The organism is Bacillus cereus group sp. MYBK101-2, from assembly GCF_051918845.1.
GTDB classification, from domain to species: Bacteria; Bacillota; Bacilli; order Bacillales; family Bacillaceae_G; genus Bacillus_A; species Bacillus_A paranthracis.
Window position 1 is genome coordinate 1 of the sequence record NZ_JBQAIE010000016.1, and the last position, 57,671, is coordinate 57,671.

Genomic DNA, 57,671 nt, shown 5'->3' on the forward strand with positions numbered 1-57,671 from the left:
GTTGTGGTGACTTAATTATATCAAAGATGGACGATTCTTTTTTATATTTTCTGTAAAGAAAGAGGTTGCCCAAAAGTAGCTATTCAGCTACTTTTGGGACAACCTCTTTTTGTCGTTATATTATTTCACAATATAGGTGTAATTTCGTTTTTTATATGCACTTTAAACTAAAGAGCTTTAATAATACGTTCCATCGCCTTCATTTGTCCAATATGATCCGCTTCATGATAAAGCATCATACCGTATAGCTCCCCTACTGTTTCCAATCCTAGGAATGGCTCTGGCAGTTTATTTTCAAATGCTTCTGCTGGAATTTCGTTAATACGTTTCGCTTGTTCTTTTAATTGAGCCGTTAACACTTCCAATGACGGCCCCTCTGTTTCCCATTTAGACGGTCTTGATCCATACCCAAACATACCTGGATATTCAGTTGGTAATTGTTTAAATTCTTTTCCAAACATGAAAACTTCTGCTGCCGTTAACACATGCCCAATATGCCAACGAATTGTATTGTTGAAACCCTCTGGTTGCGTATCCACTGTTTTATCATCTAACGTTTCCATAAATGTAAGTAATGCTCCGCGCGTTATTTCAAATTGTTTTAAGCCAACTAGTCTATTCATTTTATCGTTCCCCTTCTTGATGTACAATTTATTCTGAACTAAAAATGTTCAATTCATTAACGTTTTACATTGTTTAATCTATCAGAAACAATAAAAAAATACATCTAATATGCTTATTAAAAATAATAAAAAGGTTCACTCCTCGTAAATATAGAATTACTTACTATGTAAATAAAAGAGGAGTGTATTTTCATGTTACATATTTTAAAACAACAATATAATCTTATTAGCTCTACAAGAGAAACTCTATTTTCGTTTTTGGAAGAAATCCCACTAGAAAAATTACATAGCACTGTTCCGAATTTCGGGAGCGGTAGCATTATAAAGACACATATTCATGTAGCCGATTGCTATCGATACTGGCTTGGATCATTCGCATTTAAACAAAAGCGAGCAGATTTTTCATTCGCTAGCGATTATGAAATTGAGCATGCAGATGTCACGAAAGTACGTGCTAGATTTAAGTTAGTAGATGAAACTGTACAACGTTTTTTAGATGAATACAATGACCGTTGGCTCGAAAATATAGCAAATGAAGTGAAATGGCAAAAAGAACCTTGGAGTACAACACCGCTATGGCTTTTAACTCATACAGAGACGCATGAGTTTCACCATAAAGGACAAATTGTATCAATGACTCGTCACCTTGGATATACTCCTCCTGATACAGATCTTAGTTAATTCTAACAACTCAACTACTATAACTGTCGTTAGCATTGTTTATATACGAAAAGGCTCTTCATTCTTTTTGATGTTGTTTATAGTTCTGCAATTTTTTTGCGGCACAAACTTGTATTATATTTTAATTATGTTTGTGTCGTGTGTCGTGTTCTTATTGATTAGTTTAATATCCATTAAAAAATATATTACTATTTTTCCTTCTATTATTTGAGTTACTTAATCAATAAGAGGTTCTTTCTTTTTATTACGACTTTATATAAAATAAAAACGAAAATTCAGAAAATTAAAGTTGGAATTACTGGTAACACTTTGTCATTTGGCACATACACACTCCAAAAAGAATTAAGAAGCGCATGAAAAATTAGACACATAAAAATACTTTTAGTTGCGTTAAAAATTGTAGTAAGTAAGAAAGACACAGCCATTGTCGTAATTATGAAGGCTATAAAATCCCTTTGAGTTTGATTCGTGCCTGGAATAAACCATAACGGCCAGTGCCAAATAGCCCATATACCACTCACAATAACCGTACTTAAAAATACCGAAAACCTTTTCTGAAGGGCAGCTTGTAAGAATCCTCTCCATCCAATTTCTTCAAGACCACCACCAACGATCATTATTGGAAAACTAAGTAATGCTACGTATAAGGGTTTTTGCATCGTTGCTCCACCAAATATTATTGGCAGATAACAACTAATAAAAGCCAAAACAACGATTAGAATATACCATAAAAAATGATACTTAGGATTAACAACATTTTTTATAAACACTCTGAACTCTTCTTTTGATCCATATTTTTTCTTTAAGCTAATTGCAACGATTGCCGGCATGATTCCCCCAAAAACAAATACTATCATCGCTAGCGGTGTACCAAATGTCGTAATGTTAAATTTTATTAAGTTAATTAGTAGCCCCCATAGTATCCATGTAAATATTAAAGTGCACATTACATATCGTTTAATCTCATTACTCATCTACTCCCCTCCTTTGGTTTAATTAGAGCATAAATAAGGAGATATGAAAACTACTTATGTTAAATAATCCCAATGTCCAAAGAAACATCCATACTTAATTAGATCTTTACAAACAATCCCACTACCTGCTTTACTTCAGTTGAGGTTCGAAGTTAGAGTCTTACTATTCGTTTATACCGGATAAACAAAGAGCACGCTTTGAAAACCAATCAAAACATGCTCTTTAAATATACTATCTTAAATTTTTTATAATATGATCAATACCAAATAGTCTCCGCATAATTATATGCGTCACTATTCGGTATAGCATGTTTCCCTTGCGCCTGTGCCTTTCTTGGATCTAAATCATATACCATTGGTGTATAGCATGATGTTTGCCCTTTATTCACAACACCATTTCCTCCAGCACTCCCGCAAGTATATGCCTTTCCATCTGTTTTTCTTACGATTCTTGCATCAGCTTCGTTATTATATACTGCTGCACGAGTTACTGTAACTTTTGCCCACGCTGTCTTACACGTTGTGCTAAATTTTAATTCCACATAAGAATTGGAATCAATCCACTTCTTTTCTTTCGTTACTGCTGATTGATCACAACTATTGTAATACGGACTTTTCCCATCATATGAATGGTCTTCTGCATATGCTTTATCGCTATTAGTTGTACTAAACATACTAGTTACAACGATTAAAGATAGCAATAAACATGCACTCACCTTTTTTAATAGCTTCATATAATTTCACTCCTTTATTAATAACGTGCTGTTTTCCCGTAACCGTTATTAAACGTAACTGCTTCAGCATCTGCTGTGTATCCGAAATCAGCAGTTAAATCAAATACCATTCCTGTATAAGTACTCGTTTGACCAGTTTTAATTGTGCCATTTCCTTGATTGGAAGTGACTGATTTTTGAAACACACCATTTTTGTATTTATTCACAACAGCGTACGCATACACTCCTCCTGAAACAGCTGGTGCTGGTTGATCTAAAACAAACTTAGCCCAAGCTGCATGACATTTATTACTGTAACGTAAATACACTGTCCCTACTTTTTTACTACCTTCGTACACCGCTGTAGACTTTGCATTAAATCCATCTGCATCACACGTTGTACTGCCTCCGTATACTTTCGTTGTTGCTGGATTTTTCCCGTCATAATAACTACTTAAATCAGTAGCTGCAAATGTACTTCCTTGGAAACTAAATAATACCCCTACACTCGCTACACTTAACACGCATACTTTCATTAACTTTTTAAACATTTTCAATTTCCTCCCTCAAAAAAAGTACGTATAATAAAGACAATCTATCCCCTATGTACGCCCCTCCTTTCATGCTTCCTAGAGGCATCTTACAGAAACGAATAAACGTTGTAAATTTCCTTATGATTATTGGAATATACGAAGAAATTTACGTAATCGTCTAAGAAAAAAAGTTGAGAAATACACATGTTATAGCATCCTTTATTTAAAACATAAAAGAACCGATACTTGTTACATGCAAGCATCGGTTCTTTATACAAAATTGCCATTTTTTCTTTTATATAAAATAAATATTTCTCCACTTAATCTGTTGTAAAAAACTCCCTAGTCACATCAATAAATTGCTGTAGCGGAGCTGTCATCCATTTATCTTTATGCCAAGCGATTTGTGTATAAATCGGTGAGATTGCACTTTCTAAATGTAACTCTTTTATCGTCCCCTCTCGTATATCTTTTTCTACTACTATTGCTGGTAACACAGCTATTCCTAAATCTGCAATAACACATTGTTTAATTGCCTCTACACTAACGAACTCAATTTTATTTGCTGGATACACCTCTTCTGTACGAAGTAGCTCTTCAAATAAAGTCCGGTACGAGCACCCTAGCTCTGTTAGCAACAACGTCTCACTTTCTAAATCTTTTGTAGAAATGGAAGCTTTCTCGAGTAAATGATGCCCTGAAGCAGCTACTATTTTTAATTCTTCTTTCATAAGCGGCTTCACATGTAAAGCATCTTCTGTTTTACATTCGTCCAAAATAAAGGCAAGATCGACTTTTCCCTCCATCAATTGTTCCTTCGCATCTTTATTGGAATACGCTGGTTTAAATATAAGTTTTATTTGAGGGAATTGTGCTTTAAACCTCTTTAATATAGATGGAAGTCTATATGTACATTGACTTTCCTGCGCACCGATTATTAATGTACCTGCTATTCCCTCATCATGTTTCACAGCCATTTTTGCTTCGTTACTGAGTACAATCATCTTGTCGGCATATAGTTGAAACTTCCTACCTGCTTCCGTTAAGAAAAGGCGTTTTCCTAATCTTTCAAATAACGGCGTACCTAGCTCAGCTTCTAACGTTTTAATTTGCGCTGTCACACTCGATTGAGCAAAGTTTAATTTCTTCGCAGTTTGTGTAAAATTCAAAGTATCCGCCGCTACTTTAAATGTAATTAATTGTTTTATCTCCATTTATCATCCCTCTTTTCAATCGATATTCCCGATTGATTTCATCGAAATAATCCTCTTTGTCTATTGATATTTGTATTGTATGATAAAGAGCATCTACAAACAATAAAAATGGAGGTATTCCATATGAAAGCACTTTGTTTCGAACAGTTCGGAAATCCGGATGTACTACAATATAAAGAACTAAATGATCCAATCATAAATCCAAATGAAATTCTTGTCCGCACGAAAGCAATCGGTTTAAACTTTGCTGATAATTATAGACGGCGCGGTGATTATCATCTCGCTGGCAACCCGCCATATGTATTAGGTTATGAAGGGGCTGGTATTGTTGAAAAAGTAGGAGCTGACGTTACAAATATTAATCCTGGAGATCGTATTGCATTTGCTGATGTCCCATTTGCAAATGCAGAACTAGTTGCCGTTCCATCAGAGAAAGCAATTAAGCTTCCAGATTCTATCTCTTTTGAAACAGCCGCTTCAGTATTATTACAAGGCTTAACAGCACATTATTTAACGAAAGATAGCTATAAAATAAAACAAGGTGATATAGCTTTAGTGCACGCTGCAGCTGGCGGCGTTGGTCAACTTCTTATTCAAATAATTAAACTACTAGGCGGAAAAGTAATCGGTCTCACGTCATCAAAAGAAAAAGCACAGATAGCTACATTAGCTGGTGCTGATCACGTATTTTTATATACGGAAGCATGGCATACAAAAGTAGTTGAAATAACAAATGGAACCGGAGTAAATGTTGTATATGAATCAGTAGGCTCTACACTTGAGGAAAGTTTTAACGCTACTAAAGTTGGTGGTACTGTTGTATTTTACGGAATGGCCGGCGGTAATCCTGCTCCCGTTGATCCGCGCATGCTTATGGATACTTCAAAAACTTTAACTGGCGGAGACCTTTGGAACGTGCTTACTACCTTTGAAGAACGTAAGCAGCGCTCTACTCAATTATTTGATTGGATCGCTAGTGGAAAATTAAACATTGCAAGTCCTACTACATTCTCTTTACAAGACGGTGCTCGCGCCCATGAATTATTAGAGAGCAGAAAAAGTACAGGGAAGATTTTGTTGATTCCATAATTCATAAAATGAAAAGGAAGCTAGATTTCTCTATCTTCCTTTTCTTATCTCTATTTGAGATATTTTTATATTTCCACACTCTCTTTCCCTTTTGCAACATAGCTCATATCTCCAACCGACTCGACTGTATATGTTCCGTCTTGATATACAATCTTCGTCACACTAGCATTTTCCACTCCAAGTTTTGTTTTACTACTGTCTAACATTTCTATTAAGGTTGTAATCAACAGCCCATGAACGACAACTAAAACGTTACCGCCGCCATTTTTAGCTGCTTCTTCACTAATATTATCTATCTCTGCTTTTATACGAGTAGAAAATAATTCCCAATCTTCCGCCTGTTTCGTAGGATCTGCTGCTCTAATAAGATCAATAACTTCTTGAATAGAAAACTTCATAAGTTCTTCTGGTGATGCAACGCCTGCAGCTTTTCCAACCGCATCCCACATATTATCAAGTTTTTCACCTTCAAAAATACCAAAATTTAATTCTCGTAATTTTTTTCTTTGCTCAAGTTTCAATTTTGATTGCTCACTATATTTTAATACTAAATTAGCAGTTTCAATCGCGCGGCCACTATCACTACTATACGCACTTGTAAAATGAATATCTTTTAATCCCGTTCCTAAATTAGAGGCAACTTCCACACCTTTTTCTACTAACGGAGAGTCTGCCCAACCTTGCGCGCGATGGTTCGTATTTAATATTGTTTTACCATGTCTTGTAACATATAACGTAACTACGTTGCTATCTGTTTCTCGAGTCTTCATTCTTTTTTCTCTCCCTTTACATTTCTATATCAATTTTACCACCAAAATTATTCATTGAGCAAAATATATGTAAGTAGCTTCACTTAATAAAAAACGCTACCTTTCTGTATATCCATACAAAAAGATAGCATCTTTTATGATTACATTTCTTAACCGATACTCCTACTCAGCAAAAGCACTCGAATATTGTACAACTCCTTTTACACTTTCAAGAGCATTTTCTGTTAATTCCATTACCATAAACACTTCTTCAGGCACTTCAAATGGTGCCTTTATATTCCACTCACTTGCTTTCTTAAAACCAAATTTCGGATAGTACTTTGGATGTCCTAATACTACAACTGATCCGTATCCAAGTTCTTTCGCTTTTTCTAACGCAGCTACTATAAGCTTTCCACCAATTCCTTTTTTCTGATAGCCCCTAGCAACTGATACTGGTGCAAGCGCTAATGAATCTACAGAAGCTCCATCTTGTTCTATCGTAATTTTAGATAACATAATATGACCGACTATTTCTTCATCTACTGCAACGATTGATAACTCTGGAATAAATGCGTCACACTCTCTAATACGTTTTACAAGTTCATGTTCCTTTTTATCACTAAATTCTTCATGTAAAAATGCTTGTTGTACAACTTCTTCCGTTTTTCTATAATCGGTTTGTCGTTCTTGTCTAATCGTTACCATTTTAATTTATCATCTATTTTTTCTTATTTCTTTTTGGATTTTACGAAGTGCTTTTTTCGATCCACGCTCAATGTCGTGTTGCATTTTTCTCTCTTTATAATCGACAAATAGTGTATTTAAATCGTATCCCTCTGGATATAATTCTTTTGCTGCTACTTCTAAAGTAATGCGTTTTACATTTACTTCAACAAATTCGCCGTTATAATATACAACAACATTATAGAAATTATCTATTTCCTTATAGATAATACCAAAATCATCATAATCTAATAAATTTACACGATCACCGATTTTGTACTCGTAGTGATTTTCTCTTTTTTCTTGCACGAATTTCGGTTTTCTAATTTTACTTTCATTCACTTTTTCTAATGTATATTCTTTATTTCCCATGTACTCTTTTGCTCTTTTCAGTACATGTTCTCTTACGTTCATTTTATTCGCAATCCAGAGCGCATTGCTTTCCCCTGATTTACCGATTACTAATTTATAAAGTGGTTCTAACGTTTCACTATTAAATTGCATCGCTGCGTTCATGAAATCATCGTGCATCTCTGAGAAACGTTTAATTTCACCGTAATGCGTACTCGCAACAGTAATAGATCCTGCAAGATAAAACTCCTCTAAAATAGAAATTGCAAGTGCTGCCCCTTCATTCGGTTCAGTCCCGCTTCCTATTTCATCAAATAGTAGCAACGTATTATTATTTGACATCCTCATAATCTCAGATAAATTTTTCATATGTGATGAAAATGTACTGAGTGCGTTTTCAATACTTTGATTATCACCAATATCTACAAATACATTTTCGAAAATAGCAATTTCTGTTTCTTTATCTCCGGCAATATGCAAACCTGACATTGTCGCCAATGTTAACAATCCAATCGTCTTTAACACAATTGTCTTCCCGCCCGCATTCGGCCCTGTAATAATTAAACTACGATAGTTTTGACCGATTTCAAAGTTTAATGGTACTACTTTTCCACTTAAAAGCGGATGCTTACAATTTACTAAATGAATATAGCCGTGATCATTTAACTTCGGCTCTATTCCATCAATCGATTTACTAAACTTCGCTTTCGCAAACACCATATCATACTGACTAATCAATTCCATATTAATTTTTATATGATAAATATTTTCTACTACCATTCCTGATAAAGTCGCTAAAATTTGATATTCTTCCATCGCTTCTTCTGCTTTCAAACTTGCGAGTTCCACATTTAACTTTGTAACCGTATGCGGTTCTATAAATACAGTAGAACCTTTAGCGGAAGCTTCAACTATACTTCCCGCAACTTGATTTTTATAAGAAGATTTAATCGGAATCGTGTACCTATCGTCCTTCTTACTAATAAAGAATTCTTGAATATACTTCTTATTTGCACTACTATTTAAAAACTTCGTTAAACGTTCTTTTATTTTCCCATCTACCGAATCAATGTTATTTCGAATTCGTTTTAACTCTTTACTAGCGGCAGAATCAATACCATTACTTTTTATTGAAAAATTAATTTCCTCTTCAATACTTTTAAATTCAGTCATTGAATTTGCATAAGAAGCTAATACTGGCGCAAAAAATTCTTTATCTAACATAAACTTTTTAATTTTTCTACATCCACGTAAAAAGTCTGAAACACTTACTAATTCTTCCGGATCTAAAATCATCCCTTTTTCTAATTTTTGAATTGTACTAGCAATATTTGAAATCCCAAAGAAAGGAACATGCCCTTCTGCATCTAATATAGCTCGTGCTTCAGTTGTTTCATTCAAACGATTTCTCACTACTTTAATACTCGTACTTGGTTCTAATTTATTTAATAATTCCTTACCTAATCCACTTACACAATAAGATTTCACTATATCCTTTAATTCGTTATACTGTAACTTTTCAAAAGTCATCGTATTCATTTTGTTTCTCCTCACTATGATTGATTTCTATCATAAATGAAGATACCTACTCATTAGATTCCAATGAGTTCTACATTATTCAGTTACCATTTTTAAACATTAAAAATATACACAAAAAAGCTACGGGGATACCGCAGCTTTTACATTTACAAGGCATGAGTAATAACATATGAGGAAATAAGCCATAAAAAACGGATGGCAATCCCCTTATTACACGCTTTATAAAGTATTGTAGGTATCTTCATAGGTATCGAAATAAATCCATGACAAAATTAGGGGTATGGTATACATAAAAATCCCCTGTTCTTATCTGATTTATTTCATTCAATTTTTCCTATTTAGTACCTACCGCACTCACAAAAAGCACCTCTCAATAATTTATATTATAGTCATTGAAATCTAATTTACTGAAATCATCATACTATATGTATAGCAAGAAGTAAAGGTGTCATACTTTAGTCGTACGCACATATGCAGATGTTTCCTCTTGCGATATTAGATACAATATATATAAATCGTTTAACGGAGGGGTTCCTATGACAGACTTTCAAAAACAATTTTTCGCACGATTACATATAGAAGAAAAAGACAAAGTTTCATTTGAAGATTTACCTAACATTATGTACGCAATGGCACAAACTGTCCCATTTGAAAACTTAAATGTTCTCGAAAAGAATTTTAAGGAAATATCAAAAGAAAATCTAAAAGAAAAAATTTTAGTAAACAATCGTGGTGGTCTTTGTTATGAACTCAATCCTACTATGTATTACTTCCTTAAAGACGCTGGATTTGATGTTCATCTCGTTTCAGGAACAGTGTATAACGCTGCAAATTCCATATGGGCCGTTGATTCCGGACATATCGCAACCGTTTTAACACATCATAATGAGCTTTATTTAATTGAAGTTGGATTCGGATCATACTTACCGCTTGCACCTGTTCCTTTCTCAGGTGAAGTCGTTCAATCCGTTACAGGAGATTATCGTATTCGTAAAGAAATGACCGAAAAAGGAAACTACATATTAGAGATGCGTAAAAATAATGAGTTTTTGGATCAATCTTCTACTGATGATTGGACGTTAGGCTATGCATTTTATATAGAAGAAGTGGATGAAAAAAAAGCAAATGCAGCACAAAAAATTATTGTTGAACACGATGGCTCACCGTTTAACAAAGTACCTCTTATTGTAAAACTAACTGAAGATGGGCATGCATCTTTAACGAAGGATAGTCTGACCATAGCGAAAAACGGTAAAAAAACGAAAGAAAAAGTTACAGATATGCAATATAAAAATCTTTTACATTCAAAATTCGGAATTACATTATAATTTTTTTAGCCTTGCCTTTTAGCAAGGCTTTTTAATTTTCAGCAGGGATTTTTTGCAATTTGTTGTATTTCATAGTTATATAGGAATATAACTACATATTTAGAAAGGAAATGATTATGACAGAACTTAAAGATCGACTACAAGTAGATGATAAAGAAAAATGGGATTTAACGGATATTTACGATACCATTGAAGATTGGGAAAGTGATTTTCATAAAATTGAAGTATTAACGAAAGAACTACACGAGTTTAATGGAAATATTCACGATGGCAATAGTTTATTATCCTATTTAACAAAGAGTGAAGAAATTTCTAGCATACTATCTTTAATGTTCGCTTATGCACGATTACAATCTGATCTTGATACACGCGATACTGACGCCCAATCTCTTGTCGATAAAGTATCACAATTACAAGTAAAAGTAAGTGCGGCTAAATCTTTCTTTTCTCCATTCTTACTTAGCGTAGATGAAAACACATTACACACTTATATAGAAGAAGCTGAAGGCTTACAATATTATAAAGAAGATTTATTTGAATTATACCGTTATAAAAAACACGTATTGAATAAGGACCAAGAAGAGGTTTTATCACAAATGGGCGAAGCACTTTCCTCTCCTCAGCATACATACGGCATGTTAAATAATGCAGATATACTATTTGGTGAAGTGACTACTAATGATGGAGAAAAAGTTACTTTAACACGAGGAATGTATGCAAAGTTAATAGAAGATGAGAACCGCGAAAAACGTAAAGAAGCCTATAAAGCTTACTACAAGCCATATGTTCAATTGAAAAATTCTATCGCTTCTACTTTATCTGCTGCTATTAAAAATAATGTTACTGTTTCTAAGCTAAGAAAATATCCATCAGCGTTAGAGAAATCATTATTTGGCGACATGGTTCCGAAAGAAGTATATGAAAATTTAATTGAAACGACGAAAAAAAACATTCAATTTTTACATACATATAATGAACTTCGAAAAGAGAAATTAAATGTCGATGAACTAAGACAATATGACTTAAGTGTCGATTTAGTAAAAGGTGTAAAACAAGACATTCCATATGATAACGCGTTTGACATCATGATTGAATCACTAGCTCCTTTAGGTGAAGAATATATTGAAACATTAAAAAGCTTTAAAGATAAACGTTATATTGACGTAAGAGAAACGCCAGGAAAACGTTCCGGTGCTTATAACTTTGGTGTATACGGCGTTCATCCTTTCATTCTTTTAAATCATCATGATGATTTAAATAGCCTTTTCACTCTTACTCACGAATGTGGGCACGGTATGCATACGCACTACTCACACGGATACCAACCAAGAATTTCTGCACACTATACTATCTTTGTCGCAGAAGTCGCTTCTACAGTAAATGAAGTGCTATTAATTCATCATTTATTAAAAGAAGCAAAAGATGCTAACGTACGTAACCATTTAGTAAACCATTTCATTGAGAAATTTAAAGGCACTTTCTTTACACAAATCATGTTCGCTGAATTTGAAAAAATCACGCATGAAATGGCACAGCAAGGTAAACCATTAAATGCCCAAGTCTTTAGCGAGGTTTATGAAAACTTATTTAGAGAGTATAATGGCGACTCCCTCGTATTTGACGAAGAAGTAAAATACGGATGGGCTAGAATACCGCATTTCTACCGTCCATTTTACGTATACAAATACGCAACTGGATTCGCTTCTGCAATCCAAATTGCTGATAAGTTATTGAGCGGCGATCCAAATGCTCAAAAACATTATATTGAATTCCTTAAAGGCGGAAGTTCAGACTACCCATTAAACTTATTGAAAAAAGCTGGTGTTGATTTAACTACGCCAGAACCAATTGAAAGTGCATTACATCGTTTTAGTGAACTTGTTGAAGAATTTTCAACTTTATAAAAAAGAAGAGCCTCTCGCTAGAGGCTCTTTCTCTTTCATGCTCCCTTTCCTTCTATTAAATCACTCGCCATTTTCCTAAACTCTTGATTAAATGCATCATTCATACCATTTTGGACGTTAGAGAATAATATGACAAACGTTTTTTTATCCCAGTTAAAATTATTAAAAGTATTCCAACCTGCTAATACCCCGTGGTTATGATAATAATCTGGATACGTATAGAAACTAAATCCATATTTTCTTGCAGGTGATGCAGTAAACATATCTAATACACTTTGTTTAGATAACAGCTTTCCATCCATTATTGCCTCATCTAATCTTTTCATATCTTCAACAGTTGTATACATTTCACCACACCCATACAACCAGTTCATTTTTAAGCGGGGGGCAGCTATTAATTCATTATCTTTTCTCGTATAACCTTCTGCTAAAAAAATATCTTCTGGGAGAGTCGCCCCCATCCCAGATTCATACATGCCAGCAGAAGTAAAAATATTTTCTTTCACGTATTCAGCGAGCGGTTTATTCGTAATTTTTTCTACAATATATGCAAGCACCATATAATTATAGTCTGTATATTTCCAGCCTGTCCCTGCAGGAAATTGCAATTTTTGCGCTCCAATCCACGTTACTAACTTTAAACGTGACCCTGCATCCACCCTACCTTGTCCTTGATCTGGCAAGCCAGATGTGTGTGTTAATAGATTTCGTAACGTAATGTTTTTATCTGCTGGAAACGATGGAATATACTTATTTACATTGTCTTCAATATTTAATTTCCCTTTTTCTTTTAGCTGCATAATAGATATTGCAACGACCGTTTTCGTAATAGAACCAATACGATATTTCGTTCTTGGCGTTGTTACTACTTTATCTTTCACATTCGCATATCCATAACCTTTTCGTAAAATCACATGATCTTTACTAGCTACAAGAACGCTCCCATTAAATCCTTTATCTTTTAAATATTGATCTAGTTTTCCAGCTACAGCTTCATAGCGTTTTTTCTCAGTTGCATCAACTTCTTGCATATCGTCCTTTTGCTTACTATTTAAATTAGAAAATGCCTTTATATCATACTTCTTACCTTTATTTGCATGTATGAGTGCAACGACACTCCCACAAAAAATAGCAAAAACAAAGAAAACGATTAACCATTTCTTTAGCATAATAGGAACCCTCTTTTATATAGTTTCACTTAACGTACATCCATTCTGTTCTATATCTTTTAATTTTCAAATATTTTATAATACTACCTATTATTCACCTAAATGAACTAGATTCCTTTTTCTCATATTCAGTTTTTGACTACTCTCTATTGTATTTCTTTCTTGCAAAATTTCCACCTTACAATCGGATGCACCCTACTATAATTTCAACATATTATGTAACATTTGTTACACAAGATAAGAAACGGAGTTATTACGATGAAAACACAGATAGAAACAATTGTTTAGATGATATGATGTTTCATTATCCTACAATAAAATATAGTTATAATTTAATATTAAGTAAAATAGATTATAACTTTAAAAGGAAATGATGCTAAAAATTTTCAAACAAAATAAATCATGTAAATAACGATAAAGAAAAACAAACCATTATAGCTAAAATTACAGGCAATGAACTTCATTGAAAATGAATCTCATTTATACTTTGATTATACAACAAATAAAAAAAGAAATGTCGCTCACTCGGCATTTCTTTATATTTTCTTCATAAAAATTTACATTGCTAACTTTCTTTTATTTTTTTGTTTTTTCTATATAAACTGACTGCCGAGATACTTAACAATACTACTATACATAACCACGCATACGTATACCCTTTCTCATCCACAATATAACCAAATAAAACAGGGGCAATAATAATTGCAATTTGATTTATTGTAAGTGCTACACTCACTGTTATTCCTACAAATTCTTCACTTGCCAATTCAGCAACTTCGGCTATAAAAAGACTAAACCATCCAATTGAAAAAAATCCTAACAATGCACTTACACTATACAAGATTCCACTCGTTATTGTATGTATATTCATTACTAACAATAAAATCAAGCCGATAGAAGCGCATACAGCTATAAATAAAGGTATACGCCGATTCCCCTTATACAACACATCACTAATAGTTGCTAATGCAATACGACCAATCATTCCAGAAAAGAACATAACTGAAAATACTGTTCCGGCTACAATAGATGTAATCGATTGTTCCCCTGCTAAAAATTTCATGAAGTGTCCAACTAACACCATTTGTAATGAAATCATGCAAATACCCGTTATATAAATTGGATACAACTCTTTTTTACAGATTACTACTTTTAGCTCCATCCAAAAGGAAATTTTAATATGTCCTTTCCTCGCTTCCTCCTCAACATATGGCTCTTTATAAAATATAAAAAATAATAGCCCTCCAATAATACAAATGCATGCAATACTATTTATCGCGTAAGTCATATTATATTGTATTGTTAGAAACGGGATTAGCACTCCCGCTAACGCGCCACCAATCGGTATACCAGCTTGCCTTATTCCCATCGCTAACCCACGATTTTCTTTTCGGAACCATTTTAAAATCACTTTACTTCCTCCTGGCTGGGAAACACTATAAAACATTCCTATTAATAAAAGTACAAATAATAACCCATTAAATCCATTTACTATATTAGTCAGCAAAAGCGAACTCCCTAGTAAAAATGAACTAATAGAAATTAATATTTTTTCATTATATTGATCAAGTAGCCGACCGACAAAAAGCATACAAAATAACGGTCCAACATTTAAAACACTTACTAATAATCCACTCTCCGTATTCGTAAGTGCATATTCTTCTTTCCAAAATAAAGCGAAAACCCCGATACCATACGTTATAAGTGTCGCTGTTGTTTGAGCAATCGTCGCAATAATTAACATAACCCATTTATAAGTACTATTCACCCTTTCTTCAATCAACATAATAATCCCTCCCCCTTCCATTGTATGAAAGTTCTGATATCATATAAAATAAAGATTCATCATATAATCCATCAAAAAAATTGATACCTTTTTGGAGGAATGATACGTGGACATAAAAGATTTAACTGTATTTTACGAAGTCGCGAAGGAAAATAATATTTCTCACGCAGCAAAAAATTTGAACTACGTGCAATCAGGCGTAACGATGCGTATGAAACAACTAGAAAATGAATTAGGTGTTCCTTTATTTTACAGAAACGGAAAAGGTGTAACTTTAACTTCTAACGGTGAGATTTTATTAACATATGCCAAACAAATTATCCACTTAATGGATCAATCTATAAAAGCGATTCAAAGTAATGGAACTGAACCAAAAGGCACTTTAAAAATTGGGTGTACAGAATCTACAACTGCGGTAAGGCTCCCCTCTATATTAACGGCCTATTATGAGAAGTACCCAGAAGTCGAATTGATTTTAGAAACAAATACGACTGAACAACTAATTAAGCTTGTATTAGAGCGAAAACTAGACGGAGCGTTTATAGCTGGCTCTACTCAGCATAATGAACTTCATACAACTGTATTTCGTGAAGAAGAATTGGTTCTCATTAGTAAAAAACCTCTATCCTCTCTTACAGACATAGAAGATATGAATTTACTCGCTTTTAGTCACGGGTGTTATTATAGAAGTTTATTAGAAGACTGGCTTCAAGAAGTGGGGACCTCCCCTAAACGAGTATTAGAATTTGGAACAATTGAAGCGATACTTGCATGTGTAAAATCAAGTATGGGCGTAGCGATTATGATGAAATCAATTTTAAAGGAGCATGAACATGACGTATCATTCAATCCTTTACCAAATAGCTTCAAAAAAGTTCCTACTACTTTTATTACTAGAAAAGATATATTTCGCTCAGCTGCATTACAAAAATTTATGGAGATGACTCACAATGCATGAAAAGAAAATACGTGGGATGAAACGAAAAACAAACGCTATGATAAAACAAATTGAGGAACATACAAAAACGTTCCCTTCTACTTTCTATAACGATGAATATTGGTATATGCCTTTACCAGTTTCTCAAGCTTTTATCGAGTCTCATAAAACACCTAGAAAAGTAAAACGATTATGTATACAAACCTTATTAAATCAAGCAAACCATTTAATAAAAATAAAACCGAGCGATACACATACATATCGAGTTGTTGTTTTCATTTCTATAGAAAGTTTGTGGAATTCGCAAATGATTATATTTAAAAATGAAAGGTACTTTCATAATTTCCTTAATAGAAATAGTGAATTTCAAAAGTGGATCCCTCTTTCAAATGAGTCTGAGTTTTGGGAGACATGGGGAATTTCAATTTTCTCTACTTTCCAAACGTTTCACTTTCAAGAAGTCATTTATGATGAGGATGCAATCGATAAAAAAGAGATTTGGTTTATTGGAGAGTTATCTTAAAAGGGGTACTTTTAAATGAAAAGCTTCCCTTTTTCCACTTATTAAAATCGCCATATAATGAATTTGTCATTTTATTATATAGGAGGTTTTCAAATGGTAATACCTAAATATCCTGATGTCCCTACTCTTACGAAAAAACAAATCGATCAAATTACAGAAATGACTTTTCTAAAAGAAATAACACCACAAAAATGTGATGTCATTTTCGTTTTCGGCGGTTCTCACCCGGGCAATTGGCAAGCTCCTCTAGAAGCTTATCGAAAAGGTTTAGGAAATCAAATTATCGTTACAGGTGGTACTAGTTTACATGGCATGAAACATCCGAGCTGGAATTACGGGGATTTGTCAGAAGCAGAAGTAATTGTAAATAAATTAATGGAACATGGCGTACCAAAAGACGCTATCATGTTCGAGAAAAACTCTCTCCATTCTATCGCTAATGTAATGGAAGCGAAAAAGATTTTTGATTTTACAAAGATTAATCGGCTACTATTTGTATGCAAAAGTTTAGGCGCTGGTCGGCAATATCGAGTATTAAAAAAACATTTACCTAAAACTATTACGTGTATCCCATATACATTTGATACAAGTTTCGATGGTGAGTTTATAATTAATAGATATAATTGGATGGAAAATGAAAAAAGTCGCTCTATGATTTTTGGAGAATACTTGAGAAATGTTTGCTACGGTAGAAAAGGCGGTATTGAGCCGCCTGAAAAAGAAGTTCAAGGCTTAGAAGAATATGTATCCTACTACTATAATCTAGCATAATAGAAAAAGGTATACCAAAACGTCGGTATACCTTTTTCTCCTATTTATTTTTCTTTTAACACACTATGTAATCGATCAGGATAATTTGTAAACATTCCTGTAGCACCCCATTTCATTAACAATCTCATATCTGGTTTCTCATTAATTGTATAAGGATGAATTAGCAATCCATTATTTCTAGCCATTTTCATATATGACTCATCAATAATTAGTTCTCCGTTATCATTACGTAAGTTCGGTCCAATACCAACTGCATATTTTTTAATTTCTTGAAAATCTTCATTTGTTACACTTTTCGGTTCATGTGTAATGCCAGACCATTCAACAATCTCATTGTTTTCATTTGGATAATACCAAAGCAGTTGAACTAACGGAATATTTTTATTCATACTATGAATCTTTGTTAAACTATCTTTACTAAATGATTGAATCATCACACGGCTAGAAGACATGTTTTGACCTATTAAATTATATTTTTCTAATAAAGCTAATAATTTCTCTTCCATTCCTGGATACACATCTGGTGATTTTGTTTCAATGTAATACTTCATACTTCTTCCGTACTTTTGGAAAATTTCTTCAAGAGTCGGAACTTTTTGACCAACGTACTCTTGCTTAGCCTTTTCTGGATAAGCTTTATTAAACCAAGATCCTGCATCTAAGCTCTTTATTTCACTTAACGTTTTATCTCGTACTTCACCTGTTCCATTTGTAGTGCGGTCAACTGCTGTATCATGCATTGCAATTAATTGGCCATCCTTAGTTAATTGAATATCTAACTCCAAATAATCCGCTTTCATTTTTTTCACTAAATCATAAGAAGCAAAAGTATGCTCAGGTGCATGTCCACTAGCTCCGCGATGTGCAATATTTAAAAACTTATTCTTATTCCATTCATGCTTCCCTTCTGCTTTCGCATGAACAGCTCCCCCAACAAAAATACTTCCCGTCATAAAGAAAATAACTAATACGCTAATAATTTTTTTCATCCTTTTAACCCTTCCTACGTTGTAAATTTCAACAAGTTAATGAGATTTACACGAAATAGAAGATATACTTTCATTATTTTTATAAGCTTATATTAAAATTCCAATCTTACAAATACAATTCTCCTATGTTATTACTATACTATTTATTTTGCATATCCCTCCTATTCACATGTAACTTCCTATTGATCACATTTCATCAATAAAAAAAGCCATAAATTATTTAGAGGACACTTCTGTATCCCTAAATAAATTTATGGCTTATCTCAAATATCTCCGGCCTCGATTAACTTGTCGAAATTAATCATACCAAACCTATTAAAATTTGTGAATATTATTTTTTCAGTACGGTAAAGCTTTAATCAGTATAAGTTATATATCTATCTTATACTAATTAGTATTTGAACACATCGAATTTTTCCGAACAACCCGATTCCTATCTAACTTCTTTAATTTCCATTCATACAAGATAAAATTCTATTGTCATTTGACATGATATTTACGTAAATCTAGGCTTTACTTAATTACAAATTCTTAATTTCGTATATCCTTTCTTGCAAGTTTAGGTTTCTTTTGAGAATGTGGTATATTTACATGTCCCGAAGCAGCCACGGATTGTCTCCTTTCCTTCCTTGACAATTTAGGTTTCTTTTGAGAATGTAATTCTTTTAAATGTCCCGAAGTAATACCTTGTTTTCTAAAATCAAAGTAAAAATATACATGTGTACTTAGAGCTAAGAACACAACGGAAAAAAATGAGAAGAGAATGATTAATAAAATAGCCATAGCCTTTTGGCTCAAAATTCCAATACTAATTTGACCAATCATATAACCTAAACTTGAAAAAAATACAATTTTAGGGATTTTTACATTTTGATCCGTTGTCCCTCTTAAGCGGGCTGTAAAATATTTAATCCAGAATAATTCAGATTTATAAACAATTAAACTATATGCAATAAGCGATAAAATAAAAAATAAAGGCGACTCTATTTTTACGAATTCGTAAGCTAACTTTTGCACAGCTATAAAACTACAAAATGAAATACTAAATGAAACAAATCCAGAATATAGTAAATGTTGCAACTGAGGCTGCCGGGGCTTATAAATGGAAACCCAAATCCCCCATAGATTACATATCACATAAAATGGTAAGGCTACGTAGGAGTATATATTGAACGGTGGAAATATGAATAAAATGATAAGTAGCATAAAATTCATGATAACCCACATAAAGGCCCCTACTACATTCCTTATATCAAATGGTATTAATATTCGTATACAATTCACTATGTTGTTGCCATTATATTTGTCCATTATGCATCCCATCCATTTCCTTCCTCTTCAAATCAACATATACCCATATATATACTCCAGATATACTAAGCACAACAGCAAATAAAGAAAAGACTAAAATTAAGACCGTCGCTAAACCGTTTTGTGATAATGTACCTATACATATTTGTCCAATAATATATCCCAATCCTGATACATACACAATTGGAGAAATTTTTATATTATCATTTTCTTCATTGTTTAATCGCCTTAAAAAACTTTTCATTCCAATAGAAATCAATTTATAGTTTGTAAGAATGTAAAGCACAAAAGTAACAATAAAAAACAGAGGTGTTTCAATTTTAATAAAAGTATATGCAATCTTTTGAATCACTATAAAGCTTCCAAAAGAAAAAGTTATTCCCATAAATCCATTATATAAAATGTGTACCAGCCTTAGCTCATTTGGTTTATAAAAAAATACCCATACTCCCCATATATTAGCAATGAAAAGAAAAGGTAAAATTATATATAAGTATATAGTAAAGGTTGGAGGAAATAAAAATGGAGTTAAAATCATAAAATTAATAACTACCCATACCATAACGACACTCGATCTTACACTGCCAGGCATCAATTTCTGAATAATTTGTTCCGTGCTCTTTCCGTGGTATTTTTCCATATTAATCTCCCAAAAACTAAAAAATTTTATCTAAAGCTGCTCCAATTCCAGTTTTAACTTTATCTTTTATCGAATCCTGTTTACCATCATGATTCCAATCACCTTTGTTAAATTTGATTCCATCAGTTACTATACTAGCTCCTATAGAAACACCAAAGCCAATACAAGCTCCAGCAGCAGTTCCGATTGGACCTCCCCAAAAAGTTCCAACCAATGCACCTGCTTTGGTTCCCGCAAAGGCACTTACAGCAGTTGTACCAACCCCCATTGCTGCATAGCCTAAAGCACTTGTTTTTAATTTTAATCAATCTTTAAGAAATTCTTTTGGTGATAAAATATGTCTTTTTACATCGTCTATTTGCTTTACTTCGGCTAGAGGTAATGTAGTATGTAATCTCTAGGAAATATAATACAATAAAAAAATGATTCAATCTAGTAATTGCCAACACTTATAACTAAAAACTAAAAAAATTCTAATAACAAAAAAGAAAGAGAATTAATTTGCATATATTTTTATAATAATAATGTCTCTTCACTACACAATCTTTATTTTTCAAACTAAAAAAATAGAAGTATCGTCCTATAAAAGACAATACTTCCTTAGTTACTTAAAAATCACATAATAAATTACCCATTACCTCTTCAAGCACTACATCTAGATTTACTACCTCTTTTTCCGAGCGCCATCCTATAAAACCATCTGGTCTAATTAATACAGCTCCTCCATTCTCTATTCCATATAATTTGCTAAAAATATCTTCTTGAGCAATAAAGTCTCCCCTTAAACCAACGCTATAAAATTTTATATTTATTCCTAATGTAGATGAAACATTCTGTACACACTCAGCCCAAGTACGATTTTCTGCTATAGTAAGTAATACAAAATCGTTACCTAATAAATCAAGTATTGAAATTTCTTTCCCATCATATGTTCCAAAAAAGTGTGGCGCTCGCGTTCCAGGTCTCCCGTTCAACTTTACGCTATCCATTCTATGTGGAGTGACTGAGTCATCTATAATCGCCTCTGAATAATACTGATATCCAACTGTAACAGCTAAACCATCCATATTATTCAAACTGCCTTCCTCTCTATTCGCAGCACGGAACAACAAACTACTCGCATACTCTGTCGTTAATTTTGCAACAGGATATCTCTCTTCATGATATGTTTCTAACAGTTTTGGTTTTGCCTTTCCTTTTATAACAGCCGCCAATTTCCAGGCTAGATTGTGTGCATCTTGTATTCCTGTATTGGAACCAAACCCTCCTGTCGGCGGCATAATATGTGCAGTATCGCCAACTAAAAAAACGCGATTATCTTGAAATTTTGTAGCAGTACTTTCAGTCGCTTCCCACGGTAAAACACTTACTATTTCTGACTCAACATTTGTGCTTCCAATTGCGGTTTGAATAATTTGTTTACAACGTTCCATAGTGAAATCCTCTGGTCTCTCTCCTTTTAATGGATCATAGGATACATGGTAAATCCATCTTTTTTCGTTATCGACTGGAATGAGCGCACCCAGAACTTCCGGATGAAGTACCATAGTAAAACCAAATGCATCTCCTTGTATAAACTCACTTAAATCCGCTTCAAAATAAATATTCATATAATAGCCACCGATTGTACCTCGTCCCTCCGCACTTATCCCTAGCTGCTCACGTATTTTACTTTTTGCCCCATCTGCTGCAATTACGTAGTCACAATGTATGACACTTTCTTTTTCTGTTTCACGATTTCGAATCGTTGCGATTACTCCTTGCTCATTTTGTTCATAAGAAACTAATTCATGATAAAAAGATAATTCTCCGCCTAATGTTCTCGCTTCTTGTAACATGATCTCTTCTAAAGTAATTTGATAACAAGCAGTTTGTTTTGATGGACTAATCTCTTCTATTTTCTGAAGTAACTTTTCATCATTTTCATACTGATTCGCCCTCATTTGTGCCAATTCTTCCTGATTCGCCTCAGCTATTGTATGAACCGCTATTCTTCCTCGGCAATTTTCTAACGCTTTACCCGCTGATCTAATTCTTTGTTCTAAACCTAATTCTCGAAATAACTCCATCGTACGAAAAGTAATTCCACCTGCTTTTGGATGAATTGCAGTAGACGGATGCCTTTCAATAAGTAAGTACTTAATGTTATATTTTGCAAGGAATAACGCAGATGCTAATCCTGATAATCCCCCTCCAACAATTAAAACTGGTACATCATTCGATTCCATATATTTATCCTCCACATCATTGTTCTGAGCTCAGTGACATAAATATAATCAAAAAAACAACAAAGATATAGACTTATATTTCATTTTAAATTATCATATAGATAGATTACGCCCCAAATTACTTTTACTTTTTCATACATCTATAATCTGCTTGAATTATGCATGTATGAAAGAGTAAAACGAAACAACTCACTTTAAAATAATAAAAACATGATAAGCGGTCGTACCCTATAAGTTATTCAGGGTACGACCGCTTATTTTTTTAAAATCCTTATCTTTTCTCATCTGTAAATAACATATCATTAAAGTCTTTTCTATCCTCTACCATTTTCAACTCATAAAATTTCATTCGTCTCGATTTTCTTTCCCAATATTGCAGCTCATACAACAATCATGTAGCATTACCGTATCGATGTAATGGTTCATCATCTTAAACCTTTCGACTAACTCATTGGAGGTAAAGTGATTGAAATGAATAAACAAGAACAATTAAACGTTATAAAAAAAGATTTTATTGATTCTCAAAAAGTATTATTAGCAATTGGCGATGAAACACGTCAAGCTATTTTGTTAGTTCTCATGGAAACAGAATGTCAAACCGGATTACGTGTAGGTGAAATTACGAAACAAACACACCTTTCTCGACCAGCGGTATCACATCACCTTAGAATTTTACGAGAAGCCGGTATTATTTTAATGCGAAAAGAAGGTACAAAAAACTTACTGCACTTGAAAAGAAGCATAATGCTCAATATTCATTTTTATTTATGAAGCCAAGCGGAGATCAGCTACGCACTATTGCAAACTATATTGAAGCCGGCAAAATCAAACCGGTAATCGATCGCGTTTTCCTTTTTGAAGATGCGCAAAAAGCAATGGAATATTCAGAGGCTGGCAGAGCAAAAGGAAAAATAATCGTAAAAATTAAGTAATAATAAAACCTCCATTTTCTTAAAATGGAGGTTTTATATTTGTTGTTAAATAGACATAGTGCACTGAAGTCCTTACAATAGATTGCAAGGGGAAATATCATATTATACTTTTAGCTAATTTTACAAAGAATACATACGTACACATACATAATAAAAAAATAAACAAGGAGGAGATAAAATGACTAAAAATAATGAAGCAGGTTGGAATTTAGACAATAGTTATGCTACTTTACCACATTCATTTTATACAGAAATCCCCCCTACTCCCGTAAGTTCACCGGAGTTAGTTAAGCTAAACCATTCACTTGCGATATCTCTTGGCTTTAATCCCGAAGAACTGAAGAAAGAAACCGAAATTGCGATTTTCGCCGGTAATGCACTACCAGAAGGAGCTCATCCATTAGCTCAAGCATATGCCGGTCATCAATTCGGACATTTTAATATGTTAGGCGACGGTCGTGCGCTTTTAATAGGTGAACAAATTACTCCTTCAGGTAAACGTTTTGACATTCAGCTGAAAGGTTCTGGCCCTACTCCGTACTCACGACGCGGTGACGGTCGTGCTGCACTCGGTCCGATGCTACGCGAGTATATTATTAGTGAAGCAATGTATGCACTTGATATTCCAACTACTCGCAGTTTAGCAGTTGTCACAACAGGCGAGCCAACATATCGGGAAACAAAGTTACCTGGAGCCATTTTAACTAGAGTCGCTAGTAGTCATATACGTGTTGGCACATTTCAATATGCTGCTGCTCGTGGTTCTATCGAGGATCTCCAATCACTAGCTGACTATACGATAAAAAGGCATTATCCAGAAATTGAAGCTCATGAAAACCGATATACTGCATTACTACAAGAAGTCATTAAAAGACAAGCAAGTCTTATCGCAAAATGGCAACTTGTTGGATTTATTCACGGCGTAATGAACACTGACAATATAACGATTAGCGGTGAAACGATTGATTACGGTCCTTGTGCATTTATGGACAATTACGACCAAGGAACTGTATTTAGCTCCATTGATACACAAGGTCGCTACGCATATGGAAATCAACCATATATGGCCGCATGGGATCTCGCGCGACTAGCTGAATCTTTAATACCAATCCTACACGAAGATGAAGAAGAAGCATTAAAGATTGCTCAAGACGAAATTTCAAAATTTAGCGTACAGTATGAAAACCAGTGGTTCCTTGGAATGAAAAAGAAATTAGGACTATTTAGCAACGAAGAACAAGATCAATCACTTATTGAGCAACTTTTAAAAATGATGGAGAAATTTAAAGCGGATTACACAAATACATTCCGTTCATTAACTCTTAATACGATCGAAAATACAGCTCTATTTGAAAATCCTGAATTTAAAGACTGGTACAAACTGTGGCAATCTCGATTAGAAAGACAAGAAGAATCGAAAGACAATGCCTACGAGATGATGAAAAATAATAACCCATCGATTATCCCAAGAAACCATCGCGTAGAAGAAGCACTAGAAGCTGCTGTTACAAATGGCGACTATAGCGTAATGGAGAAACTTCTTGAAGCTCTAGCAAATCCTTATGCGTATTCTACAGATCAAGAAGAATACTGCGTTCCACCTGCGCCTACGAATCGTCCTTATCGTACTTTTTGTGGGACTTGATTGTTTAATATGTAAAAAGGTGTGTTTATACAAATTGTGTGAACACACCTTTTTTATATTTTCCCCTCTCAACTAGAACTTTAAAATGCACTTCCCCCGATTCCTTTTCTTTACTCCAAAACAAAAACCTAACTATTCCAATAGACTTACTCATGAGCTTATTAAACAAATATTGAGAAATAAAAATTACATTTCTAAATATTGTTATTTTTGATAATATATTTTATAAGAATATTCAAAAAGCGAGGGGATTTCATGAACGTTCAACTACAAGGTAATGAACAAATTACGAAATTATTTAATGATTGGTATTTAGCTATGCTTAAACAAGATGTGTCTCAGGCGACAAACTTAAAGCATGAAATTGAGGAAAAGGAACTAAACTTTGCAGAAGATGAAAACTTAGCATTATACTATTCTCTACTAGATTTTCGTTTCAAAGTTTTAACTGATGGTTTAAGCATCACAAAAGACAGTTTCAATAAAATAGATTCTTACGCGATTTCACCTAATCACCAACTTTCTTACTACTATCATTTATTTAAAGCAATTCATGCTACTTTAACAACAAATTATAATTTAGCAAGTGAACATTATGAAAAAGCTGAAAAGCTATTAGTTAATGTTTCAGATAAACTAGAGGAAGCAGAATATAATTACCGATTCGCTATCTTTAATCAACATTTTTATAAACCTATTGATGCAATTCAGCAAGCAACAAAAGCTAGAAATATTTTCATGACTGAAAATGGGTTTGAGATTAAGTTAGCACTTTGCGACAATATAATAGGTTCCTCATGTGTATTTCTAAAACAATATGAACAAGCAGAGGAAAAATTCAATTCTGCTCTTTCAATTTTACAAAAACTAAACGAAAAGGATTTAGTTTTAAGCGTTCGCAATAATCTAGGTTGGCTCTATGCAAGTCAAAACCTGTCTTCTCTAGCGATTCGACATTTATCAGAGGTAACAACCAAAGTGCCTACACACTTTAAAGCACTCTTTTTACAAGCCAGAGAGCATTATAAACTTGGTGAAATAAACATTGCTGAAGAACTTATTAAAAAAGGATTGGAAGTTTGTACAGAACTAAACAATGTTGAATATATACTTCATTTTAAAATTTTAAATTCCCTTAACAACAATGAGACAACTGAAGATCTAGAAAAGATTATTCTTGAAGGAATTACGTATTTCGACAAAGAATCTTTATATAACTACACTCAAGAATATTCAGAGAAATTAGCAACTAAATTTTATGATGAAAATAATCATGTGAAAGCGAGTGAGTATTTTCATAAAGCGTTACAAGCAAAAGAAAAAACGTTTGAGAAAGGAGCTCTAAAATGATTAAAAAAATTTGTTCTGTTGTTCTAGGACTGTCTGTTATCGGTATTATTTCTATTGGGATAAATAGTTCTTTTACATATCAAGCAAGTCACGCCGATCTCCCTGCACCACAAAGACCTGACCTTGTTCAATCCGTTGACACAAGTAAAGACTACAATCCAACAACAACTGAAAAGACACTTTAAAAACAAAAGACCTTCAATTTAGAAGGTCTTTCGTTTTTTAAAGCACTTATTTAGTTAATGTATTCGCATATTTTTTCATATCCAAATGGTAGTACCAATGACACTAAGCAACCCATCACAATGGAAGCACTGGATAAAAGGATAAATTTCCGAAATGATATATCATTCCTCTTGTACCCAGTAAAACAAGCTTTTATTATAACAAAAACACCCATCATTATGATAATAGCTGAAAAAGTAGCTACTAAAAACACTTCCATTTTGTTTCCTCCTATAAAACACCCTAACTTTAATTTTACCATTAAATGAGAATAACATAAATAATCTCTTTCTTCATACAGGGGTTCACTATATGCCTCCGACGGGATTCAAACCCGCACTCCTTTCGTTTAGCATAGGCTAAGGGGAATACGCTTCCCTACGGAATTTCACCGACAGGAATTCCACCTGTCTCAGCTTATTTGCTTTTCGGTGCTTCTGAAACCTTCGCCTTGCGATCCGGTGCGACATGTTTTCCGGCGCTCTTCCCTTCTAGAGCTACGGAGGCATTTTCATTTTAGTAAAAATATATTTTCTACAAAATTAGCAAATTACCTTTATTTCACTGAACTCATTTTATTTCTTTCATCAACTCCGCAATCCCCCTACTCCCCTCACTCCCAACTTTCTCAAGTTCCCCCACAACTAATTTCCGTCTTTCCACAGAATGATTTTGACTTAACTTCGCTTTTCCTTCTATTTTATTTATCTTTACTTTGAACCCAACTATTCCCTTACTTAATCCTCCCATATAATTCGGATCTACATCATTAAGTGAGTAGGTGCTCTCTGGATCTTCATATTTATGTACTAACTCTTGAAGAGAATTTAATAATTCCTGTTCATCCTCAACAATTTCTAGTTCTCCATATACATGCACTGCAACGTAATTCCATGTTGGTACTGCATTGTTGGTTTCATACCATGATGGCGATATGTAACTATGTGGCCCTTGAAATATAGCAAGCACATGTTGATTCCCACTATCTTTCCACTGTTCATTCGGACGTGCGAAATGACCATGTAAAGTTAGAGTCTCCCTATTTAATAACAACGGTAAATGCGTTGCATATGGTTCCCCGTTATGTTGAGAAAATAATGTTGCAAAGCTATTTTGTTCCATTATCTCATACTTCATCTTTTCATCTTCTATTGCGAAATATTTTGGTACGTACATAAGCTCCCTCTTTTCCGGTCTTTTCTATTTTATTTCCTATTATATTTAGTAATCGCATCAATCAACAGGGACAGTTTGCCATTATTTTATAGTGGCAGCTTTCAATTTAAAAAGAATAGGCCGCATATACTCAATGCGACCTTAGTTTATTTTTTCCAATATATTTGTAATAAATGCCGTCTTACCTTCACTATAGCCCGCTCTATTTTTCGACTCTCTTGCTAACTCTTTCTTTAAACTCCCATATTCAACAGCAACGTCTTCATGTTCACGAAGGTAATCCCGAAACGCTATATGTCTTCTTAGTTCTTCACTTTCTTTATCACACACATACAAATGATGTTCCATCCAAACTGTACTTTCTTCACTCCACGGAACGAAAGCATCCTTTCTACCAAACGCCTCTCTTCCTTTGAAGCTCCAGTCTGCTTGATGGTAATACCCTATCGTTTCAAGTCTTTTTACTACTTCAGGAAAAATTTCATAATCTTCTATTACTATATCAATATCTAATATTGGTTTTGATACAAGTCCTTTAACAGCTGTACTTCCCACATGTTCAACAGACAAAACAAGTCTTTCCATTGCATTGGTAATAATAGTTTGTAATTTATTAAATTCATTTTCCCATTTGATGTTATATTCTTCGATAGTAATTCTTTGTTTCAATGTATCCCTCTCCTCAAAAACCATTATAACCTTTGAATATGAGTATCCTTAAAATCAGTCTCATATTTCAATCCATATCCAAACATTCGATCCATTCCAATATGCGCTGTCCATATTAGTCCAATCATTATAACGGTATCTACCTTAAAGTAGACACCTATGATAGCTATTACTATCGATATAATATATGTGTGAAAAATATTATAAATTTTAGCACCGATTTGATTATTTATCCCGTACGCTAACATTGATAAATCCGGGGCTAAAAGGAATACAAAAAATATAATCCAACTAAATTCATATATCGAATATGCATAAATCGCGGCTACGAAAATAACCAGTCCTTCAAAATGTAAAATACGTTTTTGCATTCTTTATCATTCCTAGTTTTCTATATTTATTGATACATTTTCATCACTGAAAGTATTCTTTGCATTTTTTGACCAGATGGTTGCTAAAATCGGCCCTGCAATATTATGCCATACTGCCGCTAATACACTTGGAAGTGCAGCCGCTGGTCCAAAATGTGCTGTTGCTAGCGCAACACCTAATCCTGAGTTTTGCATTCCTACTTCTATTGAAATAGCTCTTCTTGTCCCTTCGTCTAGTCTCAGTACGAACGCTGTTATATATCCGAGTAAAAAGCCAAATGCATTATGGAGCATCACTGCAATGAAGATAAGCAGGCCTGAAGAAGTAATGCTACTTACATTCGCTGAAACAACTGCAGAAACAATAATGATAATTGCTAAAACTGATATTAACGGAATAACAGTCATCCCTTTCGTAACAGTTTTCGGGAAAAACTTCTTCACTACTAATCCTAAAATAATAGGTAGGATAATAACTTGTACGATAGAAAGAAACATAGACATAGGATTAACCGGCATCCATTGTCCTGCAAGTAATAATAAAATAAGAGGTGTAGCAATTGGTGCTAGTAACGTTGATAATGACGTCATTGCAATAGACAGCGCTAAGTTCCCTTTTGCTAAATAAACCATAACATTTGATGCAGTGCCACCCGGTACTGAACCGAGCAACACTAGTCCAGCTGCTAATTCAGCTGGCAGATTCATAACGTAGGCTAGTACGTATGCGACAAGTGGCATAATAATAAACTGAGCACATACACCGATAATAACTGGCAATGGTTTTGTAGCAATGATCTTAAAATCAACAGCCTTTAATGTTAATCCCATCCCAAACATTACAACCCCGAGTAAAATTGTTATGTAACTAGTTAACCCAAGAAATGGTCCAGGAATGAAATATGCAATAGCTGCAATACAAATAACCCAAAATGCAAAATACTTTCCAGCTATATTACTTATCGCTTCTAGTACTTTCACCCAATCATCCCCTATCCTTCAGCTGAAAAACTTTATTCGGATTCAAAATATTTTGTGGGTCAAGAGCTTTCTTTATTTTTTCCATTACGAGTAATGCCGCCCCATGTTCTTCTTCTTGATACTTCCGTTTTCCGATTCCAACACCATGTTCTCCCGTACACGTTCCACCTCGTTTAAGAGCATATAAAACGATACTTTCATTTATTTCGTCCGCCTTTTCCACTTCTTCTTTATTGTTTGGATCAACCATTAAGAGTACATGGAAATTCCCGTCTCCTACATGGCCAAGAATACCACCAACAAGACCATTCTTTTCTAACGTCTCTTTCGCATGTTGGATTGCACCAGCTAATTCTGAAATTGGTACACATACGTCTGTACTCATAAGCTTTTTACCAGGATAGCTATGAACGTAAGAATATGCTAGATTATGCCGTGCATCCCATAATTTATTTCTGGCCGCAGTTTCTGTTTCAAAAGCAACTTCTTTACATTTATGATCAAAAACAATTTCCTTCGTGAATTCAATATCTTGCTTTAGCCCTGCTTCATTGCCATGAAATTCTAAAAACAGTGTAGGTTCTTCTCTGTAACTTGTTTCATTATAATGATTTACTTGTTTCATAGATAATTCATCTACAAGTTCAATTCTCGCAATTGGAATACCCGCTTGCAATATGTTAATAACAGCTTCTACTGCATCATTTATAGTTGGAAACGATGCTCTCGCGGCCATAACATGCTCTGGTATGCCGTATACTTTTAATGTTAACTCTGTAAAGCATCCAAGCGTACCTTCTGATCCTACGAAAACACCATTTAAATGATAACCTGATGATGACTTCGCTGCTAAATTCCCAGTATGTATTACTTCTCCATTAGCAAGAACGACTTCTAAATCACGAACTTGATCACGCATAACACCATACTTCACGGCTGTCGTTCCACTCGCATTTGTAGCAGCCATTCCCCCTAACGTTGCATCTGCCCCTGGATCTACACTAAAAAACAAGCCGTATTTCTTCAATTCTTTATTGAGCTGAGAACGAGTCACTCCTGGCTGTACTTTCACCAGAAAATCTTTCTCTCTTATTTCAAGAATTTTGTTCATTAATGAAAAATCAACCGTAATTCCTTTTTCATAAGGAATTACATGTCCTTCTAAACTAGAACCTACCCCAAACGGAACGACGGGTGTCCCGTGCTCACTCGCTATTTTCATTATCGTGCTAACCTCTTCTGTCGTTTTCGGAAAAACTACTACATCAGGTAAACTACTAGCATGATAAGATTCATCTTTACTATGTAACTCTCTTACTGTCGTATTCACAACTACTCGATCGCCGGGAAGTACACCCTTTAATTCATTTACTAAACGCTCTACTGTTATCTCCATCGTACATTCTCCTACTTTCTATAAATTAGAATTACAAAATATGTTAAGTGTTTTATACATAATAATCCGAAAAATTAAATAATTCAAGTTTTATACATATGCAATTCGTTTCATACTGTCGAATAAACAAAAAGAACTTGCAATACCTATCGCAAGTTCTTTTCTATAAAACTACATTTTAAACGACTTCTTTATTAACAACATAAACCAAATTAAAGTAAATGCCATCAGCGAATGAGAAAACCCAACAATATAAGTTAACCCTTTAAAGTCCGCTCCATTTAACTGAAGAAGCCCTCTTGCTGCCAATGAACCTAACATTAATATTAATGCGATATTATGTACAACAAACCACTTATTAAAACTTTTCGCTTCATGAAACGCGAATACTTTTGCTAATCCTAAAGCAATTAAAAAGAAGAAAAAGCCGAGTACAAGTGTATGTGTATGTAAAAGGTTTAACAAAGTAGATCCTACAATTCCTTTATACTTTCCATACTCCCTAGCGAAAATCCCTGATAATAAACCGATAATCAAATACGTAAACGATGCATTATATAATTTCTTCATTATGTACCTCCTTGAGTAGAATGTGTAGTGTGTCATATTTAGTAATAATGATAGTTATATAGTAAAAACTCCTAGTCACCTAGGAGTCATTGTATAAGCATCTCACTCTTTACAATCAATTCTAATTATAAAATATCCCTTTATACAAAACAAACGAACTTTATGTGAACAATCCGGGCTCTTGTAAAATATGTTGCGATTTTGTATTACACAATCCATACTAATGATTATAAATGTTAAAGGTGGTGCAGTAGATTGTGATAGTTCTTGAAACGGAACGACTCGTTCTTCGCTGGTTTCATCTAAAAGATGCTCCATTTATTCTCGAGTTAGTAAACGATCCTGCATGGATTCAGTTTATCGGTAATAAAGGAGTTAGAACCTTGGAAGACGCAACAAATTATATTGTAAACGGACCAATCGATATGTATAACAAACTTGGATTTGGTCTTTACTTAGTAGAGCGAAAAGAAGATCTCACTCCACTCGGTATGTGTGGTCTTATTAAAAGAGATTCATTAGAAGATGTTGATATCGGCTTTGCCTTTTTAGAAGAATTCCGTTCAAATGGATATGGCTACGAGTCAGCTTCTGCTGTAATAGACTACGGTGTACAGAACCTAGGTCTGAAACGAATTGTAGCAATTACTACTATTGATAACATCCATTCAGGAAAGCTTTTAGAAAAAGTAGGATTGCAGTTCGAAAAGATAATTTCAGACTCAGGAGAAGATTTAAAATTATTCGGGTATAACGCGTAAAAAAGATTTTGAAAGAAAAACCCTTGATTTGTCTACGCTAAGCAGAAAATCAAGGGTTTTATTTATATTCTAAGAGGCGTAATGATCCAATAGAATGCTCTTCAATATGTAAATCTGTTTCGTGATGTAGTAAACCATCAATGACATGAACGGCATCCCTAGCATTCGAATTAATCACTTTTGTATGAAAGCTAGAGAATTGATCACTCATAAAGCAATAAAGTGAAACTTTAATTAGTGGGGGTTTTTTTCATCCCCCACTGATTATTAGCCTTCACCAACCGGACTTTAATGGTAGCACCTTTACCTGTTCCGTGATGTGGATTTGCGTCTGCATGTAAAGATGCCCCCCCCATTTGCATGCCCATCCCATCTGAAGACGAAGTGGTACCATCTCCCCAATAAGAAGCTAAATCTAGTTGGTGCTGGTAATTTACTAATGTTGCTTGTGCCTTGTTCATTGAATCTTCACCACTCGTTTTTTATCGGACTTCTTTTTACTGTACTTTTATTTTCTTTATGAGTTATTAGAAAAATAATTGTCTATATAAGTCTTTATTTTTTCAAAATCCTTTTCCATAAATAAGTTTGCGGGTACTTCAATTATTGGAAGATTATTTTCATTATCAAAAGGTGGACACGGTTTGGGAACTACCAAATAGTCAACTGAGTTTTTATCCCTAATATAATTAATCGAAACATCATAATACTCAGAAAAATATTCCTTCAAATCATCCTGATTCCTTAAAAATGGTAGAGAAAATATTGAACCATAATTTATACCAGCGTCGACAATTAATACAAAGCATATTTTTTTCATGATACACCCTCCTCGTATAATAAGTTTTAAGTTAATAACTGTTCCTTGAAAATTAAATAGTTTTTATCTTCAAGAGCTACATCAAAAAAATGATGTATGGGTAAAATTTAGTCTTGGATACCAGAGGGTTCACCTAAATAATGGAAGTGCAGAAATGGATCCATCGGGAATATGCTTACTCCTCCTGTAGTTCGAGCACGTTAAAAGACTGCGACCCAGACCAAAATGCACTACATACGCACAAGCTGTATCGGTTTCCTTTTTCATTATATTCAATTAAATTATATCATTATTTTACATAAATTTACAGACTTTGTTTTTTATTTTATTGGTAAACTTATGCTTAGCATGAATTGGAGTGCTTTGGATTGAATTAGCGGTGCCTCGTCAACGTTGTACACAGTGCAATTATACATTTACTTTCGATTACGGGTTAGGGTTGATTCGCTCTTCAACAGCCTCATTTCGTCGTGAAATTGTACAGCGTTGTAAGGGGCGCGCTTTGTCAGATGTTGCCTGCGAATATAACTTGCCTTACACCACGGTAAAGCGCTGGTTTTATTGGTATGCACCTGAACAATTCCATGATGAAATAGCTACTCGAATTTGTGTAGATGAGTTTGCGATTCGTAAAGGGCACACGTATGCAACAAGTGTGCTAAATGCAGATACAGGGCGTATTTTAACTGTCGTTCCAAATCGTAATCAAGAGGCAATCGAAACAGGCAAAAAGACAATTAGGTGATTGGATAAAACGCTATCAATTCCATGTTTGCGGTGCGGTTGCGAAAATTGTGAAAAGCTTCGTATTACGTGAGAAAGCGATGCTCGATACAATTGTGTCACCTTTATCCAATGGAATCATGGAGGGAACAAACAATAAGATTAATCTTATCAAACGGCGTGGGTTTGGCTACAGAAATGATGACCATCTTTTCTTGCGCATTCGCTTAGAAACAGAACGTTGATTTTATCAACCCCATCTTTTGGTGATGATCCTTTCATATCGCATTTTTGGTACTTTATAGAAATAATTCTTCCGTTTATAAATTTATTATATTAATATATTAAATAAAGAGGTGAGAATAAATGGGACAACCACTATTTTTATTAGTTCTTCAATTCATTACATTTATATTAATCATTTGTATCTTATATGGAATCTTGTATAATGTCGTATTGAATTTAAATATGCCTAAATGGACTGCACATATGGTAGCTACGTTATTTTCTCTTGGTAGTGCCTATCAAGCTTTTGTAAATTTTTTTGTATAACACGCAACAAAAAGGTCGCCACTCACGGCGACTTTTTTACTATTTCACTTCTACCGTATAATTCCCTGTTCCCCCGCCATACTGATACACATGTAAATAATATTTCCCTGGATACGTGTAGTAACTTCCTACTAACTTATTTCCTTCTTGCTGGGCATACGTAACATAATTATTTAAATCTGCTTCCGAATAAAGAACCCAATTTACTCCAATATTATTTTCCTTCGTTACATTAATTTGCAGGTTTTTCGCCGTTTCCACATTTATTTCAAAGTAATCACTCGTATCACCGTTTCCTAAACTAGCACGTAAAACTTGATTGAATTGCAGTTTATTTGCTGTCTGGAATGAGTTATTCGGCTCTTTTTCTACACTATTATCTTCTTTCTTTTGAACCGTTACATTCGTTGTAACAGTATTCGTTAACCCTTTATCATCTGTTACTGTTAATTTTGCCGTATATGTTCCTTCTTTTGTGTATACATGAGTCGGATTTTGTTCATTACTTACAGTACCATCACCAAACTCCCATTTATAAGCAACAATTTTTCCATCTTCATCTTTCGATCCATCGCTTTTAAACGAAATTGCTGCATTTACATTTCCGCTATATGGGCCGTTTATAACCGCAACTGGCGCTTTATTCACAGCGCCTTCTTCTGTATTAATACCATGGAATACAACATCATACTCAAATTGTCCTGATGCATTCACACGATAATTCACGAAGTACGCTGTTACTGTTTTATAGCCTGTCCATTCTTTTGCACTTAAACGTTTTAACGTATCATTTACGTTTTGTGTAATTGATTTCCAGTCTTCATATTCTCCTTTTGCAGTCGTACCTGTATATGTTCCTTGTAGTGTAAATGTATGAAAGAACTGTGATTTGTTTTTCTTAACCGATACATTACTTAATTTTGCTTCTGCTGTAATTTCTGCTGCAATATCTGAAACTGGTTTCGGTGCGTGCGTCGCTAAATAATCATCTGATACTAATGGAACATTATATTTCTCACGGTTATCTACTAACATTTGCATATAGTCTTGATACTCTTTATTTAAATTCGCATCTTTACTTAAAGCAGAGCGGTATGCATCATATGCTGTTACATCATTTTTTCTAATAAGATCATGAATTTTGTCAAACATATCATATCTCTTATTGTACATGTACGATTGTAAAGCGAAGGAATAATTATAGAAATCCCACGTCCCATACTTTGCATTTAACGTTCTCTCTGCCGTATAACGGTCTGCTGGATTTGAAGATATTCCTCCTATAATGCTCTTTCTCGGTACAACATTATCTGTTCTCGTTGCACCTGCAAAAAACTCCGCATTCCCTTCTTCAAACCAAGATAATCTCTCATTCTCATACATCTTCCCTTGTCCCCAAAGTCCTGGCACTTCATATCTACCTTGTAAATAATGCGTGAACTCATGTCGGAACAATTCTTCCAAACTATAAATGCTTTCTTCTGGCGTACGTTCATAAGTAAAGAACGTACCTGTTCCTTCTATATAAAGACCGCCGTTATTCGTTTCATACCCGTATAATTGACGGTTAAATTGATATTCAGCTGGGCTATTATAAATAACCATCGTTAATACATCATCAGGATTGCCTTTTTCTAACGGCTGGTCACTTTCAACCGTACGATGGAATTGTGCCTTCACTTCTTTTGCCGCCCAATATAGACGTTTTACTTTTTCCTCAGTCACCTTATCTCCAGCTTTTAACACAATTGCTCCATCATCGAACGTATACGTTTTCGGTAAATATTTTTTCTTACCATCTTCTCTTATTTGATCTAGATCAACCACTTTACCATTCGCATCTTTCCCGCCATAATTCGTCGCAATTTGCTCAGCCGCTACGAAATATTGCTCTCCTAAATACGGATACATTTTCATTGCGTCCGTTACAACTTGCAACCCTTTCGTTCCTGTACTATGGAACGTACCAAGTCTACCTGTATAATAAATACCATTATTAATTAACCAACCATTTTTCGCTGTCACCGTTCCAATTAAGGCAAAACGACTTAATTCATTAATATAGCTATCAATTTTTTGATACCATATTGTATCTTTCGGTGCTTTTCTCGTATCGTACAAATACGATTGAATATCGTAATCAACACCTTGCATAATATCGTAAATCGTATTTCCAGCTGAAAGATTATCTACCAATGTAGAAAAATTATCATTATATTGTTTAAAAATCTTTGCAGCTGATGTGATCGTTTCCACATCACTTGAAGCATTTCCAATTAATTTTCCATATGATGAGACAACTCTATTTTGTTCTAACGTACCGAGTTTAAAATTCGGGTTATTCGCAATCGTTTTTAGTGCAGGTAAGCATTTATCATGATAGCTTCGCTCATTTAGTTTACTTAATTCTGTATGATAAAATCCTAAATAAAAACCAGATCGTAACACCTCTACTAAAGTCTCAATCCCTTTTGAATCATCTTTCGTATAAGCTTGTCCTTGCTGGTTCAATTTATCAATAATTACCTGCATTCTACTATCATTTTGATAGAATGCAAGACTATCCTTATTAAACTGAAATAGCCCAGTAATTTGCTCCCAATCAATTGTTACAAGTAAGTCCACTAACTGCTGATCGCTCAATTGATTTAATTCAGCAATTGTATACGTTTTCGCTACAGCTAATTGCTTACTTTCCTTTTTCACTTCAGGCGGTCTTTGTGACAAATCAGCAAATTGTAGCCTTTTCTCAAAAGACTTATTTTCCAACACTTTTGATGAATGAGCTAATTCTTGCACTGGTAATTGTAAACCAATCGGCTCCATTTTGAGCACATTCCGGTATGAAACTTGCTCTCCCTTTGTACCTTCTGCCAATGCGTCCCCTTGAAAACTCCCTAATATAAAACTAGCAAAACTTACCCCTACTAACACTTTTTTTGAATAGCCTTTCATGCTCTCCCCTACCTTACATTTTTTAGCGTACCGCACCATTATTTTACTATTTTTACTTTTTATACTGTATTGAGAAAAAATAAGGTAACGTTCACACATGTATCCATACCATGCAAAATTAACACTTGACTTTATGTGCGTTTTATATCAAAAAAAGATAGATAATAGCGAAATTCCCGCTACATCTATCCTCGTTTTCAAAACTATGATTTTAACTTTATGAATGTAACTTCTGGTAATGTTTGCATATGCTGAATAAACTCATTCTTTTCTTCTGACGATATATTTTTCAGTTGCATCCCTACCTTATAAACAGTTTCTATCCCTTGCTGTGAAGTTTCCACTTCATATGAAAGTATTGGAATTCCTTTCACTTGTAGTGTTTCTAATATTTGTTGTACTGCTTCATGTTTATTTATACACATTTGCACCGTTATATTTTGTGGAAATAAAAATTGCACCTTAAAAATACGACTTACAATCTCTAAACCAATTAAAACGAGAATCGTCGCTCCAATTCCTACTACATACATACCAGCACCAATTGCTAATCCAATTCCTGCTGTGGCCCATAAACCAGCTGCTGTCGTTAATCCTTTCACCGCCTGCTTTTGAATAATAATTGTCCCTGCACCTAAAAAGCCTACACCACTAACAACTTGTGCTGCAATACGGCTTGGATCAAGTGCCATATGTTCTTCATTCATAATATCTGAAAAAGCATATTTCGAAACGACCATTATTAATGCACTCCCTACCGCTACTAGGAAATGTGTTTTTAATCCCGCCTCTTTTGATCGAATTTCCCTTTCAATACCAATTATTGCTCCTAACAAACCAGCAACACCGATTCGTATAATGAAATCAATATTTACACTCACGAGCCCTTCCCCCTTTCATTCATTATAGATAGATAAAACAAAAATTATCACACACATCCATTTATCGATATGAAGGAATACTACTAAAATACACTTAATACCTCGGCTATTTTATGTTAATATTTTAAATATTAACATAAAATGAATAACTTCTAATTTTAAACCTCTACTCATTTTCTTAAAAAACAAAGGTGGATTACATGAAATGAGGTTGAGAAAGTTTAGAAAACGTTTTCATTTTATTTCGTATTTTTTTACAAATACTATATAAATAAAGGAGCTTGCCAACAATGAACGTCTCTTTGCTTACACCTACTACCGATTTACAAGACGAATACTTAGATTTTTATAACGAATGGAAAGATAGCAGTGAAACGATGATTCCGTGGGTTATTTCAAAAGACCCTTCTAACTTCCCCGCTATGGTGCAAGAACTACTCGATGCACATAACGGAGTAAACCTTCCCCAATCTTGGGTACCAGACTCTACATATTGGCTCGTTACAGATAATAATAGAATTGTAGGAGCTGTTAATATACGCCATAGTTTAACCGAACATTTATTTAACGCTGGCGGTCATATCGGTTATGGCATTCGCCCTTCTGAAAGAAGAAAAGGTTATGCTACGAAGTTATTAGAATTATCCCTAGAAAAAACTAAGAAATTAAACATCACGAGAGCACTTGTCGTGTGCGATGAAGTAAATACTGCTTCAGAAAAAACAATTTTACATAACGGCGGGGTTCGTGATGATGATTTCATTGAGGAAGATGGGAATGTAGTAAGAAGATTTTGGATTGAGCTATGAAGAAGTCCTCCAATGAAAATAACCTTGTTATAGAGAAGTATAGTAGAAGTAATGAGCTACAAGTAAAACAACTATTAAAATCCTTTCCTTTTAACCCTTGTCCTACTTGGATTACGTATCAAAAAGAAGCTAGAAAGTGATGAAACACTTTCTAGCTTCTTTTATACTGCTTCTATTTCAAATTGGACTGTAATACCACTCGGGTCTACTACTGTAAACCCATTTATAGTTTCATTTATTTCATGCTGTTTTTCTATTAATCTTTCTTTCACTTCATCTAACGCTTCTTTATGCGGCAGTACTATCGTATACACTTTTAATCCAGTTGCATATGCCGGTGGGTGCGGATTATTTACTCCGTTCCACGTATTTGCACCTATATGGTGATGATATCCTCCTGCAGAAATGAATAAGCAGTCATCTTCGCGTTGTTGCACTTCAAACCCTACTGTCTCTACATAAAACTCGTGTGACTTCTCTACATCAGCTATTCGTAAATGTACGTGTCCAACGACAGTATTAGCAGGTAATCCATCAAATTCATAATCAACAAGCGTTGCTAGTTCTTTTAAATCAAGCGGGGTACTTCCTCCTGGCCCTTCTCCCCATTGATCGCGCGGACGATCCGCATATATTTCAATACCATTTCCCTCTAAGTCTTGTAAATAAAACGCTTCGCTATACGTATGATCACTCGCACTATTAAACCTTGAAATTGGTAAAATTTCATTTGAATATGTATAACGCCCCTCTTGCTCAGCTGGACTATCAATTACATTCTTATTACGAATCACACCAAATAATGCCGACGCAAAAGCCTCACGAGTCGGAACCAAAAAGGCTACATGATATATACCAGTCGTACGCGGCTCTTGCAGTACCCCGTCCTCTAACTTTTCAAGAACAAGTAATGTATTTTTTCCACCTTTTCCAGATAAATATGCTTTATTCCCCTCTTGCTTAATTACTTCTAAGCCTACAACATTCTCATAAAAGGCAATTTGACGTTCTAAATTTATCACCTTAAATTCAACATGACCAATACGTGTTTTCGGATGAATTTGTACCATAAATAACTCCATCTCCTTATCCCAATATTCTTCCATTACATATAACCGTTACTATGAAGGATACAACTAAAATCACCCTATGTAAATAAGAAAAGTCAGAATTTACACTTATTTTTATATTCATAATAAAAAGTCACCTCTTCTAACTTTCAGAAAAGGTGACTTTACAAAAATAGTCTGTTCTAATTCTTATCGCATTTTATGTACTTCAGCAACTAACTTTCCGCCCTGAATGCCCATATAAAGTTTCACAGGTGCATCATTCGTGTTTTCAAACACTAAATCTAAGTATGGATATGCAATTGTAGCATCTCTTCCTTGTGGAACGTAACCTACCGTTTTAGAATGTGTTGTTCTCTCTACCATTTTCAAACCAGCTTGATCTGCCGCATTGTATAATGTTGATGATGTTTGACAAACACCACCGCCATATCCATCTACTAATTTACCATCTACAATTTCTTTTCCTAATTGATATCCTTTATCTGGCGTTGTATCACCAATTAATGCATTGAAAGAGAAACGGTCTCCTTTTGCTAATACAACTCCATTTATGCTCGCTGCTGACAAACGAATATTTTCAATACGGCCACCTGTTGAGCCACCTAAATTCGTTTCATATCTACCAATTACCGTACCACTTCCTTGCGCATCACTTAATGTTGCAGTAGGCTTCTTCTCAACAATAGGTAATTGATAGGAAGAATCCCACATACCTACGTTTAATAATTTATCTACTAATTCTTTTTCCATTAATTCATAAGAAGGTTTCCCTTCTTGCCAACTTCCATCAGATCCTAGACGTGAAGGGACCATCTTTTTGTCAACATTTTTCCCAACTTCCCTAGCAACCTTCTCAACTGATTTTTTAAATTTCGCTTCATCTTCAAAATAACCTAGACTCGACAAATCTAACTTTTTCACTTCCGTACCTGTACGACCATCTACTAAACTAATAGAATCCTGTACTTCTGCTTTAGCCTCTACCGTGTGGCCACCAATATCACTTACTAATGCAACATCACTTACTTTTGTACCACAGCCACTCACTACAGCTACACATAAAACCCCAACTAATATACCCTTTACTTTACGGAACAATATACTCTCCCCTTTTCCCCAATACTACTTTTATGTATTATTTCATTTTTATGTATGTTTTGTTACAATCATTTTACAATATATTTATAAATTGTTACAAGTTATTTTTTACTCTATATAAATTACTCTTTTCTTTTCCAAATGTCTATACATATTTACATAAAAGTTTGAGTTTGATAGAATTGTAACCTTTACGTAACCTCTCCCTATTATCCAGTATATACCATAAAACGAGCGGAATACAAATGTAAAACTCCATATTCGTATTTATAAAAAACATCCTGTGAACATAAATAGGTATTTGCCGTGCCACACTCCGCTTTTACACATACATTATGGTGAATTAACCTATTTTAAAGAAATGGAGGATGTTTTTATGTACCCCTACAATCCATACGATCCATATAACCAAAATGGTTATCAGCCTCAATATGATTTACAGGCACAATACCAACAATATATAGATCCAACAGAACAAGTTAATCCATATGATCAAACTCGACAATTCCAACTTCCAATCTCTTTTCCTGGTACTGGAAACCGTCAGCTAGAAAGACGAGTAAATGAACTGGAACAAAGAGTACGTCAATTAGAAAACACGGTTGAGCGTCATACACGTAGATTAAACCGCTTAAACCAACGTTTACGTACAGTAGAAAACAGACTGAACATTCCATTTTCAGCATTAGAAGACGGATTTTAATTTCGGAAATAAAAAATATATGAAGGAAGGGGGCTTCCCCTTCCTTATATAAATTGACGAAAGTTTTTTCCATCTCTATACTGATAAGAGTTAATGAAATGAAACAAGGTGATAAATATGGATTTTGAAATAAATTATCTTTCCTTTTATGTTGTACAAGTAGAAGGAAAAGGTGAAGCTGTTGATAAACACTACAAACATTTTCAAACATTAGACGCTGAAGAGTATGAAGATAGCTCCTTAAAAGAATTTTTGAATGGAGAATTATTAAAAATTTCAAAGAGAAAAGTAGAACGTCATGCGAAAACAGAACAAGCTCCGACAAAGATCGGTCGCTTTATTGTAGAAGAAGGGCACGAACTTGATTCAAACCCTCATTACAACTTATTTAATCGCATCCGCTTTGCAGAAACGAAGGAAAACTTCAAAGATATGAGCGAACCTCTCGTTTATACATATCTTGACACAAGTGCTGTACGCGGTGGTGTATTTTTAATTGCGCAAGCAAAACTACGCAAATACTTTGATGATCCATTCGTTTTCGTTATGAAATGTGACTTCGAGCCGAAAGTCGCTTCCATTTCCGATGAATCCACACTAATTCGTAACGTTGAAATGGCCATCACAACAAAAAATATGAAATCTATCCAATATCCGTACATGCCCGAAGAAGGTATGGTCGAAGTGGGCGAGCTAAAAATTCACCAAGCATCACACGCCCGTTACTTTGAAGACTTCTTAAAATTCGTCGAATACGAACGCTCTATGCCTGAAATTATGAAAACACAAGTAATGGACATGGTATATGACCAAATTGAAGATGTATTTGAAGAAGGTACGGAAGAACGCGAACAATTCGACCAAGCAATGGAAGTATGGGCTGCCAGTCCGAAACGCGAAATTATGGAACAATTTTCAACCGAAGAAGTAATGGAGGCTACCGCTCAAATCGTCGAGCATGCTCCTGAAGTGGAATTAAAGCTAAAAGCAGACCATATCTCTGTAAAGGCCCTACTTGCTGATTTCGGGGATCAAATACATATCGCAAAGGTAAATGACCGATACGTATTAATGATTGAGGCTGATACACTTACATTTGAGAAAGGCTTCTCTCCTATTGAATTTCTGAAGCCAGATGAATTGCAAGACGTAATTGAGCGGATTGAGAATAAGCAGCAGTATTCTTATGATCCAAACGGGATTGAATAAACCATTCTATATCCCTATTTTTACAGAGCACTATTAACAAACGATCTTTTATTTGGGACATATTTGAAAGTTATGTAAAAAACCGATTCTACTAAGAATCGGTTTTTCTGCTTTATAATAAAATATGCTTATTTTTGATCCAAGAGGACATTTGTCACAGGATTCAGTAGATTTGTTTTTTGTTGTACAAGTGTATTTCCATTAGAGTAGTCACTATGTATATTGGTAAAATGAAATTTTCATTTTACTACCTCAAATTTATTGTACTCGTAAAAAGATAATTGAAAACGATATTTTGGATGCTCTCTCACCCAATCGTAAGCTTCTTCTAAAATATCCATTTTGTTTTGCAAGTCATTCAATTCACTACATTCGTTCCTTTTCTGTTTGCATAGCGGACAGAATCCATTCACTATTTCAATACTCGTCGCCCTAATCGTTTTACTTTCTAAATCAACTACTAAACGAAGAAGAAAAGAATGCTCTTCTTTTGTAGTCACCGTCATTTCAGCAATCCCATCCTCATTCCAAAAGACTCCGTTTAATTCCATCTGTACGTTGACGTCTTTAATATCTAAGTCTATCACTATCACACCCACCTTGTCTAAAACTCTTATCTTACTCTTCTATTTTAATCTTTAACACACCACGACTTAAAGAGATATTAAGCTTTTTTCCAATTCTTCTAAATTCCGTTACCTTTCCTTTCATTTATACATATACTATTATAGATTAAACTTACTTTAATAGAATGGAGGATATATATGGGGTGTTACAATTCATCCGAAAGAAAGATATACGAACTTGAACAAAAAATAAATAAGTTAAACTTTCAAGTGAATAACTTAAATGAGAGAGTTCACCAATTAGAAAATACAGTCGAGCGACACACCCGTCGGTTGAACCGTTTAAACCAACGTTTACGTACTGTAGAAAACAAGTTAAATATTCCATTCTCAGAAAGTGAATATTAACTCGTTAATTCGAACAATGTACACAATGCTATTCCTATTATATTTCAAACTGGAAATTCACGTTCTCACTCTAAATAATGAATACTCTACGTAATTTGCTCCCTATTTTGTTCTATTTCTCACACACTACTCCCCATTATTTTTCTCAGAAAACAAATAATTTGTACATTCGTACTAAAAACAATAAAACATTCCATTCCTAATACGGGACAAGCCGGGAATTTTCCAACTAAACTTCAGCGATTTAATCCTGAAGTCTAGTTGTACATATGAATAAAATAGATTGTAACACTAACTTTCTTTTGCCACTTTCTCCATCTCAGCCAAATACCTAATCTGCCTTTCCGCTTTTCTAACCGCCGTACGAAAATGTTTTTTCAGAAGTTCTATTGTAGGTTCACTTATATAATATCTTTCCGTTATACTTTCCCACGTGTCACTACTTTCAAATGTACTCCAGACGAAAGGACGCTCAGTATTTTTTCTCATTTCTTTAAATACCCATTTTCGCATCTTTTTTTTCGCTTTTTCTGTTAGTTTTCCGTTCTCTACAAGTTCAAGTTCGCCATGTCTTTTATACCTTTTAGTAATATCTCTCTCGCTATATGCTTTAAGAAGTATGTTCGCTGTATTCTCAGCATCTGCTAAAGCTCGGTGCTGCTTCCCTTCCCATATTAAACCGAGCTGTTCTACTGCAGATTGTAAACTTGGTGTATGCTCAAACAATTCTTCATACGCTTGAAAAACAAATTTTTGTAAATCAATTCTTCTTTCTTTTTGCATACAAGGGCATTCTACACTATGTAACGTACAATCATGAGATAGAAATCGATAATCTTCTTTTCCCCATGTAACAAATATAGAATCTTCTCCGATAAACTGAATAAATTTTTCTATAATTTGCGGGAATTTCTCGACACCAATTAAATCTTTCTTTGTAATTCCCGTTAATTTTGTCGTATGACGAGTAAGTCGTGCCCCCGGTTTTACTAACTCCGAAAATTCTCCAATTACCTTCATTGTACTTGCTTCTATTTTTACAGCTCCGATATCAACTATCTCTGACGGATCTTCTGATTTATATGGCCTAAAATTTCTCTCTATATCAAACACAATAAAATGTGTAGCGTTTTCCAATTTATTTACCTCTTTCTACATTCCTTTTCACACATATACTTTATTTTCAGTATTTATTTATTCATACACTTTATGCATGTAATACTTCGTCTAACAAACGAAAATTCAATCTCATTATGCTATGTACATAGGAGGTTATTCAATAAAAATGCAAAAAAAAAGAAGGGCAAGCCCTTCTTTTCTCCACAATTACTTCTTGTTAACGTTTGTAGCTTGAGGTCCACGGTTACCTTGTTCTACTTCGAAAGTAACTTCTTGACCTTCTTCTAAAGTTTTGAAACCTTCGCCTTGGATAGCTGAGAAATGAACGAATACGTCTTCTCCGCCTTCAACTTCGATGAATCCGAAACCTTTTTCTGAGTTAAACCATTTTACTTTACCGTTTTGCATGTAAAAAATCCTCCTACAATGTACCTATATGTACATATTCATTTTCAACCACTTTACAAAAATAAGTCAGACATTAAAAAAACTGCAACTCTGAGGAGATTTAACATTGCTATCCTCCTCGGAAGTTACAGCTCATTTAAATCTCTATATTATTAAAAGTAAAATGGTTTAAATATAATATATCATATCAATATAATAAAAGCAAAGTTTTTTTGCTATACAACTTTTTTCTTCCACTGCATCGCTTTTGATTCACCTGATCCAGCTACAAAATAGGCTTCTTTTTGGTTCACAATGCGCCAGCCATGCCCTTTAACTGAATCACATACTGTTACAATTCCTTCTTCTAAAAGTACACGACAAACAGTACTAATCCCAGCCTTATTTTGCGTTGACGTTGTATATAACACATGTTGATCTACACTTAAGTCTAAATAGCTACTTGCTTTCTGCTCACTTTGACATGTGTGCCAATATGGTTTTTCACTCTCAATACTTTCATTTATTTTACAAAAAGAAATATTCCCGCTAATGCCTTTGCATGATCCACTGGCTGCTACTAAATAAGAGTTGTGTAAAGTCAACGCTGAGATCATTTGATTCATCACGATTTTAATCCTCTTTAATTTACGTGTCTCCAAATTAAAGAGCCAAACACCACCATATTTAGCATGTATTTTCGTACCGATAAATAAGTAATGTTTATATAAAAACAACGATCGAATAGATGGTGCTCCGCCACCATATCCAAGAAATGGATGAATGGTTTCCCATGTCGAACCAAAATCATTCGAATGATACAACGTTTTATCTCCATGAGCAATGACAGTTCCTTCTATATTACTACATACATTCCAACTCGTTGCCTTTGTTGGAAAACGTTGAACCGTCCAATTCTCTCCACCATTCATACTACGAATAAAAATTCCTTCGTCACCTACACCATACACTACATTATCTTCGCTATGTAAATCCCTAATTCGTTTTTGAAAACCATTTAAAATTTGTTTCCATTCTCCGTCTTGTTCAATAAATAAACCATTATATGTAGTAGCTAACATAAGCTTCCCATCTCTTAACTTTGTAATAGCGGTCGCACTTAACATTGTCTCCACGTTGACACTCCCATTCTTAGAACTTCTCAGCAAATGCAATTGCAAAATTACTGCATTTTTCAACATCCTCTTCATCTTCTGGAGCTAGTTCGATTTTCAATCCTTCTTGTACAAGCTCTGCACCGCGTTCTACAAGCCTTTCTTCAAATATCGTTACCGCTTCACAAAACAGTTCATACGCCGTATCACCTGATCCAAATACCGCTACTTTCTTCCCTGATAAATCTATATTTTCTAAGTCCTCATGGAAATCTTCCGCTTCAAATGGCAATTCACCATCGCCCCACGTATAAGATCCTAAAATGATTCCATCATAAGCTAATAATTCTTCAGCATCCATGCCTTCCATTTCTTGCAATACCACTTCATGATCAAAAGCATCTAAACTAACTTTAATTAAATCAGCAATACTCTCTGTATTTCCTGACATACTTGCATAAGCTATTAAAATTTTCGCCACTTTGGCATCCCCCTCTAACAATAAATGATTCTCATTCTCATTATATTAATAATGAGAATCAATTTCAATTGTATTTTTTATTATTTCTGTTTACTTCATAAAAAAAAGCACAGATGACTATACAATCATCTGTGCTTTTTTATTACTTTTTAAAAATACCAAACGGCTTTCCAACTGGTAAAACAACTTTTCCGAAGTGTGTGTTTAACACTGCTGCTGCTGAACCATAGAAAGATAATAATGAAATAAGAAGTTCAGAATATGCTGCTAAATTATGCATTGCATGCGGCATAACACCTAAAGTACTTAATGAAAGACCGATAAATAAGAAATCAATAAGGACGAAAATCATAAATAATACTTTATGTGTTTCCATTGCACCAATTGTCATAAAGATTGTGAAAATCAAATATCCGATAAAGGCTACACCAAGCTGTTTTGAATCTGCAGCTTGTGCTAATTTTTCGCCGAATACTCCAAGTTGAATTAACCAAGTCATTCCAACGCCTAGCCAAAATAGACCGTACGCACCGAATGCTGTTGTACCGAACGTATTGTTATGCTTTGCATCGTGAATGCACGCAAAGATTTGTGCAAATCCTCCTAAAAAGATTGCCCATGGTAATACAAGAGAAACGCCATCCGTTAAGCCTAACTTTTGAGATGATGCTACAAGTGTTACCATCGCTAATCCAAATAGACCAATTCCAGATGGATCTGCTGTTGTCATTTTCACATGATGTGTAGTTGTTTGATTGCTCATATAAACCTCCTGATTATAAACATACTCGAATACAATACTTAAATCAGAAGGCTATGTCAATGGTTTTTTTTGTATGTTGTCAGACCTTATATTTTATAATGTTCTAATATACTTTCAACCACTTCATACGGTTTTATATTCACTTTTTCCAACTCATATATCGGCAACCATAACGGAATATAAATCCCTCTATCTTTCATTTCGAATTCTTCAGCTTTACCACTTTCAAAAACTCCACCTACAATATCGGCATTAAAATAATACTCCGTACCCTTATACTCCACCTTTGCAATTAGATGCTCCACTTTTATATGTACCCCTAATTCTTCAAAAATTTCTCGCTTTGTTGCTTCTTCAGGTGTTTCTCCTTCTTCAATTCCTCCACCTGGAAAAACATAGTACGTTTCATCTTCTCGAATACGTTTTATAAGAGCAATTTTCCCTTCCTGGACAATGATAGCCGCGCCGCGATTTCTTGTCATTTTATTACCTCAATACCGATCGCAACTGTTCCCCACTTTTGTTCTTGTTCTTTCGTATATATTTTGTATGTACTTTCTAACATTTCCTCTAAACTATCATTTTCACAATCCAATAATTTTTTATCAATTTGTTCGTACATTGCTTGAAAGTTTTTATATCGTTTTATCTCCGTTACTTTTACAGCCATCGTTGCTGCTGTCGTAAGGTTCGTAAATACAATATGATCGCCTTGTTTTATGAGTTGACGCTTTTTATCGTATAAGCGCACTTCATACACTTTTTTTCCTGATTGAATTGACTGAAAAGGTTTATTATATAATCCCATTTCATATCTCATACATTCCACTCCCATTTATTTATTTTACCTATTAACACTGGTCACCTTACTACACCTTGCATATAATATTCCACGCTTATTTCTTGATTGAGAAAGAAGGTTGAAGAATCATGTTATATTTAAATCAAAAACCTGAATATAGTAAGTATGATATCGGTGATTATACTTATAGTAAAGTAGGTCCAACTATTTTTTCTTGGAATGATGAAACGAAATTAAAAATAGGTAAGTTTTGTTCATTAGGAGAAGAAGTCGTTTTCATACTTGGCGGCGAACATCGCGCGGACTGGATAACAACTTATCCATTTAACGCTCTCTTCAATGAAGGAGCACATATTACTGGTCACCCTTCTTCAAAAGGTGATATCGTAGTCGGCAATGATATATGGATTGGTTATCAATCCTGCATTTTATCTGGTGTTACGATTGGTAACGGTGCCATTATTGGCGCAAAGAGTGTTGTTACAAAGGATGTACCGCCATATGCAATTGTAGCTGGTAATCCTGCAAAATTTGTTCGATATCGTTTCCCGCAAGAAACAATTGACAAACTAGAAAATATCTCATGGTGGGACTGGGACATTTCTGTTATAAAAGGAGCTATTCCATTTCTACTCTCCGACAAAATTGATGAATTTTTCAGCTCACCCGAAAAAGAATCTACTTGATTCATACAAAAAGAGCATCCTTCTCTTACAGGATGCTCTTTCTGCATTTATTTTCTCTTTATTTGCAAGTGATCACACGGAGAACATTGAAAAGAAATTTTCCCTAAACAATTAAGATTCGTTTCGCAAATTTGTTCTATCGTTGGAACAAATGGAATAACAACTATATTACTTTCTACTATTTGTGTAACAGGTGGTAACACTGTGCCTACTTGATGTTCAAAACGAATACTTGCTTGATTTATATAATTCCCCGAACCACTTGGGGCACTCTGAATTACTACTTGGAACGAAACTGTTCGTGCTTCACCTGGATTTAAATTCCCTATAAGAAATCCTAATACCGGGCTTACATTTGGTACTGGTGTATTATCAACCGTTACACTTCCAAGGACAAATTGAACACTACTATCTAACATATCTTGAAAACGAATATTTTGTATGACAGTATCACCCGTATTTGTAATAACTGTCGTAAAGGTAATAACATCTCCAATCGTGGCTGCCTGTAAATCTGCCGTTTTTACAACCGTCGTTGAGACATTTTGAGGAATAAACGGGATAACAACTGTATTGCTATCGCCTTCAACTACTACAGGCGCTTCATTTGGATTCACAGTTGCAAACCCATTCGCTATAGCAGTATTTGTAACTAAATTATTTATTTGTCCTCCTGTTATGACGACTTGGAAATTAATAATTGCCGCATCATTTGGCTGAAAATCGCCTAATGGAATACCGGTATTTGGATTAGCAAATGGAAGAGCTACATCGTTTACCGTTACCGTGCCATTTATAAATAACGTATTCGGATCAATGATATCCGTTAACACAATGTTGGTCACAGGAACTGTACTATCATTTATAACGGCAATTCCGTAAGTGACAACATCTCCTACCATCGCTACTTCAAAATTCGCTCCTTTTGCAACAAATAAGATTGCAGTATTTACCGTCACGATAACTGTATTGCTCGTATCCATCACTGTAACCGGCGGTTCTCCTGGTACTAAAATATATTCTGCTAACGCCCCAGCAACGTTCACTACTGTACCACCATCTGGAAAACTTGTAATCGTAGCTTCATATGTTACAAGTGCCGTCTCACCGACTGGAATGTCTGGTATCGTAAATCCAGCCTGCGGATTTAACCCTGGCTGTGGAACTCCATTTATCGTTACACTATTTAGAACAAATTCAGCTTCCTGAGATAACACGTCTATAAATTGAACATTCATCGCATCAGCCGTACCAGTATTTAATATACGAACTGTATACGTTACCGTTTCTCCCACTCCAACAACCGAATGATCTACTTCTTTCAACATATCTAAACTACCTCGATTTACTGGTGTGACTGTCGTATTACTTGAGTTCGTAATGGTAAACGGTGGTTCTCCTGGAATCAATTCGAAATTACCAGTTACTCTCGCTGTATTCATAATGTTACTAGAAGGCGGAATTGCGATTACATTTACTTCAAATGTAATTACTATACTGTCCCCTACTGCAAGGTTTGGTAATGAAAAGCCTACAAATGGATCTAAACCTACTTGCGGAATTCCATTTATTTGTACACTTCCGGGAACGAATTCTAAACTAGGTAACGGAACATCAATAAAATGAACATTCGTCGCTATTACCGTTCCCGTATTTGTAACTTGCACACTATAAGTTAACGTATCCCCTAATCGTGTTGCTTGCTTATTTACGGTTTTTATAACATTAAATCTTCCTCTATTTACCCTTGTTATTGTCGTATTACTCGGTTCAGTTACTACAACCGGCGGCTCTCCTAGCACTAAAGTAAAGCTTCCTGTTATATTTGCAACGTTCGTAATGGTTCCTGATGACGGGATGTTTGTAACTGTCGCTTGGAACGTCACGATAACTGTTTCACCAACTGGTATATCTCCAACTCCAAAACCAGTAATCGGATTTAAGTTTGGTTGCGGAGTTCCATCTATCGTTACACTATTTGGTATAAATGACGCTCCTGCTGAAATCGTATCAATAAACTGAACATCATTAGCTGTTACCGTTCCTGTATTCGTTATTTGAACTGTATACGTTAATACATCTCCAACGAGAGTAGCAGCCCTATTTACTTGTTTAATAACATTAAATCTTCCTCTGTTTACAGTTGTAAGTGTTGTATTGCTCGGTTGGTTTACTACAACTGGTGGTTCTCCTGGGATTAGTATAAAGCTTCCCATAACATTCGCGGTATTAGCAATTGTTCCGTTTGATGGGACACTGACAACTGTTACTTGGAACGTAACTTCTACACTTTCACCTGGGCTTATATCTGGAAGCGGCAATCCATTATTAGGATTGAATCCAGGTTGTAGCACACCATCTATCGTTACACTATCTGGTATAAATGTGATTGAGGACGGTAATACATCACTATATTGAACATTCGTCGCTACCACTGTACCTGTATTTTGAACTACTGTTGTATATGTGATTGTATCACCTACTGCAACAACCGGCTGACTTACTGATTTTAAAACATTTAAACCAGGTTCATTAATTTCTGTTAATGTCGTATTACTTGTTGTTGTTTCTGTAATAGGCGGCTCCGTTTCACTTACAGCAAATGCAGCTGTAACGTCTACAAAGTTAACAATCGTTCCACCCTCAGGTATGCTCGTAACCACTTCCTGATATGTGACAAGTACAAAATCGTCTACAGAGATATCTGGAACTGGAAAACCAATGAAAGGATCTAATCCTGGTGCCGGCACCCCATTTATGCTCACACTTCCCGGTACAAATGCTACACCGGCGGAAGTTGTATCTATAAATTCAACGTTCGTCGCTGCCACTGTGCCATTATTAAAGATTAATACATCATACGTTAATATTTCTCCTACAGTCGCTACTTCTTTATCTACTAGTTTTAACGGGAAAATCGAAGCTATATTAATTGTCGTTACGACTAAATTCGTTAATATTGTTTGTGTAATTGGCGGTTTCTGCGGATTCGGTTGTGAAGTAAACGTAACGTCAGCATCATTTAATATAACTTCATTATCTGGAATTTCCGTAATCGTCACTTGGAACGTCACAGAAATACTCGCTCCAGCATTTAATAGTGGACTAACTGTAAAACCTATTTCTGGATTTAAACCAGGTTGCTGTATCCCGCCTATCGTTACACTATTTGCTACAAACGCCGTCCCTTCTGGAATGACATCTTGGAAGAGCACATCTGTAACAGGGATGATTCCTACATTTGTTATTAACACTGTATACGTTAATACATCTCCAACAGCACCAGCGGCAATATCAACTGTTTTTGTTGCTGCTACTTCACCAGGAGGAGGTAACGGTATCGTAACTACTGTCGTATTACTTGAATTTGTCGTTGTTACAGGAGGCTGTAAAGGATTTAATAAAAAAGTGGCTGTAGCAGATGCCGTATTTAGTACGGCTCCGCGCGTGGATGGCGCAACTACTGTTACTTGGAACGTTACAGTCAATGATGTTCCAGCTGCGATATTGGGAAGCGGAAAACCTATATTTGGATCAAACCCAGGTTGAGGCGTTCCATTTATCGTTACACTATTTGCTACAAATGTGGTTTCTTGAGCAATTGGATCAATAAAGGAAGCATTCGTTGCTGTTACTGTACCGTTATTTCGAATGACAACAGAATACGTGTAAGTTTCTCCAAGTGCAGCTTGTTGTACAGATGAAGATTTTTGTATATTTAATCGAGCTGTATTTACTTGCGTCACTACAAAGTTACTATTCGTAACAGTCGTTATTGGAGGGTTTGCTGGATTGATAAGAAAACTTGCAGTAACGTTCGATTGGTTTCTTATATTTCCACCGCTCGGAACACTCGTCACTGTAACTTGAAACGTAATCGTAGCCGTTTGCCCGACCGGAATATTCGGTACCGGGAAACCTGCCATAGGATCCGCACCTTGCTGAACGACTCCGTTTATCGTCACACTATTTGCTACAAACGCAGCACCAGACGGAATTGGATCTTGAAAAATAATATTCGTTGCAGGAACTGTTCCTGTATTTTGAATGCGAATCGTATATGTTAACGTATCTCCTACTCCTGCTTGCGTTGTATTTACATTCTTCATTACATTAAGTGATCCTACATTCACTCGCGTCACTACAATATTACTAATCGTTACAATTGTAATTGGTGGCTGGAGAGGACTTACTTGGAAATCAGCAGTTACATTCGCATTATTCGGAAGAACTCTATTTGGTGGTACACTCGTGATTGTCACTTGAAAAGTAACTGTCACCATTCCTCCTACCGGAATATTAGCAAGTGGAAATCCAGTCGTTGGGTTTAAACCAGGTTGAGGCGTTCCATTTATTATTACACTATTTGCTACAAACGTTGTTCCAGATGGAATTGGATCAAGGAATGACACATTTGTCGCTGCTACCGTTCCACTATTTTGTATACGAACCGTATACGTTAACGTATCTCCTACTCCTGCTTCAGTAGCGCTTACACTCTTCCTTACATTTAACCCTGAAGAATTTACAACAGTCATAACAGTATTACTTGGCACCGTTACAGTAATTGGTGGCTCTGTTGGATTTACAAGAAAATCTCCATTGACATTCGCATTATTTACAACATTATTTCCTTGTGGAATTTCATCAATTAATACTTCAAACGTAACAATTGTACTCGATCCAGTAGGCAAATTATTTAATGGGAATCCAAGTTCTGGATCTGCTCCTTCTTGTAAAACACCATTAACAACTACACTATTTTCAATAAATAATGTTCCTTGTGGAATTGAATCTTGGAAAAATACATTTGTAGCTGGTACACTACCAGCGTTTATGATTTCAATTGTATATACTAAAACATCCCCTACCGTTGCAACATCCGTATTCACTAATTTCACAACTTCAAAGTTCCCTGTTTGTACTGTTGTATTCACAACATTACTCGGAACATTGATCGTTACAGGTGGTTCACTCGGATTCACTTGAAAACTTGCTGTTACATTTGCTTGATTTAAAATATCTTCATTTTCTGGATCCTGTACAATTAATACGTCAAATGTGACTACAACTGTTTGAGCCGCAGGAATATTCGGAAGAGAAAATCCTGTATTTGGATTCAATCCACTTTGTGGTACTCCATTAATTGTTACAGAATTTGCAACAAATGAAACAGCGGGAGAAATAGTGTCTTGGAAAAACACGTTTGTTAACGGCACGTTTCCTGTATTTTGAACGGCAATCGTATATGTTAAAGTATCCCCCACTGCCGCTTGTGTCGTATTCACTTCTTTTATTACATTTAAACCACCTGTATTCACTTGTGTCACAACTGTATTCGTTTGCCTATTAATCGTCACTGGTGGTTGATTCGGAATAACAACGAAATTAGCAGATACATTTCCGCGATTCGCAATTGTGCCTCCTGATGGCGTAGATGTCACTCGGACTTGAAAACGCACTGTCCTACTTCCGCCAGGAGAAATATTTGCTACCGTAAACCCAGTCGAAGGATTTGCTCCAGGTTGTGAAACCCCATCTACAGTCACACTATTTGTGATAAAAGTCGTTCCAACTGGAATCGGATCTTGAAAAATAACATTTGTCGCAAGTACATTTCCGATATTCTCAATTGTAATAGTGTACGTAAGAACGTCATTCACTGTCGCAAAAGCTCTATCCACTGTTTTTCTCGTTCTTATATCAGCTATATTAATAGTAGTAACTACAGTATTACTTGTCGCTTGCCCTGAAACTGGTTGTTGGCCAGGTACTGGAGTAAAGTTAAAGGTTGCACTCGCACGGTTCGGAATTGGATTGACCAGTGGATTAGATGTTACTCGAACTTGAAAACGCACTACAGTCGTTTGCGAAGCATTAATACTTCCTAGATTAATACTACTTGCTGGATTTGCTCCTGGACGTGCTACTCCATTCACTGTAACACTATTTTGAACAAAGGTTGTTCCACCAGGGATACTATCGACAAAAATAACATTATTTGCAGTGACATTCCCATTATTCGTCACACTAACCGTGTATGTTAATACATCATTAAGTGTTGCGGTCTGTAAATCTACAGATTTTTGCATACTTATAGTTGCTTGATTCACTGTCGTTTGTACTGTATTTGAAGAAGACATACTTGTAATTGGTGGACTACCGACGAAAGGACGGAATTGATATGACACCATTGCACGATTTGGAATAGGATTTGGATTCGGGAATGATGTTATTCGAACTTGAAATGTAACAATTCTTTGCGTGTTATTTGGGATTGTTCCTAAATTAATTCCATTAGCAGGGTTCGCATTCGGCTGTGTTACTCCTCCTACCGTTACACTACCTACAACAAACGCCGTTCCGTTCGGAATACTATCACGTAATACAACGTTTTCTGCACTTCCTGTCCCTGTATTTGGGACCGTAATCGTATAAGTGAGAGTATCCCCTACCCCTGCGACTGTTCTATTAACCGATTTAACAGGATTAATAATTGGCCCCGTTGCATCAATTTGAACACCAAAGCCAGCCGCGGCATATCCATCTCCATTTGTAACGAATCGAACAGTTGCGGACGTTTGATTATTTACTAATGATGCAGAGGCATTTACATTTGTAATATCCCAACCTTGTCTTCGGACAGCCAAAGCTATCCCTAACGGCTGATTCAAATCTCCAAACGTTCCAGTTGTATCTAACTCTCCAATGTCGTTACAAATTTGTGATTGAAAGAAATTATTTGCGGGGTTTCTCGGGCCAGATAATGCAACTGTAGCATTCGCATTCGGTCCAAAGCGAAGTTGATCTCCAACTATGTTAGAATCACCTTCTTGAGCAGTTACTAGCACTCGCCCTGTTACAGCTCCTGTCGCTGGGGTAGCAAATCCTGAAATAGTAGCATCAACTGGTGGTGATGAAGCATCGATAATTTCTTGCCCCGCATATACTGACAAATTCCGAAGTGGTAAACTTGCATTTTGATACACAACCTCAAGCGTCCAGCCAGCTGAACGACTAATTGTTGGATCAGCTGAAGTTCTTGTAGCTGGCACAGCACCTGTCGTATATGTGCCTGCCCCACCTGCACTAACAAGATTCGTTACATTAGCAGAGCGTGCATAATAAAACTGATTCCCTACTGAACCTTGCTGCGCGGTAGCAGGGTCTGGCGTAACAGAAAATGTTCCTGCTGGTGTTGTAAATGTAATATTATCATTTAAAAATGGTAAAACATCTTCCGTATCAGTCCGGAAAGTTCCTGCCCAAACTAACTCTGCATACAAAATACTACTCCCTGCCGGAAGATTTAAAATTGCACTTGAAGAATTCAATCGCCAGTCATCCGTTGTACCTGCTGGGAACCCTGGTACTTGCAGCGCTGTATTTACCGTTGTAAAAACAGCAAGTGTACCAAAAATATTACCTGGTGCAGGCGATGTGGGACTAAGTCCTAACGTGTTCCCAGTGAACGTGACGGCACCAGTTACTGTTGTCGTAAAACGATTCAAAAAAGGCACGTAATCATCTCATTTCATTTATAGTAAAAAGTGCTCTATACTATAAAATGTAGACAAACTATGCAATGTACTTTGTCCAACAAAATTCCGCACATACGAGAGGAGCTTACTACACTATGCGCTATGTTATCATAACAGGAACTTCAC

Annotated in this window: 54 protein-coding genes and 6 pseudogenes (1 of these 60 running past the window's edge); 23 read left to right on the top strand and 37 right to left on the bottom strand. The window is 35.0% G+C overall.

Going from position 1 to position 57,671, the window contains the following annotated elements:
* Positions 1-167: 167 nt before the first annotated feature.
* The gene (locus tag ACTFSI_RS22915; RefSeq protein WP_044793298.1) at positions 168-623 is read right to left on the bottom strand and encodes a DinB family protein; all 456 of its coding nucleotides are present in this window, start codon (positions 621-623) and stop codon (positions 168-170) included.
* Positions 624-815: 192 nt separating this feature from the next.
* On the opposite strand from ACTFSI_RS22915, the gene ACTFSI_RS22920 reads away from it, so the two are divergent.
* The gene (locus ACTFSI_RS22920; protein WP_000902397.1) at positions 816-1,304 is read left to right on the top strand and encodes a DinB family protein; all 489 of its coding nucleotides are present in this window, start codon (positions 816-818) and stop codon (positions 1,302-1,304) included.
* A 212-nt stretch (positions 1,305-1,516) separates the two neighbouring features.
* On the opposite strand, the pseudogene ACTFSI_RS22925 reads toward ACTFSI_RS22920, so the two are convergent.
* From ACTFSI_RS22925 to ACTFSI_RS22940, 4 genes and pseudogenes are all read right to left on the bottom strand, one after another.
* A pseudogene (locus ACTFSI_RS22925) lies at positions 1,517-2,278 on the bottom strand (CPBP family intramembrane glutamic endopeptidase).
* 257 nt (positions 2,279-2,535) lie between these two features.
* Positions 2,536-3,012, bottom strand: a complete 477-nt coding sequence (locus tag ACTFSI_RS22930) for a DUF2690 domain-containing protein (RefSeq protein WP_044793299.1) — start codon at positions 3,010-3,012, stop codon at positions 2,536-2,538.
* 17 nt (positions 3,013-3,029) lie between these two features.
* Positions 3,030-3,542: a YjfA family protein gene (locus ACTFSI_RS22935; RefSeq protein ID WP_000473749.1), complete on the bottom strand. Its 513-nt coding sequence runs from the start codon at positions 3,540-3,542 to the stop codon at positions 3,030-3,032.
* A 302-nt stretch (positions 3,543-3,844) separates the two neighbouring features.
* The gene (locus ACTFSI_RS22940) at positions 3,845-4,738 is read right to left on the bottom strand and encodes a LysR family transcriptional regulator (RefSeq protein WP_044793300.1); all 894 of its coding nucleotides are present in this window, start codon (positions 4,736-4,738) and stop codon (positions 3,845-3,847) included.
* 123 nt (positions 4,739-4,861) lie between these two features.
* Here ACTFSI_RS22940 and ACTFSI_RS22945 point away from each other — a divergent pair, with 123 nt between their 5' ends.
* A complete protein-coding gene (locus tag ACTFSI_RS22945; RefSeq protein WP_044793301.1) occupies positions 4,862-5,827 on the top strand; it encodes a quinone oxidoreductase family protein in 966 nt (321 codons plus the stop codon).
* Positions 5,828-5,892: 65 nt separating this feature from the next.
* Here ACTFSI_RS22945 and ACTFSI_RS22950 read toward each other — a convergent pair whose 3' ends face one another.
* The 3 genes from ACTFSI_RS22950 to ACTFSI_RS22960 all read right to left on the bottom strand — a co-directional run bounded on the left by ACTFSI_RS22950 (position 5,893) and on the right by ACTFSI_RS22960 (position 9,192).
* The gene (locus ACTFSI_RS22950; protein WP_044793302.1) at positions 5,893-6,597 is read right to left on the bottom strand and encodes a histidine phosphatase family protein; all 705 of its coding nucleotides are present in this window, start codon (positions 6,595-6,597) and stop codon (positions 5,893-5,895) included.
* 162 nt (positions 6,598-6,759) lie between these two features.
* Positions 6,760-7,284, bottom strand: a complete 525-nt coding sequence (locus tag ACTFSI_RS22955; protein ID WP_044793303.1) for a GNAT family N-acetyltransferase — start codon at positions 7,282-7,284, stop codon at positions 6,760-6,762.
* A 9-nt stretch (positions 7,285-7,293) separates the two neighbouring features.
* Positions 7,294-9,192: an endonuclease MutS2 gene (locus tag ACTFSI_RS22960; RefSeq protein WP_044793305.1), complete on the bottom strand. Its 1,899-nt coding sequence runs from the start codon at positions 9,190-9,192 to the stop codon at positions 7,294-7,296.
* 536 nt (positions 9,193-9,728) lie between these two features.
* Here ACTFSI_RS22960 and ACTFSI_RS22965 point away from each other — a divergent pair.
* Both ACTFSI_RS22965 and pepF read left to right on the top strand, forming a co-directional pair.
* Positions 9,729-10,520 carry an arylamine N-acetyltransferase family protein gene (locus ACTFSI_RS22965; RefSeq protein WP_000129179.1) on the top strand — a complete coding sequence of 264 codons (792 nt, stop codon included), beginning with the start codon at positions 9,729-9,731 and terminating at the stop codon, positions 10,518-10,520.
* Between the two features lie 116 nt (positions 10,521-10,636).
* A complete protein-coding gene (pepF, locus tag ACTFSI_RS22970) occupies positions 10,637-12,424 on the top strand; it encodes an oligoendopeptidase F (protein ID WP_440045661.1) in 1,788 nt (595 codons plus the stop codon).
* Between the two features lie 35 nt (positions 12,425-12,459).
* Here the strand turns inward: pepF and ACTFSI_RS22975 are convergent, their stop codons facing one another.
* Positions 12,460-13,593, bottom strand: coding sequence for a serine hydrolase domain-containing protein (locus tag ACTFSI_RS22975; protein ID WP_000915218.1), 1,134 nt, complete (start codon positions 13,591-13,593; stop codon positions 12,460-12,462).
* 354 nt (positions 13,594-13,947) lie between these two features.
* On the opposite strand from ACTFSI_RS22975, the pseudogene ACTFSI_RS22980 reads away from it, so the two are divergent.
* Positions 13,948-14,060: pseudogene (locus ACTFSI_RS22980) on the top strand (ABC transporter ATP-binding protein).
* A 98-nt stretch (positions 14,061-14,158) separates the two neighbouring features.
* On the opposite strand, the gene ACTFSI_RS22985 reads toward ACTFSI_RS22980, so the two are convergent.
* Positions 14,159-15,379 (bottom strand): MFS transporter, encoded by a 1,221-nt coding sequence (locus ACTFSI_RS22985; protein WP_044793309.1) that lies wholly within the window; start codon positions 15,377-15,379, stop codon positions 14,159-14,161.
* A 106-nt stretch (positions 15,380-15,485) separates the two neighbouring features.
* On the opposite strand from ACTFSI_RS22985, the gene ACTFSI_RS22990 reads away from it, so the two are divergent.
* From ACTFSI_RS22990 to ACTFSI_RS23000, 3 genes are all read left to right on the top strand, one after another.
* Positions 15,486-16,337: a LysR family transcriptional regulator gene (locus tag ACTFSI_RS22990; RefSeq protein WP_242261549.1), complete on the top strand. Its 852-nt coding sequence runs from the start codon at positions 15,486-15,488 to the stop codon at positions 16,335-16,337.
* Complete coding sequence (locus ACTFSI_RS22995; protein ID WP_044793311.1) at positions 16,330-16,839, top strand: DUF3916 domain-containing protein; 510 nt, start codon at positions 16,330-16,332, stop codon at positions 16,837-16,839. The genes ACTFSI_RS22990 and ACTFSI_RS22995 overlap by 8 nt, the downstream gene beginning before the upstream one ends.
* 93 nt (positions 16,840-16,932) lie before the next feature.
* The gene (locus ACTFSI_RS23000) at positions 16,933-17,610 is read left to right on the top strand and encodes a YdcF family protein (RefSeq protein ID WP_044793313.1); all 678 of its coding nucleotides are present in this window, start codon (positions 16,933-16,935) and stop codon (positions 17,608-17,610) included.
* 44 nt (positions 17,611-17,654) lie between these two features.
* Here the strand turns inward: ACTFSI_RS23000 and ACTFSI_RS23005 are convergent, their stop codons facing one another.
* The 5 genes and pseudogenes from ACTFSI_RS23005 to ACTFSI_RS23025 all read right to left on the bottom strand — a co-directional run bounded on the left by ACTFSI_RS23005 (position 17,655) and on the right by ACTFSI_RS23025 (position 22,778).
* Complete coding sequence (locus ACTFSI_RS23005) at positions 17,655-18,599, bottom strand: glycerophosphodiester phosphodiesterase (protein ID WP_044793314.1); 945 nt, start codon at positions 18,597-18,599, stop codon at positions 17,655-17,657.
* Between the two features lie 531 nt (positions 18,600-19,130).
* Positions 19,131-19,922, bottom strand: a complete 792-nt coding sequence (locus ACTFSI_RS23010; RefSeq protein ID WP_044793315.1) for a hypothetical protein — start codon at positions 19,920-19,922, stop codon at positions 19,131-19,133.
* Positions 19,897-20,550: a hypothetical protein gene (locus tag ACTFSI_RS23015; protein ID WP_000417234.1), complete on the bottom strand. Its 654-nt coding sequence runs from the start codon at positions 20,548-20,550 to the stop codon at positions 19,897-19,899. The genes ACTFSI_RS23010 and ACTFSI_RS23015 overlap by 26 nt, the downstream gene beginning before the upstream one ends.
* Before the next feature lie 16 nt (positions 20,551-20,566).
* Positions 20,567-20,938: pseudogene (locus ACTFSI_RS23020) on the bottom strand (type VII secretion protein); the annotation flags it as partial.
* 220 nt (positions 20,939-21,158) lie between these two features.
* The gene (locus ACTFSI_RS23025) at positions 21,159-22,778 is read right to left on the bottom strand and encodes an FAD-dependent oxidoreductase (protein ID WP_440045662.1); all 1,620 of its coding nucleotides are present in this window, start codon (positions 22,776-22,778) and stop codon (positions 21,159-21,161) included.
* Positions 22,779-23,240: 462 nt separating this feature from the next.
* Here ACTFSI_RS23025 and ACTFSI_RS23030 point away from each other — a divergent pair, with 462 nt between their 5' ends.
* The 5 genes and pseudogenes from ACTFSI_RS23030 (at position 23,241) to ACTFSI_RS23050 (ending at position 26,890) form a co-directional block, all read left to right on the top strand.
* Positions 23,241-23,549 (top strand): ArsR/SmtB family transcription factor, encoded by a 309-nt coding sequence (locus ACTFSI_RS23030; RefSeq protein WP_000571884.1) that lies wholly within the window; start codon positions 23,241-23,243, stop codon positions 23,547-23,549.
* Positions 23,492-23,710, top strand: a pseudogene (locus tag ACTFSI_RS23035) (zinc-binding dehydrogenase); the annotation flags it as partial. The gene ACTFSI_RS23030 and the pseudogene ACTFSI_RS23035, both read left to right, overlap by 58 nt.
* Positions 23,711-23,888: 178 nt before the next feature.
* Positions 23,889-25,355: a protein adenylyltransferase SelO gene (locus tag ACTFSI_RS23040; RefSeq protein ID WP_044793320.1), complete on the top strand. Its 1,467-nt coding sequence runs from the start codon at positions 23,889-23,891 to the stop codon at positions 25,353-25,355.
* Positions 25,356-25,610: 255 nt separating this feature from the next.
* Positions 25,611-26,705 (top strand): tetratricopeptide repeat protein, encoded by a 1,095-nt coding sequence (locus ACTFSI_RS23045; protein WP_044793321.1) that lies wholly within the window; start codon positions 25,611-25,613, stop codon positions 26,703-26,705.
* A complete protein-coding gene (locus ACTFSI_RS23050) occupies positions 26,702-26,890 on the top strand; it encodes a Phr family secreted Rap phosphatase inhibitor (protein WP_000591731.1) in 189 nt (62 codons plus the stop codon). Before ACTFSI_RS23045 ends, ACTFSI_RS23050 begins: the two co-directional genes overlap by 4 nt.
* Before the next feature lie 50 nt (positions 26,891-26,940).
* Here ACTFSI_RS23050 and ACTFSI_RS23055 read toward each other — a convergent pair whose 3' ends face one another.
* The 7 genes from ACTFSI_RS23055 to ACTFSI_RS23085 all read right to left on the bottom strand — a co-directional run bounded on the left by ACTFSI_RS23055 (position 26,941) and on the right by ACTFSI_RS23085 (position 32,093).
* The gene (locus tag ACTFSI_RS23055) at positions 26,941-27,150 is read right to left on the bottom strand and encodes a hypothetical protein (protein WP_044793322.1); all 210 of its coding nucleotides are present in this window, start codon (positions 27,148-27,150) and stop codon (positions 26,941-26,943) included.
* A gap of 350 nt (positions 27,151-27,500) precedes the next feature.
* Positions 27,501-28,106: an FMN-binding negative transcriptional regulator gene (locus ACTFSI_RS23060; protein WP_440045663.1), complete on the bottom strand. Its 606-nt coding sequence runs from the start codon at positions 28,104-28,106 to the stop codon at positions 27,501-27,503.
* A 141-nt stretch (positions 28,107-28,247) separates the two neighbouring features.
* Complete coding sequence (locus tag ACTFSI_RS23065; protein ID WP_440045664.1) at positions 28,248-28,775, bottom strand: GrpB family protein; 528 nt, start codon at positions 28,773-28,775, stop codon at positions 28,248-28,250.
* 23 nt (positions 28,776-28,798) lie between these two features.
* Positions 28,799-29,146, bottom strand: coding sequence for a DUF4260 domain-containing protein (locus tag ACTFSI_RS23070; RefSeq protein ID WP_138321404.1), 348 nt, complete (start codon positions 29,144-29,146; stop codon positions 28,799-28,801).
* A 12-nt stretch (positions 29,147-29,158) separates the two neighbouring features.
* A complete protein-coding gene (locus ACTFSI_RS23075; protein WP_440045665.1) occupies positions 29,159-30,127 on the bottom strand; it encodes a bile acid:sodium symporter family protein in 969 nt (322 codons plus the stop codon).
* A gap of 4 nt (positions 30,128-30,131) precedes the next feature.
* Positions 30,132-31,523 (bottom strand): FAD-binding oxidoreductase, encoded by a 1,392-nt coding sequence (locus tag ACTFSI_RS23080; RefSeq protein WP_440045666.1) that lies wholly within the window; start codon positions 31,521-31,523, stop codon positions 30,132-30,134.
* A 171-nt stretch (positions 31,524-31,694) separates the two neighbouring features.
* Entirely contained in the window at positions 31,695-32,093 is a 399-nt protein-coding gene (locus ACTFSI_RS23085; protein ID WP_044793331.1) for a DUF2871 family protein, read from the bottom strand.
* Positions 32,094-32,350: 257 nt separating this feature from the next.
* Between ACTFSI_RS23085 and ACTFSI_RS23090 the strand changes: the two genes are divergently transcribed.
* Positions 32,351-32,854: a GNAT family N-acetyltransferase gene (locus ACTFSI_RS23090; protein ID WP_265153409.1), complete on the top strand. Its 504-nt coding sequence runs from the start codon at positions 32,351-32,353 to the stop codon at positions 32,852-32,854.
* Between the two features lie 94 nt (positions 32,855-32,948).
* Here the strand turns inward: ACTFSI_RS23090 and ACTFSI_RS23095 are convergent.
* Together ACTFSI_RS23095 and ACTFSI_RS23100 are read right to left on the bottom strand one after the other, a co-directional pair.
* A pseudogene (locus ACTFSI_RS23095) lies at positions 32,949-33,324 on the bottom strand (Tn3 family transposase); the annotation flags it as partial.
* Positions 33,325-33,371: 47 nt separating this feature from the next.
* Positions 33,372-33,674: a hypothetical protein gene (locus ACTFSI_RS23100; protein WP_070806633.1), complete on the bottom strand. Its 303-nt coding sequence runs from the start codon at positions 33,672-33,674 to the stop codon at positions 33,372-33,374.
* 358 nt (positions 33,675-34,032) lie between these two features.
* Here ACTFSI_RS23100 and ACTFSI_RS23105 point away from each other — a divergent pair, with 358 nt between their 5' ends.
* The 3 genes from ACTFSI_RS23105 (at position 34,033) to ACTFSI_RS23115 (ending at position 34,949) form a co-directional block, all read left to right on the top strand.
* On the top strand, positions 34,033-34,419 hold the full coding sequence (locus ACTFSI_RS23105; protein ID WP_440045667.1) for a transposase: 387 nt from the start codon (positions 34,033-34,035) through the stop codon (positions 34,417-34,419).
* A gap of 4 nt (positions 34,420-34,423) precedes the next feature.
* A complete protein-coding gene (locus ACTFSI_RS23110) occupies positions 34,424-34,642 on the top strand; it encodes a transposase (RefSeq protein ID WP_440045683.1) in 219 nt (72 codons plus the stop codon).
* Between the two features lie 121 nt (positions 34,643-34,763).
* Positions 34,764-34,949: a hypothetical protein gene (locus ACTFSI_RS23115; protein WP_044793338.1), complete on the top strand. Its 186-nt coding sequence runs from the start codon at positions 34,764-34,766 to the stop codon at positions 34,947-34,949.
* A gap of 39 nt (positions 34,950-34,988) precedes the next feature.
* Here the strand turns inward: ACTFSI_RS23115 and colA are convergent, their stop codons facing one another.
* Positions 34,989-37,904, bottom strand: coding sequence for a collagenase ColA (gene colA / locus ACTFSI_RS23120; RefSeq protein WP_440045668.1), 2,916 nt, complete (start codon positions 37,902-37,904; stop codon positions 34,989-34,991).
* A 203-nt stretch (positions 37,905-38,107) separates the two neighbouring features.
* Positions 38,108-38,785 carry an MgtC/SapB family protein gene (locus ACTFSI_RS23125; RefSeq protein WP_001992971.1) on the bottom strand — a complete coding sequence of 226 codons (678 nt, stop codon included), beginning with the start codon at positions 38,783-38,785 and terminating at the stop codon, positions 38,108-38,110.
* A gap of 290 nt (positions 38,786-39,075) precedes the next feature.
* Here ACTFSI_RS23125 and ACTFSI_RS23130 point away from each other — a divergent pair, with 290 nt between their 5' ends.
* Positions 39,076-39,594 carry a GNAT family N-acetyltransferase gene (locus tag ACTFSI_RS23130; RefSeq protein ID WP_440045669.1) on the top strand — a complete coding sequence of 173 codons (519 nt, stop codon included), beginning with the start codon at positions 39,076-39,078 and terminating at the stop codon, positions 39,592-39,594.
* Positions 39,595-39,755: 161 nt separating this feature from the next.
* Here the strand turns inward: ACTFSI_RS23130 and ACTFSI_RS23135 are convergent, their stop codons facing one another.
* Together ACTFSI_RS23135 and ACTFSI_RS23140 are read right to left on the bottom strand one after the other, a co-directional pair.
* On the bottom strand, positions 39,756-40,664 hold the full coding sequence (locus tag ACTFSI_RS23135) for a VOC family protein (RefSeq protein WP_440045670.1): 909 nt from the start codon (positions 40,662-40,664) through the stop codon (positions 39,756-39,758).
* Between the two features lie 189 nt (positions 40,665-40,853).
* A complete protein-coding gene (locus tag ACTFSI_RS23140) occupies positions 40,854-41,765 on the bottom strand; it encodes a VanW family protein (RefSeq protein WP_000488988.1) in 912 nt (303 codons plus the stop codon).
* A 376-nt stretch (positions 41,766-42,141) separates the two neighbouring features.
* On the opposite strand from ACTFSI_RS23140, the gene ACTFSI_RS23145 reads away from it, so the two are divergent.
* A complete protein-coding gene (locus ACTFSI_RS23145) occupies positions 42,142-42,468 on the top strand; it encodes a hypothetical protein (RefSeq protein WP_070806639.1) in 327 nt (108 codons plus the stop codon).
* A 117-nt stretch (positions 42,469-42,585) separates the two neighbouring features.
* On the top strand, positions 42,586-43,677 hold the full coding sequence (locus tag ACTFSI_RS23150) for a DUF3900 domain-containing protein (protein ID WP_044793344.1): 1,092 nt from the start codon (positions 42,586-42,588) through the stop codon (positions 43,675-43,677).
* Between the two features lie 239 nt (positions 43,678-43,916).
* On the opposite strand, the gene ACTFSI_RS23155 is transcribed toward ACTFSI_RS23150, so the two are convergent.
* Positions 43,917-44,264, bottom strand: a complete 348-nt coding sequence (locus ACTFSI_RS23155; RefSeq protein ID WP_044793345.1) for a hypothetical protein — start codon at positions 44,262-44,264, stop codon at positions 43,917-43,919.
* Positions 44,265-44,528: 264 nt separating this feature from the next.
* Between ACTFSI_RS23155 and ACTFSI_RS23160 the strand changes: the two are divergent.
* Positions 44,529-44,651, top strand: a pseudogene (locus ACTFSI_RS23160) (hypothetical protein); the annotation flags it as partial.
* A gap of 291 nt (positions 44,652-44,942) precedes the next feature.
* Here the strand turns inward: ACTFSI_RS23160 and ACTFSI_RS23165 are convergent.
* The 7 genes from ACTFSI_RS23165 to ACTFSI_RS23195 all read right to left on the bottom strand — a co-directional run bounded on the left by ACTFSI_RS23165 (position 44,943) and on the right by ACTFSI_RS23195 (position 49,336).
* A complete protein-coding gene (locus ACTFSI_RS23165; protein ID WP_044793349.1) occupies positions 44,943-45,788 on the bottom strand; it encodes an exonuclease in 846 nt (281 codons plus the stop codon).
* Positions 45,789-45,977: 189 nt separating this feature from the next.
* Positions 45,978-46,178: a cold shock-like protein CspB gene (gene cspB, locus ACTFSI_RS23170; RefSeq protein ID WP_001179150.1), complete on the bottom strand. Its 201-nt coding sequence runs from the start codon at positions 46,176-46,178 to the stop codon at positions 45,978-45,980.
* 215 nt (positions 46,179-46,393) lie between these two features.
* Complete coding sequence (locus ACTFSI_RS23175) at positions 46,394-47,293, bottom strand: WD40/YVTN/BNR-like repeat-containing protein (RefSeq protein WP_044793350.1); 900 nt, start codon at positions 47,291-47,293, stop codon at positions 46,394-46,396.
* 16 nt (positions 47,294-47,309) lie between these two features.
* Positions 47,310-47,753: a flavodoxin gene (locus tag ACTFSI_RS23180; RefSeq protein WP_001062763.1), complete on the bottom strand. Its 444-nt coding sequence runs from the start codon at positions 47,751-47,753 to the stop codon at positions 47,310-47,312.
* Between the two features lie 142 nt (positions 47,754-47,895).
* The gene (locus tag ACTFSI_RS23185) at positions 47,896-48,516 is read right to left on the bottom strand and encodes an acetate uptake transporter (RefSeq protein ID WP_000070938.1); all 621 of its coding nucleotides are present in this window, start codon (positions 48,514-48,516) and stop codon (positions 47,896-47,898) included.
* A gap of 86 nt (positions 48,517-48,602) precedes the next feature.
* A complete protein-coding gene (locus ACTFSI_RS23190; RefSeq protein WP_044793351.1) occupies positions 48,603-48,998 on the bottom strand; it encodes an NUDIX hydrolase in 396 nt (131 codons plus the stop codon).
* Complete coding sequence (locus ACTFSI_RS23195; protein WP_001268356.1) at positions 48,995-49,336, bottom strand: ASCH domain-containing protein; 342 nt, start codon at positions 49,334-49,336, stop codon at positions 48,995-48,997. The genes ACTFSI_RS23190 and ACTFSI_RS23195 overlap by 4 nt, the downstream gene beginning before the upstream one ends.
* A gap of 110 nt (positions 49,337-49,446) precedes the next feature.
* Here ACTFSI_RS23195 and ACTFSI_RS23200 point away from each other — a divergent pair, with 110 nt between their 5' ends.
* Positions 49,447-50,004 (top strand): CatB-related O-acetyltransferase, encoded by a 558-nt coding sequence (locus ACTFSI_RS23200; RefSeq protein ID WP_440045671.1) that lies wholly within the window; start codon positions 49,447-49,449, stop codon positions 50,002-50,004.
* Positions 50,005-50,051: 47 nt separating this feature from the next.
* Here ACTFSI_RS23200 and ACTFSI_RS23205 read toward each other — a convergent pair whose 3' ends face one another.
* Positions 50,052-57,524 carry a DUF7507 domain-containing protein gene (locus tag ACTFSI_RS23205; RefSeq protein WP_440045672.1) on the bottom strand — a complete coding sequence of 2,491 codons (7,473 nt, stop codon included), beginning with the start codon at positions 57,522-57,524 and terminating at the stop codon, positions 50,052-50,054.
* Positions 57,525-57,640: 116 nt separating this feature from the next.
* Between ACTFSI_RS23205 and ACTFSI_RS23210 the strand changes: the two genes are divergently transcribed.
* A protein-coding gene (locus tag ACTFSI_RS23210) for a (S)-benzoin forming benzil reductase (protein WP_044793354.1) crosses the window boundary here: on the top strand, positions 57,641-57,671 show its start. The gene runs 719 nt beyond the window's last position; the window shows 31 of its 750 coding nt (coding positions 1-31); the start codon lies at positions 57,641-57,643; the stop codon falls past the right edge of the window.

What these genes read in the sequence shown, in the direction of transcription:
- ACTFSI_RS22915 (WP_044793298.1), bottom strand. Translation starts at nt 623, where the DNA reads ATGAATAGACTAGTTGGCTTAAAACAATTTGAAATAACGCGCGGAGCA.
- ACTFSI_RS22920 (WP_000902397.1), top strand. Translation starts at nt 816, where the DNA reads ATGTTACATATTTTAAAACAACAATATAATCTTATTAGCTCTACAAGA.
- ACTFSI_RS22930 (WP_044793299.1), bottom strand. Translation starts at nt 3,012, where the DNA reads ATGAAGCTATTAAAAAAGGTGAGTGCATGTTTATTGCTATCTTTAATC.
- ACTFSI_RS22935 (WP_000473749.1), bottom strand. Translation starts at nt 3,542, where the DNA reads ATGTTTAAAAAGTTAATGAAAGTATGCGTGTTAAGTGTAGCGAGTGTA.
- ACTFSI_RS22940 (WP_044793300.1), bottom strand. Translation starts at nt 4,738, where the DNA reads ATGGAGATAAAACAATTAATTACATTTAAAGTAGCGGCGGATACTTTG.
- ACTFSI_RS22945 (WP_044793301.1), top strand. Translation starts at nt 4,862, where the DNA reads ATGAAAGCACTTTGTTTCGAACAGTTCGGAAATCCGGATGTACTACAA.
- ACTFSI_RS22950 (WP_044793302.1), bottom strand. Translation starts at nt 6,597, where the DNA reads ATGAAGACTCGAGAAACAGATAGCAACGTAGTTACGTTATATGTTACA.
- ACTFSI_RS22955 (WP_044793303.1), bottom strand. Translation starts at nt 7,284, where the DNA reads ATGGTAACGATTAGACAAGAACGACAAACCGATTATAGAAAAACGGAA.
- ACTFSI_RS22960 (WP_044793305.1), bottom strand. Translation starts at nt 9,192, where the DNA reads ATGAATACGATGACTTTTGAAAAGTTACAGTATAACGAATTAAAGGAT.
- ACTFSI_RS22965 (WP_000129179.1), top strand. Translation starts at nt 9,729, where the DNA reads ATGACAGACTTTCAAAAACAATTTTTCGCACGATTACATATAGAAGAA.
- pepF (WP_440045661.1), top strand. Translation starts at nt 10,637, where the DNA reads ATGACAGAACTTAAAGATCGACTACAAGTAGATGATAAAGAAAAATGG.
- ACTFSI_RS22975 (WP_000915218.1), bottom strand. Translation starts at nt 13,593, where the DNA reads ATGCTAAAGAAATGGTTAATCGTTTTCTTTGTTTTTGCTATTTTTTGT.
- ACTFSI_RS22985 (WP_044793309.1), bottom strand. Translation starts at nt 15,379, where the DNA reads ATGTTGATTGAAGAAAGGGTGAATAGTACTTATAAATGGGTTATGTTA.
- ACTFSI_RS22995 (WP_044793311.1), top strand. Translation starts at nt 16,330, where the DNA reads ATGCATGAAAAGAAAATACGTGGGATGAAACGAAAAACAAACGCTATG.
- ACTFSI_RS23000 (WP_044793313.1), top strand. Translation starts at nt 16,933, where the DNA reads ATGGTAATACCTAAATATCCTGATGTCCCTACTCTTACGAAAAAACAA.
- ACTFSI_RS23005 (WP_044793314.1), bottom strand. Translation starts at nt 18,599, where the DNA reads ATGAAAAAAATTATTAGCGTATTAGTTATTTTCTTTATGACGGGAAGT.
- ACTFSI_RS23010 (WP_044793315.1), bottom strand. Translation starts at nt 19,922, where the DNA reads ATGGGATGCATAATGGACAAATATAATGGCAACAACATAGTGAATTGT.
- ACTFSI_RS23015 (WP_000417234.1), bottom strand. Translation starts at nt 20,550, where the DNA reads ATGGAAAAATACCACGGAAAGAGCACGGAACAAATTATTCAGAAATTG.
- ACTFSI_RS23025 (WP_440045662.1), bottom strand. Translation starts at nt 22,778, where the DNA reads ATGGAATCGAATGATGTACCAGTTTTAATTGTTGGAGGGGGATTATCA.
- ACTFSI_RS23040 (WP_044793320.1), top strand. Translation starts at nt 23,889, where the DNA reads ATGACTAAAAATAATGAAGCAGGTTGGAATTTAGACAATAGTTATGCT.
- ACTFSI_RS23045 (WP_044793321.1), top strand. Translation starts at nt 25,611, where the DNA reads ATGAACGTTCAACTACAAGGTAATGAACAAATTACGAAATTATTTAAT.
- ACTFSI_RS23050 (WP_000591731.1), top strand. Translation starts at nt 26,702, where the DNA reads ATGATTAAAAAAATTTGTTCTGTTGTTCTAGGACTGTCTGTTATCGGT.
- ACTFSI_RS23055 (WP_044793322.1), bottom strand. Translation starts at nt 27,150, where the DNA reads ATGGAAGTGTTTTTAGTAGCTACTTTTTCAGCTATTATCATAATGATG.
- ACTFSI_RS23060 (WP_440045663.1), bottom strand. Translation starts at nt 28,106, where the DNA reads ATGTACGTACCAAAATATTTCGCAATAGAAGATGAAAAGATGAAGTAT.
- ACTFSI_RS23070 (WP_138321404.1), bottom strand. Translation starts at nt 29,146, where the DNA reads ATGCAAAAACGTATTTTACATTTTGAAGGACTGGTTATTTTCGTAGCC.
- ACTFSI_RS23080 (WP_440045666.1), bottom strand. Translation starts at nt 31,523, where the DNA reads ATGGAGATAACAGTAGAGCGTTTAGTAAATGAATTAAAGGGTGTACTT.
- ACTFSI_RS23085 (WP_044793331.1), bottom strand. Translation starts at nt 32,093, where the DNA reads ATGAAGAAATTATATAATGCATCGTTTACGTATTTGATTATCGGTTTA.
- ACTFSI_RS23100 (WP_070806633.1), bottom strand. Translation starts at nt 33,674, where the DNA reads ATGAAAAAAATATGCTTTGTATTAATTGTCGACGCTGGTATAAATTAT.
- ACTFSI_RS23115 (WP_044793338.1), top strand. Translation starts at nt 34,764, where the DNA reads ATGGGACAACCACTATTTTTATTAGTTCTTCAATTCATTACATTTATA.
- colA (WP_440045668.1), bottom strand. Translation starts at nt 37,904, where the DNA reads ATGAAAGGCTATTCAAAAAAAGTGTTAGTAGGGGTAAGTTTTGCTAGT.
- ACTFSI_RS23130 (WP_440045669.1), top strand. Translation starts at nt 39,076, where the DNA reads ATGAACGTCTCTTTGCTTACACCTACTACCGATTTACAAGACGAATAC.
- ACTFSI_RS23135 (WP_440045670.1), bottom strand. Translation starts at nt 40,664, where the DNA reads ATGGTACAAATTCATCCGAAAACACGTATTGGTCATGTTGAATTTAAG.
- ACTFSI_RS23145 (WP_070806639.1), top strand. Translation starts at nt 42,142, where the DNA reads ATGTACCCCTACAATCCATACGATCCATATAACCAAAATGGTTATCAG.
- ACTFSI_RS23150 (WP_044793344.1), top strand. Translation starts at nt 42,586, where the DNA reads ATGGATTTTGAAATAAATTATCTTTCCTTTTATGTTGTACAAGTAGAA.
- cspB (WP_001179150.1), bottom strand. Translation starts at nt 46,178, where the DNA reads ATGCAAAACGGTAAAGTAAAATGGTTTAACTCAGAAAAAGGTTTCGGA.
- ACTFSI_RS23185 (WP_000070938.1), bottom strand. Translation starts at nt 48,516, where the DNA reads ATGAGCAATCAAACAACTACACATCATGTGAAAATGACAACAGCAGAT.
- ACTFSI_RS23190 (WP_044793351.1), bottom strand. Translation starts at nt 48,998, where the DNA reads ATGACAAGAAATCGCGGCGCGGCTATCATTGTCCAGGAAGGGAAAATT.
- ACTFSI_RS23195 (WP_001268356.1), bottom strand. Translation starts at nt 49,336, where the DNA reads ATGAGATATGAAATGGGATTATATAATAAACCTTTTCAGTCAATTCAA.
- ACTFSI_RS23200 (WP_440045671.1), top strand. Translation starts at nt 49,447, where the DNA reads ATGTTATATTTAAATCAAAAACCTGAATATAGTAAGTATGATATCGGT.